This is a genomic window from Nocardiopsis salina YIM 90010, assembly GCF_000341025.1.
GTDB classification, from domain to species: Bacteria; Actinomycetota; Actinomycetes; order Streptosporangiales; family Streptosporangiaceae; genus Nocardiopsis; species Nocardiopsis salina.
In genome coordinates this window covers 55,651-113,321 of the sequence record NZ_ANBF01000077.1, presented here as the reverse complement: position 1 = coordinate 113,321, position 57,671 = coordinate 55,651, and the positions used below count along the sequence as shown (strand labels likewise).

Annotated in this window: 45 protein-coding genes, 1 tRNA gene and 6 pseudogenes (2 of these 52 only partly in view); 35 read left to right on the top strand and 17 right to left on the bottom strand. The window is 71.5% G+C overall.

Annotated features, from left to right (window positions below):
• The 7 genes and pseudogenes from D474_RS0108400 to D474_RS0108370 form a co-directional block, all read left to right on the top strand.
• Positions 1–238 carry the end of an alpha/beta hydrolase gene (locus tag D474_RS0108400; RefSeq protein WP_017613141.1) on the top strand. 707 nt of this gene lie to the left of the window's left edge, so 238 of the gene's 945 nt are visible here — the last part of the coding sequence; the start codon falls outside the window, past its left edge; its stop codon occupies positions 236–238.
• A 263-nt stretch (positions 239–501) separates the two neighbouring features.
• Positions 502–1,539, top strand: coding sequence for a nitronate monooxygenase (locus tag D474_RS0108395; protein ID WP_017613140.1), 1,038 nt, complete (start codon positions 502–504; stop codon positions 1,537–1,539).
• A gap of 161 nt (positions 1,540–1,700) precedes the next feature.
• Positions 1,701–3,789, top strand: a pseudogene (locus D474_RS28005) (penicillin acylase family protein).
• 410 nt (positions 3,790–4,199) lie between these two features.
• Positions 4,200–5,006 carry a hypothetical protein gene (locus D474_RS30390; protein WP_017613137.1) on the top strand — a complete coding sequence of 269 codons (807 nt, stop codon included), beginning with the start codon at positions 4,200–4,202 and terminating at the stop codon, positions 5,004–5,006.
• Positions 5,003–5,620, top strand: coding sequence for an ATP-binding protein (locus D474_RS27995; protein WP_017613136.1), 618 nt, complete (start codon positions 5,003–5,005; stop codon positions 5,618–5,620). The genes D474_RS30390 and D474_RS27995 overlap by 4 nt, the downstream gene beginning before the upstream one ends.
• On the top strand, positions 5,617–5,823 hold the full coding sequence (locus D474_RS0108375) for a hypothetical protein (RefSeq protein ID WP_017613135.1): 207 nt from the start codon (positions 5,617–5,619) through the stop codon (positions 5,821–5,823). Before D474_RS27995 ends, D474_RS0108375 begins: the two co-directional genes overlap by 4 nt.
• A gap of 85 nt (positions 5,824–5,908) precedes the next feature.
• Positions 5,909–6,496, top strand: coding sequence for an acyl-CoA-like ligand-binding transcription factor (locus tag D474_RS0108370; RefSeq protein ID WP_017613134.1), 588 nt, complete (start codon positions 5,909–5,911; stop codon positions 6,494–6,496).
• Positions 6,497–6,535: 39 nt separating this feature from the next.
• Here D474_RS0108370 and D474_RS27990 read toward each other — a convergent pair.
• Positions 6,536–8,960 (bottom strand): annotated as a pseudogene (locus D474_RS27990) (penicillin acylase family protein).
• 45 nt (positions 8,961–9,005) lie between these two features.
• Here D474_RS27990 and D474_RS0108360 point away from each other — a divergent pair.
• Complete coding sequence (locus tag D474_RS0108360; protein WP_017613133.1) at positions 9,006–9,941, top strand: NADP-dependent oxidoreductase; 936 nt, start codon at positions 9,006–9,008, stop codon at positions 9,939–9,941.
• 62 nt (positions 9,942–10,003) lie between these two features.
• On the opposite strand, the gene D474_RS0108355 is transcribed toward D474_RS0108360, so the two are convergent.
• Positions 10,004–10,198, bottom strand: a complete 195-nt coding sequence (locus D474_RS0108355; RefSeq protein ID WP_017613132.1) for a DUF1918 domain-containing protein — start codon at positions 10,196–10,198, stop codon at positions 10,004–10,006.
• Between the two features lie 123 nt (positions 10,199–10,321).
• Between D474_RS0108355 and D474_RS0108350 the strand changes: the two genes are divergently transcribed.
• Positions 10,322–10,552, top strand: coding sequence for a hypothetical protein (locus D474_RS0108350; RefSeq protein WP_152476685.1), 231 nt, complete (start codon positions 10,322–10,324; stop codon positions 10,550–10,552).
• Here the strand turns inward: D474_RS0108350 and D474_RS0108345 are convergent.
• Entirely contained in the window at positions 10,539–11,123 is a 585-nt protein-coding gene (locus tag D474_RS0108345) for a TetR/AcrR family transcriptional regulator (protein WP_017613130.1), read from the bottom strand. The two genes, D474_RS0108350 and D474_RS0108345, sit on opposite strands and share 14 nt — an antisense overlap.
• 81 nt (positions 11,124–11,204) lie before the next feature.
• Here D474_RS0108345 and D474_RS0108340 point away from each other — a divergent pair, with 81 nt between their 5' ends.
• The 8 genes and pseudogenes from D474_RS0108340 (at position 11,205) to D474_RS0108310 (ending at position 25,778) form a co-directional block, all read left to right on the top strand.
• Positions 11,205–12,080: an oxidoreductase gene (locus D474_RS0108340; RefSeq protein ID WP_026118287.1), complete on the top strand. Its 876-nt coding sequence runs from the start codon at positions 11,205–11,207 to the stop codon at positions 12,078–12,080.
• 206 nt (positions 12,081–12,286) lie between these two features.
• Positions 12,287–12,514: a hypothetical protein gene (locus D474_RS0108335; RefSeq protein ID WP_017613128.1), complete on the top strand. Its 228-nt coding sequence runs from the start codon at positions 12,287–12,289 to the stop codon at positions 12,512–12,514.
• 73 nt (positions 12,515–12,587) lie between these two features.
• Positions 12,588–22,052, top strand: a pseudogene (locus D474_RS34240) (amino acid adenylation domain-containing protein); the annotation flags it as partial.
• A 95-nt stretch (positions 22,053–22,147) separates the two neighbouring features.
• The gene (locus D474_RS34235) at positions 22,148–22,912 is read left to right on the top strand and encodes a thioesterase domain-containing protein (RefSeq protein WP_394296526.1); all 765 of its coding nucleotides are present in this window, start codon (positions 22,148–22,150) and stop codon (positions 22,910–22,912) included.
• Positions 22,909–23,118 carry an MbtH family protein gene (locus tag D474_RS0108325; protein WP_017613127.1) on the top strand — a complete coding sequence of 70 codons (210 nt, stop codon included), beginning with the start codon at positions 22,909–22,911 and terminating at the stop codon, positions 23,116–23,118. Before D474_RS34235 ends, D474_RS0108325 begins: the two co-directional genes overlap by 4 nt.
• A 39-nt stretch (positions 23,119–23,157) precedes the next feature.
• Positions 23,158–24,123, top strand: a pseudogene (locus D474_RS0108320) (ATP-binding cassette domain-containing protein); the annotation flags it as partial.
• The gene (locus D474_RS0108315; protein ID WP_017613125.1) at positions 24,120–24,908 is read left to right on the top strand and encodes an ABC transporter permease; all 789 of its coding nucleotides are present in this window, start codon (positions 24,120–24,122) and stop codon (positions 24,906–24,908) included. The pseudogene D474_RS0108320 and the gene D474_RS0108315, both read left to right, overlap by 4 nt.
• A gap of 114 nt (positions 24,909–25,022) precedes the next feature.
• On the top strand, positions 25,023–25,778 hold the full coding sequence (locus D474_RS0108310; protein WP_017613124.1) for a VOC family protein: 756 nt from the start codon (positions 25,023–25,025) through the stop codon (positions 25,776–25,778).
• A gap of 75 nt (positions 25,779–25,853) precedes the next feature.
• Here D474_RS0108310 and D474_RS27980 read toward each other — a convergent pair.
• Positions 25,854–27,519: pseudogene (locus D474_RS27980) on the bottom strand (ABC-F family ATP-binding cassette domain-containing protein).
• Positions 27,520–27,716: 197 nt separating this feature from the next.
• Between D474_RS27980 and D474_RS34230 the strand changes: the two are divergent.
• Together D474_RS34230 and D474_RS27975 are read left to right on the top strand one after the other, a co-directional pair.
• Positions 27,717–28,268, top strand: a pseudogene (locus D474_RS34230) (arylamine N-acetyltransferase family protein); the annotation flags it as partial.
• Positions 28,151–28,756, top strand: a complete 606-nt coding sequence (locus D474_RS27975) for an arylamine N-acetyltransferase family protein (RefSeq protein WP_394296525.1) — start codon at positions 28,151–28,153, stop codon at positions 28,754–28,756. The pseudogene D474_RS34230 and the gene D474_RS27975, both read left to right, overlap by 118 nt.
• Positions 28,757–28,886: 130 nt before the next feature.
• On the opposite strand, the gene D474_RS0108295 is transcribed toward D474_RS27975, so the two are convergent.
• From D474_RS0108295 to D474_RS0108275, 5 genes are all read right to left on the bottom strand, one after another.
• On the bottom strand, positions 28,887–29,672 hold the full coding sequence (locus tag D474_RS0108295) for a 2-keto-4-pentenoate hydratase (protein WP_017613120.1): 786 nt from the start codon (positions 29,670–29,672) through the stop codon (positions 28,887–28,889).
• 103 nt (positions 29,673–29,775) lie between these two features.
• Positions 29,776–30,204: an ester cyclase gene (locus D474_RS0108290; protein WP_017613119.1), complete on the bottom strand. Its 429-nt coding sequence runs from the start codon at positions 30,202–30,204 to the stop codon at positions 29,776–29,778.
• 2 nt (positions 30,205–30,206) lie between these two features.
• On the bottom strand, positions 30,207–30,731 hold the full coding sequence (locus D474_RS27970; RefSeq protein WP_017613118.1) for a flavin reductase family protein: 525 nt from the start codon (positions 30,729–30,731) through the stop codon (positions 30,207–30,209).
• A 44-nt stretch (positions 30,732–30,775) separates the two neighbouring features.
• Entirely contained in the window at positions 30,776–32,146 is a 1,371-nt protein-coding gene (locus tag D474_RS0108280) for an LLM class flavin-dependent oxidoreductase (protein ID WP_017613117.1), read from the bottom strand.
• 250 nt (positions 32,147–32,396) lie between these two features.
• Positions 32,397–33,977, bottom strand: coding sequence for a BCCT family transporter (locus D474_RS0108275; RefSeq protein WP_017613116.1), 1,581 nt, complete (start codon positions 33,975–33,977; stop codon positions 32,397–32,399).
• A gap of 358 nt (positions 33,978–34,335) precedes the next feature.
• Here D474_RS0108275 and D474_RS0108270 point away from each other — a divergent pair, with 358 nt between their 5' ends.
• The 3 genes from D474_RS0108270 (at position 34,336) to D474_RS0108260 (ending at position 38,138) form a co-directional block, all read left to right on the top strand.
• Positions 34,336–35,625: a flavin monoamine oxidase family protein gene (locus D474_RS0108270; RefSeq protein ID WP_017613115.1), complete on the top strand. Its 1,290-nt coding sequence runs from the start codon at positions 34,336–34,338 to the stop codon at positions 35,623–35,625.
• A 74-nt stretch (positions 35,626–35,699) separates the two neighbouring features.
• A complete protein-coding gene (locus D474_RS0108265; RefSeq protein ID WP_017613114.1) occupies positions 35,700–37,187 on the top strand; it encodes an aldehyde dehydrogenase (NADP(+)) in 1,488 nt (495 codons plus the stop codon).
• A gap of 159 nt (positions 37,188–37,346) precedes the next feature.
• Positions 37,347–38,138: an IclR family transcriptional regulator gene (locus D474_RS0108260; RefSeq protein WP_017613113.1), complete on the top strand. Its 792-nt coding sequence runs from the start codon at positions 37,347–37,349 to the stop codon at positions 38,136–38,138.
• 52 nt (positions 38,139–38,190) lie between these two features.
• Here D474_RS0108260 and D474_RS0108255 read toward each other — a convergent pair whose 3' ends face one another.
• Complete coding sequence (locus tag D474_RS0108255; RefSeq protein WP_017613112.1) at positions 38,191–39,360, bottom strand: MFS transporter; 1,170 nt, start codon at positions 39,358–39,360, stop codon at positions 38,191–38,193.
• Positions 39,361–39,484: 124 nt separating this feature from the next.
• Here D474_RS0108255 and D474_RS0108250 point away from each other — a divergent pair, with 124 nt between their 5' ends.
• From D474_RS0108250 to D474_RS0108240, 3 genes are all read left to right on the top strand, one after another.
• Positions 39,485–40,411, top strand: coding sequence for a LysR family transcriptional regulator (locus D474_RS0108250; protein WP_017613111.1), 927 nt, complete (start codon positions 39,485–39,487; stop codon positions 40,409–40,411).
• Positions 40,412–40,461: 50 nt separating this feature from the next.
• Positions 40,462–41,043 (top strand): hypothetical protein, encoded by a 582-nt coding sequence (locus tag D474_RS0108245; protein ID WP_026118284.1) that lies wholly within the window; start codon positions 40,462–40,464, stop codon positions 41,041–41,043.
• A 180-nt stretch (positions 41,044–41,223) separates the two neighbouring features.
• On the top strand, positions 41,224–42,270 hold the full coding sequence (locus D474_RS0108240) for a ferric reductase-like transmembrane domain-containing protein (protein WP_017613109.1): 1,047 nt from the start codon (positions 41,224–41,226) through the stop codon (positions 42,268–42,270).
• Positions 42,271–42,313: 43 nt separating this feature from the next.
• On the opposite strand, the gene D474_RS0108235 is transcribed toward D474_RS0108240, so the two are convergent.
• Complete coding sequence (locus D474_RS0108235) at positions 42,314–43,309, bottom strand: zinc-binding dehydrogenase (RefSeq protein WP_017613108.1); 996 nt, start codon at positions 43,307–43,309, stop codon at positions 42,314–42,316.
• An 86-nt stretch (positions 43,310–43,395) separates the two neighbouring features.
• Here D474_RS0108235 and D474_RS0108230 point away from each other — a divergent pair, with 86 nt between their 5' ends.
• The 8 genes from D474_RS0108230 (at position 43,396) to D474_RS32605 (ending at position 49,474) form a co-directional block, all read left to right on the top strand.
• The gene (locus tag D474_RS0108230) at positions 43,396–43,992 is read left to right on the top strand and encodes a TetR/AcrR family transcriptional regulator (RefSeq protein WP_017613107.1); all 597 of its coding nucleotides are present in this window, start codon (positions 43,396–43,398) and stop codon (positions 43,990–43,992) included.
• A gap of 27 nt (positions 43,993–44,019) precedes the next feature.
• Positions 44,020–44,637, top strand: coding sequence for a hypothetical protein (locus D474_RS30375; protein ID WP_017613106.1), 618 nt, complete (start codon positions 44,020–44,022; stop codon positions 44,635–44,637).
• A gap of 98 nt (positions 44,638–44,735) precedes the next feature.
• On the top strand, positions 44,736–45,098 hold the full coding sequence (locus tag D474_RS0108220) for an ArsR/SmtB family transcription factor (RefSeq protein ID WP_017613105.1): 363 nt from the start codon (positions 44,736–44,738) through the stop codon (positions 45,096–45,098).
• 6 nt (positions 45,099–45,104) lie between these two features.
• Positions 45,105–47,210 (top strand): heavy metal translocating P-type ATPase, encoded by a 2,106-nt coding sequence (locus tag D474_RS0108215; RefSeq protein ID WP_017613104.1) that lies wholly within the window; start codon positions 45,105–45,107, stop codon positions 47,208–47,210.
• An 87-nt stretch (positions 47,211–47,297) separates the two neighbouring features.
• A complete protein-coding gene (locus D474_RS0108210; RefSeq protein ID WP_017613103.1) occupies positions 47,298–47,687 on the top strand; it encodes a hypothetical protein in 390 nt (129 codons plus the stop codon).
• A gap of 117 nt (positions 47,688–47,804) precedes the next feature.
• Positions 47,805–48,485, top strand: coding sequence for a DsbA family protein (locus D474_RS0108205; protein ID WP_017613102.1), 681 nt, complete (start codon positions 47,805–47,807; stop codon positions 48,483–48,485).
• Positions 48,482–49,123 carry a vitamin K epoxide reductase family protein gene (locus D474_RS0108200; RefSeq protein WP_017613101.1) on the top strand — a complete coding sequence of 214 codons (642 nt, stop codon included), beginning with the start codon at positions 48,482–48,484 and terminating at the stop codon, positions 49,121–49,123. The genes D474_RS0108205 and D474_RS0108200 overlap by 4 nt, the downstream gene beginning before the upstream one ends.
• A gap of 213 nt (positions 49,124–49,336) precedes the next feature.
• Positions 49,337–49,474 carry a hypothetical protein gene (locus D474_RS32605; protein WP_017613100.1) on the top strand — a complete coding sequence of 46 codons (138 nt, stop codon included), beginning with the start codon at positions 49,337–49,339 and terminating at the stop codon, positions 49,472–49,474.
• A gap of 178 nt (positions 49,475–49,652) precedes the next feature.
• Here the strand turns inward: D474_RS32605 and D474_RS0108190 are convergent.
• The 3 genes from D474_RS0108190 to cysS all read right to left on the bottom strand — a co-directional run bounded on the left by D474_RS0108190 (position 49,653) and on the right by cysS (position 52,502).
• A tRNA-Thr gene (locus D474_RS0108190) sits at positions 49,653–49,725 on the bottom strand.
• 123 nt (positions 49,726–49,848) lie between these two features.
• Positions 49,849–50,814: a 23S rRNA (guanosine(2251)-2'-O)-methyltransferase RlmB gene (gene rlmB / locus D474_RS0108185; RefSeq protein ID WP_017613099.1), complete on the bottom strand. Its 966-nt coding sequence runs from the start codon at positions 50,812–50,814 to the stop codon at positions 49,849–49,851.
• Between the two features lie 284 nt (positions 50,815–51,098).
• Positions 51,099–52,502, bottom strand: a complete 1,404-nt coding sequence (cysS, locus tag D474_RS0108180; protein WP_017613098.1) for a cysteine--tRNA ligase — start codon at positions 52,500–52,502, stop codon at positions 51,099–51,101.
• A 277-nt stretch (positions 52,503–52,779) separates the two neighbouring features.
• Here cysS and D474_RS0108175 point away from each other — a divergent pair, with 277 nt between their 5' ends.
• On the top strand, positions 52,780–54,954 hold the full coding sequence (locus tag D474_RS0108175) for a hypothetical protein (RefSeq protein ID WP_051050931.1): 2,175 nt from the start codon (positions 52,780–52,782) through the stop codon (positions 54,952–54,954).
• Positions 54,955–55,118: 164 nt separating this feature from the next.
• On the opposite strand, the gene ispF is transcribed toward D474_RS0108175, so the two are convergent.
• From ispF to phoU, 3 genes are all read right to left on the bottom strand, one after another.
• Positions 55,119–55,598 (bottom strand): 2-C-methyl-D-erythritol 2,4-cyclodiphosphate synthase, encoded by a 480-nt coding sequence (gene ispF, locus D474_RS0108170; protein ID WP_193373980.1) that lies wholly within the window; start codon positions 55,596–55,598, stop codon positions 55,119–55,121.
• An 81-nt stretch (positions 55,599–55,679) separates the two neighbouring features.
• Positions 55,680–56,162 (bottom strand): CarD family transcriptional regulator, encoded by a 483-nt coding sequence (locus D474_RS0108165; RefSeq protein ID WP_026118279.1) that lies wholly within the window; start codon positions 56,160–56,162, stop codon positions 55,680–55,682.
• A gap of 229 nt (positions 56,163–56,391) precedes the next feature.
• A complete protein-coding gene (gene phoU / locus D474_RS0108160; protein WP_017613095.1) occupies positions 56,392–57,054 on the bottom strand; it encodes a phosphate signaling complex protein PhoU in 663 nt (220 codons plus the stop codon).
• Between the two features lie 123 nt (positions 57,055–57,177).
• Here phoU and D474_RS0108155 point away from each other — a divergent pair, with 123 nt between their 5' ends.
• Positions 57,178–57,671, top strand: partial view of a sensor histidine kinase gene (locus D474_RS0108155; protein WP_017613094.1) — the 5' portion only. Its footprint extends 724 nt past the window's final position; only the first 494 of its 1,218 coding nucleotides appear in the window; its start codon is at positions 57,178–57,180; its stop codon lies off the right edge, out of view.

Here is a 57,671-nt window from a genome sequence, read left to right as displayed (position 1 = left end):
GTTCCACCTGGCCGAGGAGCTCCTCGACCAGCCGCTGCTGATCGTGATCGGCGACAAGGACAAGCAGGGCGCGTTCGGCGCCTACCGCGACGGCCACGAGATCCACGGGCGTGCAGCGTCCACCGACAAGCAGCTCCTGGAGATCGACGGCGCTTCGCACTACGACCTGTACGACCGCCCGCACGGTGCGGGCAAGGCTCTGAAGACGATCGTCCCGTTCTTCGAGGACAGGCTCTGATGTTCGCTCGGGTCGGCCCCGGATCACACTCCGGGGCCGACCGGGAGAAAACGTAGGACCCCGGAAACATTCACCCTGATGACGGCCGCCACACCTTTCCGCCATTGTGAGCGGCCAACCGAATTTGCGGCACCGGCGCCCTCCCAGCAGAAGATCCCAGCGAAATTCTCTCCGATTCACCGGCACAGGAACGGCATGCCGACCTCCGGATGAAACAAAGCCGACTGTTAACCTTTTCGCAGGCAATCGGAGGGAGTGGGAAAATGACCGCGTCAGGACTTCTGAACGTACGACCGATCATCCAGGCGCCCATGGCGGGGGGCGCCTCCTCGCCCGACCTGGTCGCGGCCGTGCACGGTGCCGGGGCGACCGGTTCGCTGGCCGCGGGTTACCTGAGCACCGACGCCCTCGCCGCGCAGATCGCCGCCGTCCGCGAGCAGGGCGTGGACACCTTCGTGGTGAACCTGTTCGTGCCCTCGGACCTGGAGGGCGACCCCGACCGGTTGCACGAGTACCGCCAGGAGCTGGCCGAGGAGGCCGAGCGCCACGGGGCGACCATCGGCGAGGCGGTCCACGACGACGACGGCTGGGGCGCCAAGCTCGACCTGCTCACCCAGGACCCGGTTCCGATCGTGAGCTTCACCTTCGGCTGCCCCTCCGCTGACGTGCTGGCCCGGCTGCGCGAGGCCGGCTCGGCGACGGTCGTGACCGTGACGACCGTCGAAGAAGCGCGTCTGGCGGCCGCGCAGGGCGCCGACGCCCTGTGCGTGCAGGGCGTGGAGGCCGGCGGGCACCGGGCCACCTTCGACCCGGTCCACGGACACGACCGCCCCCTGCTGGACGTGCTGCCGGACGTGATCGAGGCCGTGGACATCCCGGTGATCGGCTCCGGCGGGGTCATGACGGGTCGGGACGTTGCCGCGGTACTGGACACCGGCGCGGTCGCCGCACAGCTGGGGACGGCGTTCCTGCGCTGCCCGGAGAGCGGTGCGCAGCCCGACCACAAGCTCGCCCTGAGCGACCCGACCTTCATCGAGACGGCGCTGACCTGGGCCTTCACCGGACGTCCGGCGCGGGGGCTGGTGAACCGCTTCATCGACGAGCACCTGGGGGCGCCGTTCGCCTACCCGGAGATCCACCACATGACCAAGCCGCTGCGTGCGGCCGCGGCCAAGGCGGGCGACACCGGCGGCATGGCGCTGTGGGCCGGGCGCGGTTGGCGCAAGTCCCGGGACCTGCCCGCGGCGGAGCTGGTGGAGAAGTTGCGCGCGGAAGCGTCCGAGGCTGGCGTGCAGGTGTGAGGTTGCGGTGACGCGAGGGAACCGGCCGACCTGTCTCCCTTGGTCGGCCGGTAGCACCTTCCGCCGTGCTCGGCACCGCGGCCTTACTGCCAGGTAACAGATGCGAGTCGGCTTCGACCGGATCATGGCTTGTGTGACCCAAGGCACTCTAAAGTTCCGCCATGGGTGTTCTGCGCAAGCACGTCCTCCTTCGAGTGCTTCTGGGTGTCCTCGCAACCGTGACCGTCCTGGCCCTGATCGCTGCACTCCTGAGTGTGTGGGCGGTACGGCGCCCGTTCCCGCAGACCTCCGGGGAGCTCGAACTACCCGGCCTGAACGCCGAGGTCACGGTGGTACGCGGCGAGCACGGCGTCACCGACGTCTACGCCGACCACGCCCACGACCTGTTCATGGCGCAGGGGTTCACGCACGCGCAGGACCGTTTCTGGGAGATGGACTTCCGCCGCCACGTCACGGCCGGGCGGGTGTCCGAACTGTTCGGCTCCGAGCAGGTCGAGACCGACATCTTCATGCGGACCATGGGGTGGCGCCATGTCGCCGAGCAGGAGTACGAGCTGCTCGACGAGGACACCCGTTCCTATCTGGACTCCTACGCCGACGGCGTCAACGCGTGGCTGGAGGAGAACGGGGGCACCTCGGCCTCCCTCGAACACAGCCTCCTGACCGCGATGAACGGCGGCCACGAGATCGAACCCTGGGAACCCGCCGACAGCCGAGGAGTGCCCCTTCGACGTGACCGGCTTCGGTTTCTCCGGCCTGCCCGGTGTGGTCATCGGCCAGAACGAGTCGATCGCCTGGGGCACCACCAACCTCTATCCCGACGTCATGGACCTCTACCTGGAGGACGTCGAGGGCTCCGACCACCGGTACGGGGACGAGTGGCTACCGGTGGAGACGCGCGAGGAGACCGTGGAGGTGCAGGACGGCAACGACGTCGACATCACGGTCCGCAGCACCGTCAACGGACCGATCATCTCCGACGCCCAGGCCGCCGCGGACCAGCGCGAGGCCGGCCGCGACCACGAGGACGGCTCCTACGACGTCTCGCTGCGTTGGACCGCTCTGGAACCCGGACACACCGCGGACGCGATCTTCCGGATGAACCGGGCCCGCGACTGGGACGGGTTCCGCGAGGCGGCACGCTCGTTCGAGGTCCCCTCTCAGAACCTCCTCTACGCCGACGAGGAGGGCAACATCGGCTACCAGGCCCCGGGCAACGTCCCGGTGCGCGGCGAGGGCGACGGGCGCTACCCCGCGCCGGGGTGGGACCCCGACCACACGTGGGAGGACCGCGTGCCCTTCGAGGAGCTACCGAGCGTGTTCAACCCGGAGTCCGGTCTGGTGGTAACGGCGAACCAGGCGTCGGTGGACGACGAATACACGCACATGCTCACCGACGACTGGGACTACGGCTACCGGAGCGCGCGCATCGACGACCTGGCGGAGGAGGCGCTGGCCGACGGCCCGGTCGGGATGGAGGACATGGAGCGTATGCACATGGACTCCTACCACCTGGCCGCCGAACCGCTCGTCCCGCACCTGGTGGCCGCCGACCTCGACGACGCCGACGGGGTCGCCGCGCAGGCGCAGGAGGAGCTCGCCGACTGGGACCTGTACACCGACCCCGATTCCGCCGGAGCGGCCTTCTACCAGGCCACGTGGCGGCACCTGCTGCCGGAGCTGTTCGAGGAGATCGAGCCGGTCCGGATGAGCCACAACTCGCGCGGCATGTACGTGGTCAACAACCTGCTGGAGGACCCGGACTCCCCGTGGTGGGAGGGCGAGGACACCAGCGGGCGCGAGGAGGTGCTCGCGGCGGCGATGGAGCAGGCCGCGGACGAGCTCGAGGGCCTGCTCGGCGACGACCCGGCCGAGTGGCGGTGGGGCGACCTGCACACCCTGACGGCGACGCACGAGTCCTTCGGCACCTCGGGGATCCCGGCCGTGGAGCGCCTGTTCAACCGGGGTCCGGTGGAGAGCTCGGGCGGGTCGAGCATCGTCAACGCGACCGGGTGGGAGGCCTCCGAGGGGTACGGGATCGTGTCCGTGCCGTCGATGCGGATGGTCGTGGACCTCTCGGACCGCGACGGGTCCACGTGGGTGAACCTCACCGGCAACTCCGGACACGCCTTCCACACCAACTACGACGACCAGTTGGAGATGTGGAGCGAGGGCGAGACCCTGCCGTGGGCGGTGTCGGAGGAGGCTGTGCGGGACGGGGCCGACGACGAGTTGGTACTGCGGCCCTGAGCATGCTCCGAGGGGTTCCGAGGGTCGAGGGGTGCTGCGTGCGGGGCGCGCAGCACCCCTCCGCAATCGACAAAAATTCCGACAATATGCGCGGCTCGGAATTGTTGAATATTGAACCTGGTTCTTCCGGCCACCCCTGCTGACCTGGGAGAACAAGAAACCTGGTCCTTTTTCGCGGAAAAGCTTGCCGATCTCGTGTTCGGTTCCTCTACAGTTCTTCCATCACCTCGATCACCCAGGTCGCCGAGCCGGTGAGAGCCGGGCCCGGTCGGGCCTGGCCGCGGCCGGGACCACTCGGGCGCGGCTCGGGGTGACCCCACAACTGAACACACGGTGACCCCGCGACGGCTTTCCTGCCGCCCGGGGCCCTGGCCAGCAACATCAACCATTTCAACCAAGGAATTGCCAGCATGCCCAAGTGTATCGCTGCCGTGTTCAAGGCTGCCCTGGAACTCCTCCGGGAACTCCTCCAGGCACTGTTCTCCCAGCCCAAAGGCCGCCACTCGGCCGGTGAGGCCCGTCGCCGCCGCGCCAAGCGCGTGCGCCGCTACGCCCCGATGATCCCCGCCACCCCGGCCCCTCTGCCGTCGCACCCTGCCGTGCGCAGGTCGCAGGGCGAACCCGGTGAGCACCCCCGCTCGGAACCCCCGACGGCGCTGCGGGCCTCGACGGCCCCGGCGACCCCGGCGGCCCTGAGGCCACCGTCGGTCGAGTTCGAGGCCGACGAGGTCGCCCTGGTGCGCCCCTACTATCGTGCCCACGAGACCGGAGCTGCGGCCGGGGCCGAGGCCGACCGGATCCAGGACCGTGCCACCGCCCGCCTGCGCGCATGGGGCGCCGACCTCGACCACCTGGAGTTCGGCCCGGATTCCGCGTTCTCCTTGGGATTCGACCCCGGCCCCGCCCCTGACGGGACCCGCGCCCGCGCCTACACGCTCGACGAGTACCGGGATCCGGACCCGGAACCCGAGCCACCCGCCCCGGCGGCCAGCAGCGCCGGGCGCACTGCCGCACGCGGTCACGGCTGCGGTGCCGTCGGCGGTGTCGACGGCAGTTCCGGCCCCACCACCGACCCGACCGACACCTTCCGCGTCCCGGGCCCGCGGATGTCCGGGCCGCGGGTGCCCGCGCGCATGAGCGGCCTTCCACATCTGTCACGGATCCGCGCCCGCCAGCAGCAGCGCCGCTCCCGGACCCTCGCGGAGGTGGGTGCATGAGGAGCGTCCACGCCGTGCCCGATTTCCACGCCGTACCCACCGTGTGGGAGCCGCGGGCCTACCCCGGCCACCTGTGCCATCTGCACGACGTCCGCGCCCACCTGTCCCGTGACCTGGGCGGGTTCGACACCGACCTCGTCGACACCATCGGCCTGTGCGCGAGCGAGCTGTTCGCCAACTGCGTCAAGTACACCGATTCCCGGCATCCGGGCGGCGAAGTGACCCGGTTCCTGAACTGGGAGGACGACCGGATCCGCCTCGGCTTCACCGACCACGGCGGTTCCGGTGGGCTGCCTGAGATCCCGGACGAGCGCACCGACGACGAGTGGGCGTGGGCAGAGGGCCAGCGGGGGCTGCTGATGGTCGAAGCGTTGTCCACAGCCTGGGGGTATCTGCCGACAGCGCCCTGGGCCGACCTGGGCACACACGTGTGGGCGGAGTTCCAGGTCCCTCCCGGAACCCCCGTGCCCCGGCACCTGGCCGCCTACGTCTTCACCGAGCTCCACACCGGCGGTCGAGGGGCTCCCCGACCTCGTGTCCGAGGGGGACGCACAGTCCATAAGCTGGACGACATGTCTGATCTCGCCCGCCCGAAGCGGGGTGGCCTCCGGTGAGGAACGCCGCCACCATCGTGTCCTTCGTCGTCTTCATCGTCGCCTTCGTCGCCACCCGCGACCTCACGCGGACCTTCCTGGCGTCGTGGGTCGACCTGGGGGGCGTCGCGCTCTGGGCCGCCTCCTTCGCCTCGTCCCTCGCGCTGGCGGGGCTCGCCGCGGGGCTCGTGCTCCAGATCTTCCGGTTCTTCGACCGCGGCTGACCCCCGCAGAAAACCCGTCGGTCCCCGGGGATCCGCCGCGTTCCATGGATTCCCGGGGCCGGTCTGCGTAGGCCATGATGTGCGCATGGGTTTGCGAGAGCGGAAGAAGGCGGCCACACGCGCCGCGATCCGACGCCAGGCGCTGGCACTCATCCTGGAGCAGGGCTACGAGGCCACCACCACAGAACAGATCGCCGAGGCCGCCGGGGTCTCGGCGAGCACCTTCTTCCGCTACTTCCCCACGAAGGAGGAGGCGGTCCTCACCGAGGACGTGTTCGCCCGGGTGCACCGCTACTTCCTCGACGAACCCGCGGGGACGCCCCTCACCGACGCCCTGCGTTCCGGGGTGCGCCGTGCTTACGCGGAGATGAGCGGCGACGACCGCGATGAGGACCTCGACCGGCGCCGGCTCATGTTCACCGTTCCGGAGCTGCGTAGCGCCCTGATCGCACGGCACGCCACCGGTATCGGTGAGCTCGCCGAGGACGCCGCCGAACGCACCGGACGGCCGGCGTCCGACCTCGACGTGCGCGCGTGGGCGGGCGCGTTCATCGGGGTGCTCTTGTCGGTCTCGCTCTCCGTCGCCGAGGAGGGCGGCGGCGAACCCGCGGACTTCGCCGAGCTCCTCGACAGCGCTATCGCGCGTGTGCAGGGCGGCGCCCTGGACCTCTGAGGCGGGGCGGGGTCGCTGCGCCCCGCCCCGGAAGCGGGATCAACCCTGCGGGATCAGCTCGATCGTGTGCTGGGTGTCGACCTCGACCGCGTCCTCGCTGTAGTGCAGCGGGACGTAGTCACCCTCGCGCCACGGGTCGACGTGGTCGTCGTAGTGCGGGCTGTCGGGGTCGCCGGACTGGCCAGGGGCGTTGACGGCCAGGGAGGAGTCCCACTCGCCGACGTCCATGACCATCCGGAACGAGGCACCCGCGTTGTGCCGGTACTCGTCCTGGTCCATCCCGGAGCGGTTCACCGTGTGGTTGGAGCCCTGGCGCTCGAACGGCCCCAGGTCGTCGCCGACCGGCTGCTCGAACACCGTGTGGTGCAGGTCGCCCCAGCGCCACTGGGTCGGGTCCGCGCCCAGGGATCCGGAGACGTCCGCATAGGCCGCGGCCAGGGACTCGACGAGGATCCGGTCGCGCTCGGCCTCGGCGTCGCCGTCGAGCCACTCCTCCGGGTGGTGGAGCGCGTCCAGCAGCGCCCCGGCGTCCTCGGTGTGGTCGGCGAAGGCCGCGAGCTCGGGCGAGACCGCCTCGTAGAAGGCCGGGCCCAGGTGGCGGGCGAACCAGGTCTGGTAGAGGGCCGCGGGCGCGGAGTCCACCGTGTGGTCGCCGTCCCAGCCCGCCAGGATCTCGGCCGCCGCGCCCGCCTGTGTCTCGGCGTCCGGGACCGCGAGGTCCTCGAGCAGCGGAAGCGCCTCGCGCACGGTCAGGTCGACGTCGTCGTTCTGCAGGTCGCCGGCTTCCTCCAGGGTGTGCGGGCCCTCGCCGCCCAGCACCTCGGCGATGCGGTCCTGGCGGAACCCGGGGTCCCACTCGTAGCCGAGGTTGTTGTCCTCGGGCTGGTTGTACTCGTTGGCCGTGGAGAAGAAGCCCTCGTCGGGGTTGTGCACATACGGAAGGTCGTCGCGGAACCCGTCCCACTCGTGGCTTCCGTCGCCGGGAACGGGGAGCAGGCCGTCGTCGTCGCCGCGCTCGGGCACGCGTCCGGCCGCGACCCAGCCGATGTCGCCGTGCACGTCGGCGTAGGTGTAGTTCATCGGCGGTCCGCCCCAGCCGTCGAGGACCGAACGGAACGCGTCGAAGTCCTCGGTCTGCATGAGCTCGAGGCTGTTGAAGTAGGCGGTGGTGCCGGGCTCGGTCCAGGTGGTGCGCACGGCGTAGGCGGTGTCGGAGTCGGTGTCCTCGGAGACCACCGGGCCGTGGTGGGTGAAGCGCAGCTCCACCTCCTCGGTCGAGCCGTCGGGCAGCTCCAGCTCCTCGGTGACCGTGTCCATCTGCTTCCACTCGCCGTCGTGGCGGTAGCGGGTGGGGGCGTCGGGGTCGACGTCGTAGAAGAGCAGGTCCTGCTGGTCGGCGGCGAGGAACGTGAGCCCGAAGGCGGCCGTCCCGTTGTGCCCCATCGCCACACCCGGCAAGAACGGTTCACCCGCCCCGACCACGTCGATGTCCGGCGAGGTCAGGTGCACGACGNNGCGGGTCGCCGGCCAGGATCGGCCGGCCGGTGTCGGTGAGCTCGGGTGAGACGGTCCAGCTGTTACTGCCCTCTCCGCCGTTGGTGGTCAGCGGGGCGTCCTCGTCGTCCTGTGCCAGGCGGGCGGAGCCGTCCTCGTCGAAGGAGACGTCGCCGGTGGCGAGCTGGTAGGTGTCCAGGACGTCGTCGGGCACCGAGCACGGTTCCAGCCCCTCGGGCAGGGACGCGGTGTGCTCGGGTTCCATCCCGAGCAACAGGTCGGCGTTGGCGAGCTCGTCGTCGCAGGCCACCTGGGTGCGGGTGAGTTCGCTGGCGAGGTTCTCCCCGAGAGTGTGCGTGCGGATGCGGACGACGTCCTCGGGTTCCCAGCGAGCCGGTTCGTAGCCGAGCTCGTCGAACTCGGGCGGGCGGTGTTCGGGGTTGTCCTCGAGCCAGTCGACGTAGGCGTTGATGCCCTCGGCGAAGCGGGTCGCGGTGGTGCGGGCCTCGGGGCCGTAGCTCTCCCACTCCTGTTCCATGTCGCCCCGGTACAGGAACAGCCGCGCGGCGCGGTCGCGCTCCACGAAATCGGGGCCCAGGGCCTCGGAGAGCTCGCCCAGGCCCTGCCTGCGGTGCAGGTCGATCTGGAACAGCCGGTCGCGGGCGGCGTTGACGCCCTGGGCGTAGAAGAGGTCCTCGTCGGTCTCTGCGGTGATGTGCGGGATCCCGGCGGAGTCGAGGGCGATGGAGACCTCGCCGTCGAGTCCGGGCAGATGGAGTTCGTCGCGGTCGGCGGTTCCGGCCGGCGCGGCCCCGGTCAGGGCCAGTGGAGCGCCGATGACGGCGGCGGAGATCAGGGCCGTGACTGTGTGTCTGCGCAAGATGCGTCCTTGAATCGGGGGGAGGAGCGGATCGGGGGGACGCGGACGCAGGAACCTTACATCGGGCGCTGCGGGTCGGAAAGATCCCACACGGGGCGGAACGGGTGTGACACTGGGGGCATGACGAGCCACACGATGCGAGCCATCAGGCAGGAGACCCTGGGTGCCCCCGACGTTCTGAAGGAGGAAGAACTGCCCGTGCCGAAACCCGGCCCGGGTCAGATCCGCGTCCGGACCGTCGCGGCGGGCGTCAACCCCACCGACTGGAAGCACCGCGAGTCCGGGGCGTTCCTCGGTCAGCCGCCGTTCGTCCTGGGCTGGGACGTCTCCGGCGTGGTCGACGAGGTCGGGTTCGGCTCGACCCTGTTCCGCCCCGGCGACGAGGTCTTCGGGATGGTGCCCTATCCGTACGGCGTGGGCACGCACGCCGAGTACGTCGTGGGCCCGACGCGTGCGTTCGCGCTCAAGCCCACCGAGGTCGACCACGTCACGGCCGGTGCGGTACCACTCGCGGCGCTGACGGCGTGGCAGGCCCTGGTCGACACGACCGGGGTCGGCGCCGGCGACCGGGTGCTGGTGCACGCCGCGGCCGGCGGGGTGGGGCACCTGGCCGTGCAGATCGCCAAGGCGCGCGGGGCCCACGTCATCGGGACCGCGAGTGAGCCCAAGCACGAGTTCGTGCATTCGCTGGGCGCCGACGAGGTGGTCGACTACCGGTCGGCGGACGTCGGCGAGGCCGTCCGGGACATCGACGTGGTTCTGGACGCCGTCGGCGGGGCCGACCAGGTCGAGAAGTCGGTGCGTTCGCTGAAGCCCGGCGGCACCGTCGTGACCCTGCTGCCCTTCGACGCCCCGGAGACGGCGGCGCGGGCCGAGGAGCAGGGGTCGCGGATCGCGCAGATGCTGGTGGAACACGACCACCAGGGCATGCGGGCGGTCGCTGCTCTTGTGGCACGGGGGGCGCTGCGGCCCACCATCGCCGAGACGTTCCCGTTGGCGGAGGCCGCACGCGCGCACGAGATCGGTGAGCGCGGCCGGACGACGGGGAAGATGGTGCTGACCGTCGGGTGAGACCGGCGTACACACGTCGAGGGGGTGGCGGCCTGGCCGTCACCCCCTCGTTCTGCTCAGGGTCAGTCCGCGGGCGAGCGGGACTCCACCACGGTTTCGGGCCCGGGGTAGATCACCATCTCCTCGCCGTCGGGGAACCGCACGAGGTAGGGCGGCCCGTCGTCGGCGCCCCGGACCTCCACGATCTCTCCTGTTTGCTGACCGTCGCTGCTGTGGGCCCCGTGCGTGTGCACGAGGTCCCCGATGTGTGCGCGCATGGTTTCCCCCGTTCGAGGCGGACGGATCGGCCGCAACCGGGATCTACCCGGAGGTCCCGCGCGCCGAAACGGTCCGTGCGGGACCTCCCCGCCCTTCTCCGTCTGCGCGTCACACCGGACGGAGTGAGCTCCGAGCGCGTCTACGACCACATGCCGGACCGGCCGGAGATGGAGGACTGGGGTTTCCGGAAACCGTCGATCGCCGACCTGGAGGCAGAGATGGCACGCCGGTCGCCCGAGTGGCGCCCCGCCTGGGTCCGGCTCCTGGAGGGCGAGGTACTGCACCACCCGCCGGCCGGCCTGCTCGCCCGGGCTCGCGGCGAAAGCGCCCCCTCCGGCGTCAGCGGGGGCTGAGGCCGGACAGCAGGAGGTCGACGACGGCGGGCAGGTGGTCGTCGAGCTCGTGGCGGGACCCGGCGTCGGCCAGCGAGGTGAGGCCGTGCAGGGTCGCGGGGACGGTGATGGCGATGGTGCCGGGGTCGACGTCGGCGATGGTGCCCTCGCGCTGGCCCTCGGTCACGGGGCGCAGCACGGTCTCCAGGAGCCGGCCCACAGCGACGGTGAGCTCCTCGGGCGGGTCGGGGGCGTGTTTGCGCGCGTACATCAGCTCCAGGAGCGCCGGGTGGTCCAGGGCGAAGCCGACGTAGCCGCGGGCTAGGGCGAGCAGGCGCTCGCGCAGGGGTCCGGGGACCTCGACGGCTTCGCGCATCCGGGTGTCGAGACGTTCGAACCCGGTCAGGGCGAGGGTGTCGAGGAGGTGGTTCTTGTCGCGGAAGTGCCGCCCGGGGGCCGCGTGGCTCACCCCGGCCCGACGGGCCAGCTCACGCAGTGACAGCGCGTCGGGGCCCTGCTCGGCGAGGGCTCTCTCGGCCCCTTCGAGCAGGGCGGCGCGCAGGTCTCCGTGGTGATAGGGGCGGTGGGCCATGCGCCCCAGGATAGCCCGATGTATACGGCGCCATCATTGTTGTCATTGACAACTTCTCCGGCGGCTGCCTACGTTGTGAACATGCAGACCAACGCCGTTTCCCTTCCCGACCTGACCGGACGGACGGTCGTGATCACCGGGGCCAACAGCGGCCTCGGCTTCGAGACCGCCCGCATGCTCGGCGGCCAGGGCGCCCGTGTCGTGCTCGCCGTGCGCAACGAGGACAAGGGCCGGGAGGCGGCCCGGGAGCTCCCCGGCGACCCAGAGGTACGCCGCCTGGATCTCGCCGACCTGAAGTCCGTGCGTGCGTTCGCCGAGGACTGGTCCGGCGACATCCACCTGCTCATCAACAACGCAGGTGTCATGGCACTGCCCGAGGGCCGCACCGCCGACGGTTTCGAGACGCAGTTCGGCGTCAACCACCTCGGCCACTTCGCGCTCACGAACCTGCTGCTGGAGCACGTGAGCGGGCGGGTGGTCACCCTGTCCTCGGGCCTGCACCGGCTGTCGACCGGAATCAACTTCGACGACGTGCACCTGGAGCACGGGTACACGCCCTACCGCGCGTACGGGCAGTCGAAGCTGGCCAACCTGCTTTTCACCCTCGAACTCCAGAACCGTCTGGACGCGGCCGGCTCGCGCGTGCTGTCGACGGCCGCCCACCCCGGGTACGCCGCCACCAACCTGCAGAGCCACGGCGCCGACCCGTTCTCCCGCAACGTGGCCATGTTCGGCAACCGTGTCATCGCGCAGAGCGCGTGGGCCGGGGCCCTGCCCACGGTCTACGCCGCGACGCAGGACATCGACGGCGCCGGGTTCGCCGGCCCGGGCGGGCTCTTCGGCATGCGGGGTGCACCCACGGTCTCCTCCCGCAGCCCTGCCGCGAAGGACCCGGTCGCGGCCGAGCGGCTCTGGGAGCTGTCCGAGGAGCTGACCGGGACCTCCTTCCCGCTCTGACCTCCGGCCCGCGGGGCGGGGTGCACCACCGGGTGCGCCCCGCCCCGTTCGTGTGTCCGGGGTGGTGCGTGTGCCCAGGTTCGGCAGGGTCGATCGCTGCTCGTCGAGAAAAATCGCATCCCGTACCAATCCTCACGCGCTGCGGCTCCGGATCCCTGGTGACACCTGACCGCCCGCCCGTCACAGGGACACCGAAAGGAACCGCCGTGCTTCCGTCTCTCCGCAGCATCGCCGCCCTCGGGACCACCGCCGCGGCCGGGGCGGTACTCGCCCTCGGTACCGCCGCACCCGCCTCCGCGCAGGAGGAGCTCCCCGAGCAGACCGAGCAGCCGGCCGACGCCGAGACCACGGGTGACGACGGCCTCCTCGGCCCGGTCCTGGGCCAGTCCGGCCTGGTCACCGTCTTCATCGGCAACTACCAGATCAACCACTGACCGGAGCGGTGCGGCCGACCGCTCAGAGGCGGCCGCCCCGCCACGGGCCGCACTGGACACGTCCGGTCATCACATGTTCTGTTCGTCAGGAGCCAGCATCCCCATGCAGACGCCGAGCACGTCCCGCAGACTTCCCCTGACCGCTGCCCAGAAGGGTCTCTGGTACGCGCAGCAGCTCGACCCGGGCAACCCGCTGTACAACATCGCCGAGTACGTCGAGCTACGCGGCGACCTGGACGTCCAGCGGTTCACCCAGGCGGTACGGGCCATGGTCCTGGAGACCGAGGCCCTGCACCTGGTGTTCGGTGAGGACGAGGACGGGCCGTGGCAGCGTGTGGAGCCGCCCGACGACTGGCACATGCCCGTCGTCGACCTGCGCGGCGAGGAGGACCCGGACGCCGCCGTGCACGCGCGCATGCGGGAGGACCTCGACAGCGTGCACGTCAGCGAGGGCGGCCCGCTCTTCTCCGAGGTGCTGTTCCTGCTGTCCGACGACCGCTACGTCCACTACCAGCGTGCGCACCACCTGCTCGCGGACGGCTACAGCGCCATGCTGCTGCTCGGCCGCATCACCGAGCACTACGACGCCATGGCCGCGGGAGGCGAGGCGAGCCCCGCGCCGCACGGCTTCCTGGCCGATCTCCTGGCGGAGGAGGCCGAGTACACCGGCTCCGAGCAGGACGAGGCCGACCGCGCGTTCTGGGCCGAGTACCTGGAGGACGGGCCCGGCGACGACGACCACGGCGCGGTCGGGCTGGCCGGCGATCCGCACCGCATGCCCACCCGGCTGCACCGCACGACCGGCAGCATCCCGGCCGAGCGCATGGGGGCGCTGCGCAAGGTGGCCGCGGGTGAGCGTACCGGTCCGCACGCCGCCGTTCTGGCCGCGACCGCCGCGTACGTGCACCGCGCGACCGGGGCCCGCGACGTCGTGCTCGGCCTGCCCGTCGCTGCGCGCCGCACCGCACTGGCCCGGTCGGTGCCGTCGATGTTGTCCAACATCGTGCCCCTGCGCATCGCGGTCGCGCCGGAACAGAGCCTGCGCTCCCTCGTCGGACAGGTCGCCGTGCGCACGCGCGAGGTCCTGCGCCACCAGCGCACCCGGTACGAGGAACTGCGGCGTTTCGTGCCCAGGGGCGGGCGCCTGACCGGACCGTCGGTCAACATCATGCCGGTCGGGAGGGAGCTCACCTTCGCCGGCCTGCCCGCGACCGCGCACAACCTCTCCGTCGGCCCGGTCGAGGACCTGTCCCTGGTCGTGCACGGCATCACCGCCGAGCACGACGTGCGGATCGACCTCGACGGCAGCACGGACCTGTACACCCGCACGGACCTGGAGAGCCACCGTCGGCGCCTGTTGTCGGCCGTGGAGATGCTCGCCCACGCCCCCGACACCGCCGTGGGCCGGCTCCCGCGACTGCAGCCCGGCGAACGGACCGAGCTGCTCGACTCCGCCCGCGGCCACACGCGCGCGAACGGGGACCACACCGTCGTCGACGCCTTCGTCCGCCGCGCCGCCGAGCGCCCCGATGCTGTGGCCGTCTCCGCCGAGGACGGCCACCTCACCTTCGCCGAGCTCGACCTGCACAGCGACCGCCTCGCCCGACTGCTCACCTCGCACGGGGCCGGGCCGGGAACCGTCGTGGCCGCCCGCCTGCCGCGCACGACCGCCTTCCCCGTCACCGTGCTCGCCACGCTGAAGTCCGGCGCAGCCCACCTGCCGCTGGACCCCGACCACCCGGAGGCGCGCCTGGCGGACATGGCCGAGGACGCCCGTCCGGTCCTCACCGTCGCCGTCGCCGAGACAGCACCGTCCGAACCCCACGACGACGGAGTTCTGTTGCTGGACGACCCCGCCATCCGGGCTCTGGGCGACCAACCGTCCGAGGAACCGGTGCGTGGGCCCCGGCCGGAGGACGCCGCGTACGTCATTCACACCTCAGGGTCCACGGGCCGCCCGAAGGGGGTACTGGTCGGCCACGCCGCGCTGTACAACCTGCTCCTGGACCACCGCGAACGCCTCTTCGAACCCGCGCGGGAACGGCTCGGCCGCCGGGTCCGCGCCGCGTTGACCGCCGGAACCTCCTTCGACGCCTCCTGGGACCCGCTGCTGTGGATGATCGACGGGCACACCGTCCACCTCGTCGACGGCCACCTCCGCCGTGACCCCGAGGAGCTCGTCGCCCACCTGGACGCGTCCGGCATCGACGCCGTGGAGACCACCCCGTCGTTCGTGCGGGCCCTGCTGCCCGCTGGCCTGCTCGACACCGGTCTGAGTGTGCTGGCCCTGGGCGGGGAGGCCGTCGATCCAGACCTGTGGTCGACACTGGCGCGCTCACCGATCCATGCGGTCAACCTCTACGGGCCCACCGAGGCCACGGTCGACAGCCTGACCGCCCCCGTCACCGACGGGACCGGCCCGCACCTGGGCACACCGGTGGCCAACACCGCGGCGCACGTGCTCGACGCGTCGATGGAACCGGTGCCCGCAGGCGCCGTCGGAGAGCTCTACCTGTCCGGCGCCCAGCTCGCCGACGGGTACCTGAACCGGGGCGCGCTCACCGCCTCGCGCTTCGTCGCCGACCCGTTCTCCGGCGACGGGTCCCGCCTGTACCGCACGGGCGACCTCGTGCGGCGGGCACTCGACGGCTCCCTGGAGTTCGCCGGGCGCGCCGACGAGCAGGTCAAGATCCGTGGGTTCCGTGTGGAGCCCGGCGAGGTGCGGGCCGTGCTCGAACAGCACACGGACGTGGAACGCGCCGCCGTCGTCGTCGACGGGGAGGGCGCCGACGCCCGCCTTGTGGCCTACCTCGTGGGCTGCGCCGATCCGAGCGCCGTCGACGCACACGCTCGCGCTCGCCTGCCCGCGCACGAGATCCCGGCCGCTCTCGTGGCGCTCGAGACGCTGCCGCTCACGCCCAGCGGCAAGCTGGACCGCACCTCCCTGCCCGCGCCCGGGAGTCCCGCAACCGAATCGCGTGCGCCCCGCACCGAACGCGAGGCCGCGCTGTGCACACTGTTCGCCGATGCGTTGGGCCTGGACACGGTCGGGGCCGAGGACGACTTCTTCGAACTGGGCGGCCACTCGCTGACCGCCTCGCGCCTGGCCCTGCGCATCCGAGGCGAGCTCGGTCTCGCGGTGGCCGTCCGCGACCTGTTCGAGCACCCCTCTCCCGCTTCGCTGGCCGCGGAAGCCCGGGAGTCGGGGGCCGGCGAGAGCGGGGACGTGCCCGTCCTGCGGCCCCGTGTGCGCCCACCGGAGATCCCGCTCGCTCCGGCCCAACAGCGCCTGTGGTTCGTCAACCGGCTCGAGCCCTGGGCCGGTACGTACAACATCCCGGTGGCGCTGCGCGTACACGGTGATCTGGACACCGACGCCCTGTTCGGGGCCGTGCGCGACCTCGTCCACCGCCACGAACCCCTGCGCACCGTGCACCCGTGGGGCACCGACGGACCGTTCCAGGACGTGCGCCCCGACGACAGCCGTGTGGATGCGACGACGGTGCGCTGCACCGAGGACACGCTGCCGCGCCTGCTCGCCAACGAGTCCTCGCGCGGGTTCGACCTCACCGCCGAGACACCGCTGCGTGTGCGGCTGTTCCGGCCGGCGGACGACGAGGCGGTGCTGCTGCTGGTCGTGCACCACATCGCCGCGGACGGGTGGTCGCTGGCCCCGCTCGGCCGCGACCTGGCAGCCGCCTACACCGCGCGTACCGGCGACACCGGGCCCTTCGACGAACTCCCCGAGCTGACCGTGCAGTACGCCGACCACGCGCTGCACCAGCACGAACTCCTGGGCGCCGAGGACGCCCCCGCCTCTCCAGCCGCCCGGCAGCTCGCGTACTGGCGGAAGGCGCTCGCGGGCGTGCCGGGGGAGACGACCCTTCCGCACGACCGTCCACGCCCGCCCGAGCCCGAGCGCGGCGCGGGCCACGTCGCCCTCACCGTCGGGGCCGACACCCACCGAGCCCTCGCCGATCTCGCGCGCAGCCGCGGGGTGAGCCCGTTCATGGTGCTGCACGCCGCCCTGGCCGCACTCCTCTCCCGTCTCGGCGGGGACGAGGACGTGGTGGTGGGGACCCCGGTGGCAGGCCGCGGCGACGGGGCACTCGACGAACTGGTCGGGTTCTTCGTCAACACCCTGGCCCTGCGTACCGACCTGTCGGGCGAGCCCACGTTCCTCGAGCTGCTGGACCGGGTGCGCGACGCCGACCTGGCCGCGTTCCAGAACCAGGACGTGCCGTTCGACCGGGTCGTGGAGGAGGCCGCACCCGCACGCAGCACCGCGCGGCACCCGCTGTTCCAGACCATGTTGTCGCTGCAGAACACACCCGGAGCGGACCTGCACCTGCCCGGCTGCACAGTGGAGACGGAACCGGGTGCCACCACCGGCACCGCCAAGTTCGACCTGTCGTTCGACCTCGCCGAGGCCGCCGGTCCCGACACAGGGCTCAGCGGTCACCTCGAGTTCGACGCGGACCTGTTCGACCGCGACACCGCCGACACCGTCGCCGCCCGGTATGCGCACCTGCTCGACGCCCTCGTGCGCGCCCCCGAGCAGCCGGTGCACACCCACGAGCTGCGCACCGGCGCCGAGATCGCCCGGGAGGAGGCCGAGGAGGCTCGGGCCCGCGGCACCGTTCCCGCCGGAACAGTCGTGGACCGATTCCGCGAACAGGTGCGCACCACCCCGGGCGCGACCGCGGTAACCGCAGACGACGCGCACCTCGACTTCGCCGCCCTCGACACCCGGGTCCGCGCGGTCTCCCGACGCCTGGCCGAGGCCGGGGTCGGACGCGGGGACGTGGTGGCGGTCGCCCTGCCGCGTTCGACCGACACCGTCGCCGCGCTCATGGGGGTCCTCGCCGCCGGCGCCGTCCACATGCCGGTGGACCCCGCTCACCCGGCCGAGCGCATCGCCGGGCTGCTCGCCGAGGCGGAACCGGCGTGCGTGGTCACCACGCGCACCTCCCCCGCCGACCTGCCCGAGTGGGCCCCGCGGGTGGACCTCGACGCCCCGGTGCGCTGCACGCCGGGCGCGTCCTTGCCCGAGCCGCCCCGGCCGGAGGACCCCGCCTACCTCATCCACACGTCAGGGTCCACGGGGCGGCCCAAGGGCGTCCAGGTCTCGCACCGGGCCCTGAACAACCTCCTGCACTCGCACATGGAGTACGTGTTCGCGCCGCAGGCCGAGCGCCTGGGCCGGAGGTTGCGTTTCGCCCACACCGCCGGGGTGGCCTTCGATGCCTCCTGGGACCCGATCCTGTGGATGGTCGCGGGACACGAGCTCCACGTCGTCCCCGACCGGGTGCGCCGCGAACCCGACGCCCTCGCCGACCACCTGCTCGACGCGCGTGTCGACGGCATCGAGGTCACACCCAGCCTGGCGGGGCAGCTCGCGCACGCAGGGCTGTTCGAGGCCGAGCACGGGCCGAACCNGGGGCGGCCCCGCCCCGCCTGTGGCGGCAGCTGCGCGAGACCGACGGAGTGATCGCCCTCAACTTGTACGGGCCCACCGAGGCCACCGTCGACAGCCTCATCGCACATTCCGACGAGGAGACCGACCCGGTGATCGGCCGTCCCGTCGACAACACCGGCGCCCGGGTGCTGGACCGACGCCTGCGTCCGGTGCCCTCCGGTGTGGTGGGCGAGCTCCACCTGACCGGCGCGGGGCTGGCCGACGGTTACCGCGGCCGACCGGGGCTGACCGCCGAGCGCTTCGTCGCCGACCCGGATGCCGACGACGGATCGCGCATGTACCGCACCGGCGACCTCGTGGTCCGCCGACCCGACGGCGTGCTGCGCTACGTGGGGCGCGCCGACGACCAGGTGAAGGTGCGCGGGTTCCGGGTCGAGCCCGGGGACGTGGAGGCCGCCGTCGCCGCGCACCCGGACGTCGCCCAGGCCGCTGTGGTCGCCACCGGTGCCGACAGCGCCGACGCCCGTCTGATCGCCTACGTGGTCCCCGGCGAGGGCCACCGCGTCGATCCGGAATCGGTACGCGACGGGGCGGCCGAGCGACTGCCCGAGCACATGGTTCCCTCCGCCGTCGTGGATCTGGACGCCTTCCCGCTCACATCGAACGGCAAGCTCGACCAGCGCGCCCTGCCCGAGCCCGAGCTCGCCGACGGCCGCGGGCGGGCCCCGCGTACCGGAGACGAGAACACCCTGTGCTCACTGTTCGCCGAGACCCTGGAAGTTCCCGAGGTCGGTATCGACGACAGCTTCTTCGACCTGGGCGGACACTCGCTGCTGGCCACCCGCCTGATCGCGCGCATCCGCACGGTGCTCGGGGTGGAGCTGCAGGTGCGCACCCTGTTCCAGGCGCCCACGGTCGCCCGGCTCGCCCGGCACCTGGGCACCGGCGACCGCGCCCAGACCCCGCTGCGGCCGGCCCACCGGCCCGAGCGTGTGCCGCTCTCGTATGCACAGCGCCGACTGTGGTTCCTGAACCGCATGGACCCGGAAGCCGCCGACTACAACATCGTCATGGCTCTGCGCCTGACCGGCCGGGTCGACGTCACGGCCCTGCGCGGGGCGCTCGGCGACCTGACCGCACACCACGAGAGCTTGCGCACCGTGCTCCCCGAGGAGGACGGAACGCCGTACCAGCGTGTGCTCGGCCCGCCCGAGGTAGCCGACCGCCTGCTGGTGCGCCGCGCCACCGACGAGGAAGGGATGCACGCCCGCGCCCGCGAACTCGCCGTCCGCGGCTTCGATCTGCGCACCGACCGCCCGATGCGGGCCGAACTGGTCCGCCGTACCGGTGAGGACCACCTGCTCGTCTTGGTCGTGCACCACGTCGCCGGGGACGCCTGGTCCACGCTCCCGCTCGCCCGCGACCTGTCGACCGCCTACGCGGCGCGCTGCGACGGACGCGAGCCCCGGTGGAGCCCCCTGCCCGTCCAGTACGCCGACTACGCGCTCTGGCAGCGGTCCCTGCTCGGCGACGAGAGCGACCCCGACAGCCTGCTCTCCCGCCAGCTCGGCTTCTGGTCCGAGCGTCTGGCCGATCTGCCCGCCGAGCTGCCGCTGCCCACCGACCGCGCGCGGCCCGCGACCTCCCGGCAGCGCGCCGGGTCGGTACCGGTGCACATCGGCCGCGACCTGCACCGCCGACTCCTGGACCTGGCGCGGGGATCGTCCGCGAGCCTGTTCATGGTGCTGCACGCCGCCCTGGCCGCTCTCCACACCCGCCTGGGCGCGGGCGAGGACATCGTGGTCGGCAGCCCCGTGGCCGGACGCACCGACGACGCGCTAGACGACCTGGTCGGGTTCTTCGTCAACACGCTGGTGCTGCGTACCGACACCTCGGGCAACCCGTCCTTCACCGATCTGGTGCACCGGGTCCGTGACGAGTGGCTGGCCGCCTACGCCCACCAGGAGGTGCCCTTCGAACGGGTGGTGGAGCACCTGGCACCCGAACGTGTGCTGGGCCGCCACCCGCTGTTCCAGACCATGCTCGCCCTGCAGAACACGCAGGAGGCCGTCGTCGACCTGCCCGGTCTGGACGTGCGGGCCGAAGACCTCGACGAGGGCGCCGAGGCCAAGTTCGACCTGCTGTTCACGCTCGGGGAACGCACCGACGACCTGGGTGCCCCGGACGGCATCGGGGGCACGCTCGCGCACAACGCCGAGCTCTTCGACGAGTCCACCGCCGGAGACCTGGCCCGGCGCTTCGTGCTCGTGCTCGAAGCAGCGGCGCAGGACCCGTCGGCGCCGCTGGGCCGCCTCGACGTGCTGGCCCACGGTGAACGCTCCGAGCTGCTCGAGAGCGGCCGCGGACCGGGCCGGGAACTGCCCGCGGAGACGGTCGTGGAGCTCTTCGACGCCCGCGCCGAGGAGACCCCGGACGCCACGGCGCTCGTGTACGGCGATCGGAGCCTGGACTTCGCCGGGCTGCGCGGGCGTTCCCAGGAGCTGGCCAACGCGCTGAGCAGCGGGGGTGTGGGTCCCGGCGACACGGTGGCGGTGCTGCTGCCCCGCGGGCTCCGTACCGTCTCGGCCCTCCTGGGCGTGCTGCGCTCGGGCGCCGCGTACCTGCCCGTCGACACCGCCCACCCCGACGGGCGCATCGCACAGATGCTCGCCGACGCCGGCCCGTGCCTGGTGCTGGCCGAGGCCGGGACCGAGGTACGCGTTCCGGACGGTCACCGGGTGCTGCGTATCGACCGACCGCTGCCGGAGAGCGCGCCCGGCCCCATGGTTCCTGGGGCCGGACCTGCCCGGGCCGACGACACCGCCTACGTCATCTACACCTCGGGGTCGACCGGACGGCCCAAGGGTGTAGAGGTCGAGCACCGGTCCCTGACCAACCTCTACGGCCAACACCACGACACCCTCTTCGCGCCCGCCGCCTCGCACCTGGGGCGCAGGCTGCGGGTCGCGCACACCGCCGGGGTGGCCTTCGATGCCTCCTGGGACCCCATCCTGTGGATGGTCGCGGGGCACGAGCTCCACGTCCTCGACGACACCCTGCGGCGCGACCCCCGTGCCATGGCCGCCCACCTGCGCGGCGCCGGCATCGACGCCCTGGAGGCCACGCCCTCCTACGTCCGCCAGCTCATGGCCGAGGGCCTGCTCGACGACCACGGCGGACCCTCCGTGGTGGCCCTGGGCGGCGAACCGGTCGACCCGGAACTCTGGAAGGACCTGCGAACCCGCCCCGGGCTGCACGCGCACAACTTCTACGGGCCCACCGAGGCCACCGTCGACAGCGTCGTCGCCCGCGTGGAGGACCGAGCCGAACCCACCATCGGGCAGCCGATCGCCAACAGCTCCGTGTACGTGCTCGACGGCGGGCTCCAGCCGGTTCCGGCCGGCGCACTCGGGGAGCTCTACATCTCCGGCACAGGCCTGGCCCGGGGGTACCGCGGGCGACCGGCGCTCACAGGTTCCGCGTTCGTGGCCGACCCCTTCGCCGGGGCGGGCGCGCGCATGTACCGCACCGGCGACCTCGTGCGATGGGACCCGGACGGGAACCTGGAGTTCGTGGGCCGCGCCGACGACCAGGTCAAGATCCGCGGGTTCCGCATCGAACCCGGCGAGGTCGTGGCCGCCCTGGACCGCCACCCCGACGTCGCGCACAGCACCGTGGTCGTGCACGGCGGCGACCCGGCCACCCGTCGCCTGATCGCCTACGTCGTCGGGCACGGCGGCAGTGACCCGACCGCCGACGCGCTGCGCGCCCACCTGGCGCACACGCTGCCCGAGTACATGGTTCCGGCCCAGTTCGTCGCGATGGCCGCACTGCCGCTCACCCCGAACGGCAAGCTCGACCGCGACGCCCTGCCCGAACCGGAGACCGTGGACACCGGGATCCGTGGCCTGCCGCGGGGGCCCCGGGAGGAGCAGGCGTGCGCGCTGTTCGCCGAGGCGCTCGGACGCGCGCGGGTCGGCGTGCACGACAACTTCTTCGAGCTGGGCGGGCACTCGATGCTCGTGCCCGGCCTCGCCGACCGCCTCTCGGAGGTGCTCGGCGGCGAGGTCGGTGTGGCCACGCTGTTCCGCGCCCCGACAGTGGCCGCCCTGCTCGCGGTGACGGACGGGGGCGGCGACGGGGTCCTCGGCGACGACGAGCTCGGCCGGGTCCTTCCCCTGCGCCCCGGCGGTGCCCGCACACCCCTGTTCTGCGTGCACCCCGCGGGCGGGCTGGCCTGGCCCTACGCCGGGCTGCTGCGCCGGCTCCACCCCGACCAGCCGGTCCACGGGCTCCAGTCACCCGCGGTCGAACCGGGCGGCGCCACGACCGGCCGCAGTGTCGAGGAGCTGGCCGGGGACTACATCGCACACATGCGCAAGATCCAGCCCGAGGGCCCGTACCAGCTGCTGGGGTGGTCGTTCGGCGGGATCCTCGCCCAGGCCGTCGCCGCGCGCCTGCACCGGGAGGGCGACCGGGTCGACCTGCTCGCGGTGATGGACGGGTTCCCCGTGGGCCAGGAGAACAACGACAGCTTCGGCGACCGGGCTCAACTGCTCGCGGCGTACCTGGAGGCGCTCGGTGTGCCCGCGGGGACCGACACGGAGCTCGACGCCGACGGGCTCCTGGAGGTACTCGCAGACCACGGCCACCCGCTGTCCGGCCTCGCCCCGGACACCGTCGACGCCCTCGCGCACGGGTTCCGCCACCACGCGGCCCTGCTGCGCAGCCACACACCGGACACGCACCACGGCGACCTGCTGTTCTTCACCGCCACGGAAGGCAAGGGGCCCGGCTCCCCAGATGCCGAGACCTGGCGTCCCCACGTCACCGGGACGGTCGAGGACCACCCGGTGCGCACCACGCACTCCGAGATGACCGGCGCCCCGGCCCTGGACCGCATCGCCCCGGTCCTGGCCGAGCGCCTCGAACCAGCCACCACCGCACTCCACACGGACCGACGGAAGGACCAGCCATGACCAACCCCTTCGACACCACCGACGGCAGTTTCCTCGTGCTCGTCAACGACGACGGCCAGCATTCCCTGTGGCCCGGGTTCCTCCCGGTCCCCACCGGGTGGGCGGTGATCCACGGGCCCGATGACAAGCAACCCTGCCTGGACTTCATCGACCAGAACTGGACGGACCTGCGTCCCCGTCGGCGGCGCGAGCTCGACCGCTGCTGACCGGGACCGGGATCCACGGGGGAGGTACATNGGGTCCGCGGGCTCACCAAGACCTTCGGCAGCCACAGGGCGCTGAACGGGATCGATCTGGACGTGCCCGCGGGCCACGTCCTCGCACTCCTGGGCCCCAACGGCGCGGGCAAGACCACGGCGGTCCGGGCCATCACCACCCTCAGCCGCCCCGACTCCGGCACGGTCGAGGTGGCCGGGCACGACCTGCGCCGCGACCCCGGGGGCGTGCGCGGGAGCCTGGGCCTGTCCGGGCAGTACGCCGCCGTCGACGAACGTCTCACCGGGCACGAGAACCTGCGCATGGTCGCGATGCTCTACGGCATGGGCCGCAAGGAGGCCCGCCGCCGCTCGTGGGAGCTCCTGCGCCGGTTCCGCCTGGACGACGTCGCCCACCGCCGCGCCGGCCGCTACTCCGGGGGCATGCGCCGCCGCCTCGACCTCGCCGGGGCCCTCATCGCCGACCCGTCCGTGGTCGTGCTCGACGAACCCACCACCGGCCTCGACCCGCGCGGACGCATGGACACCTGGGACGTCATCGGCGAGCTCGTCGCCGGCGGCACCAGTGTCCTGCTCACGACCCAGTACCTGGAGGAGGCCGACCAGCTCGCCGACAGCATCGCCGTCATCGACCGCGGTGACGTCATCGCCCGCGGGACAGCCGACGAGCTCAAGACGTGTGTGGGCGGCGAACGCCTCGAACTGGTGGTGGAACACCCCGCCGACCTGGAGACCGCCCGGGCCGCCCTGCTCGTCTCCGGTTCCGGACCGCCCGACAGCGATCCGCAGGCCCGGCGGGTACGAGCCGCGGTGACCAACGGCCGCAAGGCCCTCGGGAACGTGCTCACCGCCCTCGACGAACAGGGGGTACCCGTGCTCGACGTGGCCCTGTGCCGCCCGACCCTCGACGACGTGTTCCTGGAACTGACAGGACACCACACCGGGGACGACGGCCCGGACACCGGCAACGTCCACCGCGCGGAGGCTCGCCCATGACCCTGCTCCGCGAAGGGGGCGTCGTCGCCTGGCGCAACCTCCTCAACATCCGCCGCAACCCCGGCTCCCTGGTGACGGGGGTCGTGCAGCCGGTCATGTTCGTGCTCCTGCTGGCCTACGTCTTCGGCGGCAGCCTCGGCGGGGACGCCTACCGGGAGTTCCTCGTCGCGGGGATCCTCGTGCAGACCCTGACCTTCGGCACGTCCCTGACCGCGATCGGGCTCGCGAACGACCTGCACAAGGGCATCGTGGACCGGTTCCGCTCGCTGCCCATGTCCAGGATGGCGGTGATCCTGGGCCGTACCACCTCCGACCTGGCGGTGAGCGCACTGTCGGTGGTGGTGATCGTGGTGTGCGGGCTGCTCATCGGGTGGCGGGTCAACGGGACCCTGACCGAGGCGCTCGCGGCGTTCGGCCTCCTGCTGCTCTTCGCGTTCGCGGTCTCGTGGATCGGCGCGGTCATCGGCCTGACCGCGCGGAGCGTCGAGGTCGCCCAGAGCCTGGGGCTGATCTGGCTGTTCCCGGTCACGTTCGTCTCGGGCGCGTTCGTGTCGATCTCCGCGATGCCCGCGCCGCTGGCGGCCGTGGCCGAGTGGAACCCGGTCACCGCGACCGCGACCGCGGCCCGGGAGCTCTTCGGTAACGCATCCCCGCCCGGACTCGCCCCGCCCGAGGGGTGGCCGGCCGAGAACGCCCTGCTGTACTCGGTGCTGAGCTCCCTGGCGATCATCGTGCTCTTCGCGAGCCTGGCCCTGGTGCAGTACCGGCGCATCAACCGCCGGTGAGGTGCCTCCGGTGGGACGCCGGGCACACGCGCTTGTCGAAGTTTTGCCGGGACCATCCCCGGAGTGGCGGTGGCGGGGAGCACACTCGGGTTCGTCACCCAAGGAGGCACCACCATGCTCACCACCAACTTCCTGGACGGCTCCCCGAGCTGGGTAGACCTCAGCACCAGCGACATCGACGGGGCCATGGAGTTCTACGGGCGTGTGCNCGGGTACCGGCTACTGCGTTCGGACGGCGCGATCGTGGGCGGGGCCGGTCCGCTGATGGCCGACGACCAACCCGTGGCCTGGGACATCTACTTCACCACCCCCGACGTGCACACGACGGTGCGCAGGGCCCAGGAACTGGGCGCCTCCGTGTACGTCGAGCCGATGGACGTCATGGGGCTGGGGCACATGGCCTACCTCGCCGACCCCCAGGGCGGCGGGTTCTCCCTGTGGGAGCCGGAGAGCTTCCCGGGAATGGAACGCACCGACGTGCCCGGTTCTCTCATGTGGACGGAGCTGTGGACCCCCTCCGCACAGGGCGCCAAGGACTTCTACGGCACGCTCTTCGGGTGGGAGTTCAACGACATGCCCATGGGCGACGGCGCCGTGTACAGCACCGTGCGGCCGCACGACACCGGTGACGACCGCTTCTTCGGCGGGGTGATGAACGTCGACCCGGCCGAACTGCCCGACACCGAGGGCGCTGCCGACTGGCACCCGGTCTTCCACGTCACCGACTGCGACCGGGCCGCCGCCGCGATCACCGAGGGCGGCGGGCAGGTGCACATGGGCCCGGAGGACGCGGCCGGCGTCGGGCGGATCGCGGTGTGTGCGGACCCCTGGTCCGCCGGGTTCGTGATCCTGACCCCGGACCCCGGTTAGCGAGGGGCGTCCCGAGAGCGCGTGCCCCGGCCCGCGTCACGCGCCGGGCCGGGGCGGACCGCTGCTCACGGCGTCTCATCCCTGATAACGGGCCTGACCCGTCGCGGTGGCCGCGGCCTGTTCGCGTGCCGGCTCGACGGACAGGCGTTCCCAGTCCCCGACGTCGCGCTGCAACTGCCGGTCGTGGGTGGCCAACACCACCGCCGCGTCCGTCGCCCGCAGGCCCTCGGTGAGCTCGTCCACCAGCGTGATCGACAGATGGTTGGTGGGTTCGTCGAGCAGCAACACGTGCGGGCGCGACGCGAGCGCCAGGGCCAGGTCGAGTCGGCGCTGCCGGCCCATGGACAGCTCCCCCAGCGGCCTGTTCACGTCCGCGGACGGCAGCAGACCCAGGGAACTCAGCGAGAGCCCCTCCCGGTCCCGCAGTACCCCGTCGCTGACCAGCCGCTCCACGTGCGTCTCGAACACGTGCCGCGCACTGCGGTCACCGGCGTGCGGGGCCTCCTGTGCCAGCAGCCGCACCCGCGCGGTGCGGGCGGTGTGCACCCTCCCCCGGGTCGGTTCGAGCGTGCGGGCGAGGACCTTCAGGAGCGTCGACTTCCCGGCGCCGTTCGGCCCGGTGACCACGAGCCGCGAGCCCGATTCCAGCGACATCGTCACCGGCCGGTGCAGTCGGCCCTCGACCGCGACGCCCTCGGCGCGCAGCAGGGTCACCCCCGAACGTTCGGGCAACCCCGGCATCCGGAACCCCATCGGCGGTGGCGGCATGCCGACCGCGTGTGCCTCCAGGTCCTCGCGCCGCCGGTGCACGGCACGCACCAGCCCGCCGGCGCGGGTGGCCCGCTGGTGTTTTCCGGTCCCCTTGTCCGGACGCCACCCGCTCACCAACCGGTTCTGCGCCGCGGAGAGGTCCTGCGTGAGCTTGGCGTGCTCTGCCTGCTGCTTCTCGTACTCGTCGGCCCAGCGTTCGCGTTCGGCGCGCCGGCCCTCCACGTATCCGGCGANCCCCCCCCCCGCCGTACACACGCGGGAGTCCGTCGCGGCTGGGGTCGAGGTCCAGGACGGTCGTGGCCACGTCCGACAACAGCGCGCGGTCGTGGCTCACCAGGACGACCCCGCCGCTGCGCCCGCGCAGGCTCCGGGTCAGGAAGTCGAGCCCGGCCGCGTCGAGGTGGTTCGTGGGTTCGTCCAGCAGCAGGAAGTCGTGCGCCGCACCGAGCAGGCACGCGAGCCGCACCCGGTACCGCCGGCCGACGGAGAGCTCCGTCAGCGGGAGGGAGCGGTCGGTGACGGCACCGAGGTGTTCCAACGCCATGTCCACGCGGCGGTCGGCGTCCCACGCGTCGAGGGTCTCGGCCTCGCTCAGGGCCGCTTCGTAGCGTTCCACCGCCGCGGGATCGCCGTCGGCCAGCCCCTCCGCGGCGGCGTCGAGCTCGGCCAGGGCTCTGCGGGCGTCGGCGAGCTCGATGTCGACGAGGTCGCCGACGGTGCGGCCCTCGACCACGTCGATCTCCTGCTCGGCAACGCCCAGGGTCCCGATGCGCCGGACGGTCCCGGTGTCGGGTTGGAGCACCCCGGCGAGGATGTGCAGGAGCGTGGACTTGCCGCGTCCGTTCTCGCCCACGATCCCCCAACGGGAGTGCGGGGTGACGGTGAGGTCCGCGCCGGACAGCACGGTGCGTCCGCCGCGGTCGATACCGATGCCCTGCGCGGTGAGCTGGGCGCGTTCGCCCGCGGGCATGGATGTTGATCTGTGCCTGAGGGGCATCTGTTCCTCCGGACAGAGCTCTGCCCCGGAGGTGTGCTCGACGGGGTGTGCACGAGCTCTGCGAGCCGACGTTCGGCCCCGTTCAGCGGGGCCAGGACATGCATCGTGCACCCGCGGCCACGAGGTCGTGTGGGCGGGCGCTGCGGCTCTGATCAGAGGTAGAGAGGAAGATGCACGGTTCCATTCTACGAGCCCGGCCCCGCTCCGGACCTGTGCGTTCGGCCATACCGTCCCGTCCGGAAGAGTCCGGCCCCGCAGCTGGTTGGCCTGATCGGAGCCCGGTCCCGGATGTCAGGAGGACGGTCATCAACACCCCCACCCCGGCCGATGCGCGGATGCACGACACCACCGTCGCCTCGGCCCGCGAACGCGCACAGGACCCCGCCAACGAGTGGCGCGGCGAGGCCCTCGACCTCGACGCCTACCTCGCACGCATCGGGTACGACGGTCCGCGCAGGCCCGACGCCGCGACCCTGGCCGCCGTGCACCGGGCCCACACCGGCGCCATCGCCTTCGAGAACATCGACCTCATGCTGGACCGCCCGCTCTCCCTGGAGGTCGGGGACCTGCAGGCCAAGCTGGTCGACCGCAGGCGCGGCGGCTACTGTTACGAACAGAACCTCCTGTTGGCCGCTGCCCTGGAGCGCCTCGGTTTCAGTGTGCGCGGGCACGCGGCCCGGGTGAGGGTCGGTGGAGGGCTGCGCCCCGCCACCCACATGCTGTTGACCGTCGACCTCGGCGACGAGGGGCGGATGGTCGCCGACGTCGGTTTCGGGGGCGGCGGGCCGTTGGGCCGTGGGAGCCGATCCCGCTGCGCGACGGGGCCGAGGTCCGGCAGGGGCGGTGGCTGTTCAGGCTGCGCCACGAGGGCGGTGTGGAGTGGGGCCTGGACTCCGCCGCCGGAGCGCAGTGGAACGACGTGCACGGTTTCACGGACACGCCCTTCTACCGCGCCGACTACACGATCTTCAGCCACTACCTGTCGACGCACCCGCGCTCGCCCTTCCGCCGCAGCCTCGTCGTGCAGCGCAGTGAGGACACCGTGCGCCACACGCTCACCGGGACGAGGCTCACGGCGCAGTACCCGGACGCGACCACGACCACCCGCGGCCTCGATCCGAAGGATGTGGCCGCGGTGCTGCGGGACGTCTTCGGCATCGAGCTCGACCACGACGAGGCATCGGCTCTGAGCACGGCCGTCGCCCGCTGAGCCCGGGCGGTCACGGCCCGCGAGGTCAGGGATCGCCCCGAGGTTGGGCCGCGGGCCGTCCACGGAGAGCCGGGTCCCGGCGGCCGCCGAACGCCGGGCACCGATGCCGGAGCCGTGCCCTCCCCGGGGATCACACCACCTCGAACGAGACACCCCCCAACCCGGCGAAGCGTCCCTCCACCGTCCCGGGCCGGTCCATGGGAACCGCGCGCAGGCAGCTGCCGGGAAGGATCACGTCGCCGGACGCGAAACCCACGCCGTAGGGCGCCAGGCGGCCGGCGAGCCAGGCGATCGCGGAGACCGGGTTGCCCAGGATCTCGCGCGTGGAGCCCTCGCTGAGGACCTCCCCGTCCCGGGTGACCTGCCCGTGCATGTCCCTGAGGTCGACGTCCTCCAGTCGCCGTGGTGCCCCGCCCAGGACCACACCCCCGGTCGAGCCGTTGTCGGCGAGGGTGTCGGGCAGGGCGATGTCCCAGTTCTCGAACCGTGAATCGATGATCTCGATGGCTGGAAGCACGTACGCGGTCGCGGCGATCACGTCCGCGGCCGTGGTGTTCGGCCCTCGCACCCCCTCCTTCAGCACGAAGGCGGGCTCGAGCTCCACGAACGGCTCGATGTAGTTCCGGTGGTCGACCGTCAGCCCTTCGTACAGGAAGGTGCCGGCGAGCAGGTGACCGTAGTCGGGCCGGTCGAGCCCGAAGGCGTCCTGCATGGCCTTGGCGATGTTGCCGAGTTTGTAGCCCACCACCCGGTCCCCCGCGGCGACGCGTTCGGCCACCCCCTGCTGCTGGATCCGGAACCCGGTGTCCGCATCCAGATCGGCCCACCCCTCGGTCAGCGGGGGCACGGCGCGCACGTCCCGCCGTGCCCCCGCGAGTTCGGCGGCGGCGTTGCTGATGCTGGTCGCGATGTCCATCCGTCTCCTGTCCGGGGCACAAGGGTGCCCCTGGCCGGACGAGCACAGCGGGCGGATCCGTCCTTCCGCCCGCTGCGCACGACTGTTGCTGCTCCTGCTGCCGTCACCGGTCGCCGGGGCGCTCTCCCACCTTCCAGATGTTGACCGAGGAGAGCAGCTCACGCGGGTCCCACACGACCCACTCCTCGGCGAGAAGGTCCTCCTCGAACCGGCAGAAGGTGGCACCCGTGACCGTCACGACCCGGTCGGTGGGCGGCACACCCATGAAGGCCCCGGTGTGTGTGCCGTGGCTCTGCCAGCGGATCGCGACCATCGACCCGTCCTCGACGGTCTCCAGAACCTCGGTACGGAGGTCGGGGAAGGCCTCCTGCGAGGTCCGGATCGCCGTCCTGACCGACTCGATGCCCTCCGAACCGGTCTTGGTGTGGCGCACGTACCCGTCGGCGAGCAGGCGTTCGAAGGACTCGAGGTCGCCGTTGCCCCAGGCTGCGCGCCAGGCGTTCCTGATGGTGGTGGACTTGTCCTCGCTCATCGTCAGGCCCCGCTTCCCACGTGTGCGCTCTCCGACGGGCCGGCGTAGCGCCCGAACTCCCCGCCCTGGAACAGCAGGGGCTCTCCGTCCGCGGCGGCCATGGCCGTCACTCCGCCGACGACCATGAAGTGGTCGCCCACCACCACTTCGGCCTGCAGAGTGCAGTCGATCCAGGCCACCGAGTCCAGCAGGTGCGGGACACCCGTCTCCCCGGTCTCGTAGCGCAGCCCGTCGAACTTCCCGGGACCCTTGCGTGAGAGCGCCCGGCACACCTCGCTGCCGGGGCCGGCGAGCACGTTGGCGGAGAAGTACTGGCTGCGGCGGATCCTCGGCCAGGTCGAGGACGTCTCGGCGACGCTGAAGGTCACCAGCGGGGGCTCCAGCGAGAGCGAGGCGAAGGTACCGACGATGAACCCGAGCTCCTCGCCGGTCTCGTCGATGCCGGTGATCGCCACGACAGAGGTGGGGATGCGCCCCATGACCTTGCGGTAGTGCTGCTGCGAGATGGAAGATTCGACGGTCAACATGTTCGTCACCTCCGAGGGGGTCTTCGGGCTCTGCCTCTTGGGACTCAGACGGTCTGCAGCTGCCGGTGGCGGTGGGCGGATCCGGGGTGGTCGTCGCGGAGGCGGGTCACGCCAGGGCCGTAGAGCTTCTCCCGCAGCGTGGAACCGTCGTAGTCCTGCCACACCGACCCGCGGCGCTGCAGCTCGGGGACGACCAGTTCGATGAAGTCGGCGATGTTCCTGTGCTTGACGGCGTGGCCGATGTTGAAGCCGTCGGCTCCGGTCTCGCGCATCCACGACTGGAGCTCGTCGGCCACCGTGGAGGGGGAACCGACCAGGGTGGGCCCTGTGCCGCCGACGCCGATGTACTCGGCGATGTCGCGGGGCGTCCAGTCCCGGTCGGGGTCCATCTTGGAGAAGAGGTCGACCATGGTCTGCCCGGCGTCGGTCTTGACGTGGCGCAGAGGCACGTCCGGGTCGAACTGGGACATGTCGAGGCCGGTCCAGCCGCTGTAGCGGGCCATCGCGCCGGCGTAACTCACCATGCGCCGGTACTCGTCGTAGCGGCGGTGCGCCTGTTCGTCGGTGGGTGCGCAGACCACGTTCAGCATCTGCAGGACCCGCACGCTCTCGGGGTCCCGCCCCGCTGCACCGGCCTGGGCCCGCAGGTCGTCCACCTGCCGCTTCAGCGCGGGTTTGGAGGTCGCGTTGGCGAAGACGGCCTCGGCCCCGGCCGCAGCGAGAGCGCGCCCCTTCGACGACCCGCCGGCCTGGAAGATCACCGGTGTGCGCTGCGGCGATGGCTCGCAGAGGAAGAAGCCGGGGACGTCGAAGTAGGTTCCGTGGTGCGCGATCTCCCTGACACGGTCCGGGTCGGCGTAGACCCCGTCGGCCCGGTCGAGTACGACCGCGTCCTCCCGCCAGGAGTACTCCCAGAGCTTGTAACAGACCTCGAGGTACTCGGCGGCCATGGCGTAGCGCTCGTCGTGCGGTACCTGGCGCCCTGTCCCGAGGTTTCGGGCGGCACTGTCGGCGTAGGAGGTGACCAGGTTCCAGCCGATACGGCCGTCCGTGAGGTGGTCCAGAGTCGAGAAACGCCTGGCCAGCGCATACGGGTGTTCGTAGGAAGTGGACGCGGTGATCCCGAAGCCGAGGTGCGTGGTGGCGCCGGCCATCGCCGAGACCACCATGCTCGGGTCGTTGGACGGGAGCTGCGCAGCGTCCCTGAGTGCGTGGCCCGCGCTCTGTTCGTAGACGTCGTGGTAGCCGACGTTGTCGGCGAGGAAGAGGCCGTCGAACCTCCCCTCCTCGAGGAGCCGCGCGTACTCGGTCCAGTACTTGACGTCGGTGTAGCGCGCGCCCTGGTCGTCGTCGTGCCGCCACAGCCCCGCGGACAGATGCGCGGGCCCTTGGAAGTCGAATGCGAAGAGTCGCATCCTCCGGTCGTTCATGGGGAGCCTTCTCTCACCGTTCACTTAATGAACGCGTTGATCGAATGATGAACGATCCAAACGCTACGGGCGCCCCCGAAACGCGTCAAGGGGGTGAAGGGGGACTCGTTCACAGAGCCTGAAAGGGGCTCGTGATCCCCATGTTTTCCCTGTTCACAGGGTTTTTAGCGGCACTGGCCAGGCATGACGAAAGGCCCGGCCGCACCACGCGACCGGGCACACGCACCGTGTTCGTCTAGTGAACGCCTGAGGGTTCGGACTCCTCGGCGTGGTCGCGTCTCAGCTCGAGGACGAACCGGACCGCGGCGATGGTGAGGATGGCCAAGAAGGGCAGGCCGATCACGATGGACACGGTCTGGACCGCAGACACGCCCCCGGACAGCACCAACACGATCGCGGTCAGGGCGATGGCCGAACCCCAGACCACGACGATGCCCCTGCGGGGAGCGAGGGTGCCGCCCTGGCAGAACATGCCGAGCACGATCGACGCGGAATCGGCACTGCTGACGAAGAACAGGACGATCAGCACGATCACGAGCACGGACGCGATCGCCGTGAGGGGCAGCTGCTCGAAGAGTGCGAAGAGGACCGCGCCCTCACCCGATGCATCCAGGGCACCGGTGAGCTCACCGCCGCCCGCGCGGTCCATGTGCATCGCCGTGCCTCCGACGACGCTGAACCACAGCAGGCTCAGGGCCGTGGGTGCCGCCAGGACGGCGAGCACGAACTCGCGGATGGTGCGCCCGCGGGAGATCCGAGCGACGAAGGTCCCCACGAAGGGGGCGTACCCCATCCACCATCCCCAGTAGAAGACGGTCCAGGAGTTCACCCACTCGCCACCGCCGTAGAGCCCGGTCTCGGTGGCCATGGGGACGAAGCCTGAGACGTAGCCGCCCAGGGCCTCGATGTAGGTCTGGATCAGGTTCACGCTCGGGCCCGCGACGAAGACGAAGGCCATGATCAGGCCGGCCAGAACGGCGTTGAACGTGGAGATGTGCTTGATCCCCCGCTGGAGCCCCGAAACGGCGGACACCACGAAGAGCAACGTGACGCCGGTGATGGTCGCGATGGCGACCGTGTTGTTGACCGGGACCCCGAAGGCCGAGGCCAGGCCGTCGTTGATCTGGATCGCGCCCAGCCCCAGGGAGGTCGCGGCCCCGAATGTGGTCAGGAAGACCGAGAAGGCGTTGACCGAACGGGAGGCCCACGAGGTGGTGGGCCTGTCCGGGCACACGACGGAGCTGATCAGGCTGGGTCGGCCCTTGCGGAAGATCCCGTAGGCCAGGGGGAGCCCGATCAGCGCGTACAGGCTCCACGTGTGCAGACCCCAGTGGAAGATCGTGTACTCCATGGACATCCGGGTCGCCTCCCCGGACCCGGGTTCCGCAGCACCGAGGGGTGGCTCCGCGAGATGGGACAGGGGCTCGGCCACACCCCAGAAGACCAGGCCGGTACCCATCCCTGCAGCGAACAGCATCGTGATCCACACGCCCGTGGAGAACTCCGGGCGCTCACCCTCGCGCCCCAGGCGGATGCGCCCGTACCGCGAGAAGGCGACGAAGGCCGCGACCGCGACGAGCCCGGTCAGGGCCAGGACGTAGAGCCAGCCGAACGAGTCGAGGATGCGGGCGAGCGCGGCCTCGGCGGCGGCCGCCATCCCGTCCGCGTCCATCACACCCCAGGTGACGAACCCGGAGCACATGAGCAGCGCGAGCCCGAAGACCACCCAGTCCATCGAGCCGCGGGTCGGTGGTCGGGGCTCTTCGCCGACCTCCTCCGGGGACGTCTCGGAGGTCTGCGCTGCGTTTTCGGGCATGACGACGGGTTCCTTAGCGTTGGCGGGCCCTGGGGGGTCACGAACGTCGACAGTGGACGTTCTGATAGTGAACGTAACGTCCGGTTAATGTGACCCACTCCACCAGGTCGGTCAAGGGGGGCACCAAAATTACCTCAATTGCATAAGTGGAAAGTGCATAAATAGCCCTTGATGTCGGATTGAGGGGGTTGACACTCCACGACGCACAAAAATAATCTGAACACTGCGTTCACTATTTGAACTCGTGCGCGCCAAAAGGCAGCTCCCCCCGAAAAGACCCAGGTCACGCCGGCCCGAACCCCGGGCCGGGCACCCACCGGCACCCGGGCGTCGGCCGAGGGTCGAAGAAAGGCACCCCATGCAGCAATCTGCGGACGTCGTCGTGGTTGGGGCCGGTGTCGCCGGTCTGATCACCGCACGTGAACTCGGGCGGACCGGAAAGGGCGTCCTCGTACTCGAGGCCCGCGACAGGCTGGGCGGACGCGTGTGGACCGACGAACGGTTCGGCCGACCGTTGGAGATGGGCGGCACCTGGGTCCACTGGCTGCAGCCGCACGTGTGGGCCGAGATCACCCGCCTCGGGCTGGACGTCACCCGCGGCCCGCGCCCGGAGCAGGCCTACTGGCTGGCCGGCGACGAGGTGCGCACAGGCACGCTCGACGGTTTCATGGAGCTCATCGACCCGGGCATGCGCCGCCTGCTCGCCGACACCATGGACGTGATCCCGCGGCCCGACGCCCCCACCTCCTCCCCGGCCCTGGCATCGGTGGACGGGGCCACGGTCCAGGAGAAGCTCGACGAACTCGACCTGCCGGTCGAGGAGTACAACGCCAACGAGGCCGCCTGGGTCGGGCACCTCAACGCACCGCCGAGCGAGGCCGGCTTCAGCAGCGCGCTCCGCTGGACCGCCGCCACCGCCGGTTCCTGGCACCTCATGCACGAGGCCTCCGCCGTCTTCCGGCTCACCGGGGGCACGCGTGCCCTGGTCTCGGCGCTGGCCGAGGAGGCACGCGCGCAGATCCACACCTCCACCACAGTGAGCCGCATCGAGCACGGGGACGACAGCGCGGTCGTGACGACCTCCGACGGCACTCGGATCACGGCGGGCCGGGTCGTGGTGAGCCTGCCGCAGAACATCCTCCCGAGCGTGGAGTTCTCCCCCGCCCTGCCTGCGGGCAAGACCGTCCCCGCCGAGGAGAAGGCCGCCTCGCAGGGCGTCAAGGTCTGGATCAGGGTCCGGGGGCCCATCACCCCGTTCTTCGCCTACTCCTCGGCGCACCACCCGCTGTCGGTCGTGCGCACGGAGTTCATCGGCGAGGACGACGCCGTGCTCGTGGCCTTCGGCGCGGACTCGACCCGCATCGCACCGGACGACACGGACGCGGTCCGCAAGGCCCTGGGTGTGTGGCGCGACGACCTCGAGGTCCTCGACAGCACCGGACACGACTGGATGGCCGACCCGCTGTCCGGGGAGACCTGGATGATCCACCGCCCGGGACAGGTCTCTCAGTACCTGGAGCTGCAGCAGCGCAGCGAAGGGGTCCTGCACTTCGCCGGCAGCGACCACGCGAACCTCTGGCCCGGCTTCATCGACGGCGCGGTCGAGAGCGGGCTGCGTGTGGCCCGTCAGATCGCTGCCGAGGAGTGAGCCCCTCGGCGAGAGACCGGACCGGCGGGACGCCCCCGCCCAGCCGAACGAGACGAAAGGGCACCAGCACCACGATGCTCACCGCCGACTCTGCCGCCACGACGGACACCGGACCCGACGAACTGGAGCGGGTCCTCGACCGGGCCGCTTCCGCCTCCGCCACCTGGAGCGCGGCCCCCGACCACGAACGGGCTCGAGCGTTGCGCCGCGTCGCGGACACGCTCGCCTCGGCCCGGGACGAGCTCGTCCCGGTCGCACACGAGGAGACGGGCCTGCCCCACGGCCGTCTCGAGGGCGAGGTGCAACGCACCGCGGTCCAGCTGCGGATGTTCGCCGACCTGCTGGAGGAGGGCGGGCACCAGCGGGTCGTCGTGGACCGCGCCGACCCCGGGTTCGCACCCGCCCCGCGGCCGGACCTGCGCCGCATGCTCGTGCCGTTCGGCCCCGTCCTGGTGTTCGCCGCGAGCAACTTCCCGTTCGCCTTCTCCGTCGCGGGAGGGGACACCGCCTCGGCCCTCGCGGCGGGATGCCCGGTGGTGCTCAAGGCCCACCCCGGCCACCCCGAGACCTCGCAGCTGACCGCCGGCCTGGTGCGTTCGGCCCTGCGGGAGGCGGGCGCCGACGAGGGGGTGTTCAACCTGATCAGCGGCGTCGAGCCCGGGGTGCAGGCGCTGAAGGACCCGCGGATCACCGCGGCGGCCTTCACCGGTTCCCTCACCGCCGGGCGCCACCTCTTCGACATCGCGGCGTCGCGGCCGGAGCCGATCCCCTTCTACGGCGAGCTGGGCAGCATCAACCCCGCCGTGGCCACGGCCGAGGCCGTGCGCGAACGCCCCGACGACATCGCCCGGGGTTTCACGGGGTCCTTCACTCTGGGTGCCGGCCAGTTCTGCACCAAGCCCGGGCTGCTCCTGGTGCCCGAGGGCACCGACCTGCCGGAGCGCCTCCGTGAGCTCGTGGAAGGCGTGGACGACCAGCGGCTGCTCACCACCAAGGTCGCCGACGCCTACGAGCAGCGGCTGAAGGAGCTCGCCTCGACCGCAGGGGTCCGGCTCCTGGCAGGGGGCGAGCAGACCGTGCACGGCTCCGACCGGCCCGAGGCGGGGGCGAGCCTTTTCGCGGTCCACGCGCGCGACTTCGACGGCCGGGCGCAGACGCTGCTGGAGGAGAGTTTCGGTCCGGCGTCGATCGTGGTCGAGTACGGCTCGGTGGAAGAGGCGCTGCGGGTGCTCTCTCTGCTCACCGGGAGCCTCACGGCAACCGTGCACACGGCCTCTTCGCCGACCGAGGGCGAGGACCGGGACGTGCGACTGCTGCTCGACGCGGTGCGGCCGAAGGTGGGGCGCATCGTGTTCGACGATTGGCCGACCGGCGTCGCGGTGACCGCGGCCCAGCAGCACGGAGGGCCCTACCCCTCGACGACCACGCCTGCCCACACCTCGGTCGGGACCGCGGCCGTCGACCGGTTCCTGCGCCCGGTCGCCTACCAGAACACACCGGAGCGTTTCCTGCCGTCCGCCCTCAGGGACGCACCGGCGGGGAGCGGGAACCCGGCCGGCTGAGCGGGCCCGCCGCCCCGACGTCCTCCCACCGTCCGTACTCGCCGGTACGCACGGTGTGCACGCGGATTCCTGCCCGGACCCTCCACTCTCGCTGCAGCTAAGGTGGAGGGTCGGTGGAGCCCCTCGGGGTGAGTCAAGGACGCGTGGGAGGACGAACACATGGGCGAGGCGCCCGAGCCGGCGGACATGACCAACAAATCCGTGGTCAAGGCCGTGCGCCTGCTGAGGGAGCTCGCCAAGCACCCCAACGGTGCGACGGCCACCGCCCTGGCGGCCGAGACCCGTATCGCCCGCCCGACCGCGTTCCGTCTCCTCTTCAGCCTGGAACAGAGCGGTTTCGTCGACCGGGTCGACAACAACTACAGCCTCGGTTGGGACCTGGCCCGGCTCGGCAAGATCGCCGACCCCTACGCCGGTCTGGTCAAGCGTGTCCAGCCGGTGATGGACGACCTGGCCGCACGGCTCAACGAGTCGGCGACACTGTCGGTACCGCGCGGGGACGACGACCTGGAGCTCATCGCGGACGCGTCCGGCCCCCACGTGGTAGGCGGCGGTCTGGGCAAGTACATAGGCCGGCGCTTCCCGCTGCACGCGAGCTCGACGGGGAAGGTCCTGCTGGCAGAGCTGCCCACAGAGCGGCTCGCTGCGGTGCTGCCCGAGGAGCTGGAAGCCTTCGCCTCCCGCACGGTCACCGACCGCGCCGTTCTGGCCCAGGAGCTGTCCGAGGTGCGTGAACAGGGGTACGCGGTGATCGACAACGAGCTCGAGGAAGGGCTGCTCTCCCTGTCCCGGCCCGTGCGGGACTCGGCGGGGAACCTGGCGGCCGTCCTGACGGTCAACGGGCCGCGTTACCGGTTCGGCCGCGACCGTATCCCCGACGCACTGCAGGGCATGCAGGAGACCGTCAACGCCATCGTCGACGTGCTCTGGGAAGACTCCCCCCAGAAGTAGCCTGCGGCGCCCGCCGCTGGGATCCCCACGGCGACGCCCGGCCGTGGTCCTCTCACGCGGCCGCGCTGGGCTCGGTGCGCGCGGAGAAGGCGGAGAACACCGCCTGCGAGGCGAGCGGGACCAGCAGGATCGTGGCCACCGCGGCGATCACGGTCGCCGTGGTCAGGGGCACGGAGAAGGTGAGCAGTCCGATCAGGACCGGCGGGACGCCCGCGCCCGCGTAGAAGGCGATGTAGAGCGCGCCCGAGATCCCCCCGCGCTGGGCCGGAGGCACGGTGTTCTCCACCGCCGCCGACGCTCCGCCGTACGCGAGCCCGTGTCCGATCCCGGCGACGACCGCGGCCACGGCGATCAGGAAGGTCGCCCCGCCGAAGGACAGGGCCAGCAGGACCAGGCTGATCAAGAGCGCCAGGAGCCCGGCCATCTGGGCGTTGCGCAGGCCCAGCACGGGTACGGCCGGTTGCGCGAACAGGGAGAACAGCAGGACGGTTCCGAGGATCGCACCGACCACGGCGAGGTTGCTCTGTCCATCACGCGCGAGCAGGGTCGGGATGACCGACAGGAACAGGCCCGCGGTGGTCCACGCCAGGAACCCGGTCCAGGCGGCCGCGCGGAAGACGGGCCGCAGGGGACCGGGCACGTGCGGACGGGTCGGCCGCCAGTGCCGCAGCGTCGCCCCCTCCGCGCGCGGCAGCGCGGACACCCGGTTCCATGCGACCCACAGCAGCACGAGGTGCAGCAGGAACGGAAGCGTCAGCGGTGCCGGGAGGTACTGGCCCAGGAACCCGGCGGCGATCGGTCCCAGCGCGGTCCCTCCCACGAAGGCGGCGCCGGCCGCCACCGCGGCCCTCCGAGCCCCTGCTTCCCGTACCGAGGAACCGATGAGCGCGACCGCCGCACCGGTGGCCGCACCCAGCGCGATGCCCTGCGCGGCCCGGCCGGCGATCATCCAAGCGGGGCCGGGCGCGAGGGCGAAGCAGACCGAGCCGAGCGCGGCGGCCGCGATCCCCCACCGGAGCACCGTGCGCGGGCCGAGCGCGTCGGAGGCGGGGCCGAGGAACAGCAGCGCCGGGATGCTGGTCAGCGCGAAGGTCGCGTAGGTGATCGTCATGAACGCATCACCCGCCCCGAACGCCTCCTGGTATCCGGGATAGAGCGGGCTCGGAAGGTAGGCGCCGACGGTGAGCACCACCAGGACGAGGACTCCGGCACGCAGTTCCACAGGGCGGCCCGTTCGGGGGCCGCTTCCCCTCTCACGCTTCGTAAACATCACGGGACCAAGTTTGGCGACCATGATCGCTGATGAGAAGCAAACATTTTTCTCCAGAACCGTGCAAAATGATTGCATGATCGATCCGAAGCTCAAGGTCCTGCAGATGGTGGACCAGCACGGCACCGTCACCGCGGCCGCCGAGGCGCTGCACTACACGCCCTCCGCGGTCTCCTACCGGTTGCGCCAGCTCTCCGAGGAGCTCGGGGTCGACCTGCTGGCGCCCTCCGGCCGGGGGATCACACTCACCGCCGCGGCACGCGTGGTACTGCGCCACGCGGAGAACCTGTACGCCGAGGCCGAGCGCACCTACGCCGAGCTGGCGGCGACCGCCGAGCAACCCACCGGGCTGTTCACGCTGTGCGGGTTCTCCACCGCGGCCACGCGCCTGCTCCCGCCGGCCGCCGCCGACCTGCGGGACCGGTTTCCCCAGGTGACGCTCCGGGTGATCGAGGCCGAACCCGTGCGCTGCTTCGACCTCCTGCATTCGGGCGACGCCGACCTCGCCCTGGTGACCAACACGGCCGGTACCCCGCCCGCCGGTGACGAGCGCTTCGACCAGCATCCGCTGTTCGACGACCCCTTGGACCTGGTGGTTCCGGAGGGACACCGCCTGACCGACCTGGACCGGGTCACGCTCGCCGACGCCGCGGACGAACCCTGGATCGTCGGCAGCACCGGGACCACTTACCACCACCTGGTCCTGAACGCCTGCATGACGGCGGGCTTCACCCCGAACATCGCCCACCACGCCGACGAGTGGGACACCGGGACGGCCCTGGTCGCTCACGGGTTCGGCATCATCCTCGTCCCGAAGCTCGCCCGGCTGCAGGACCGGCCGGTCGTGCGCCTACCGCTTTCCGGGGAGCCCGCCCCCGTGCGCCGGATCCTGGCCGCGACCCGCAAGGGCAAGCGCGACCACCCCCTCGTGGCGGCGGCGCTGGAGAGCATCAGTTCCTCGTCGACGCTCCGCCCGGTCGACGAGGACGGCGCTCGAGCGTGACCGGCCTCTGGAACTGACCCGGCGGAGCCCGCGGCGGAAGCACTGACACCATGGACGCGATGCCGGAGAGCCGGGGTTGTCGACACTTGCGGGCCGGGGTGTTCACCCTGGTCTGCGCGAGCCTGTCCGCGCACGGGCACGCGTTGAGCAGCGGCCATGACATTCCGCTCCTCGGGCTGTTGCTCGGGATGGCCGCCGTCCACACCGTTGCTTGGGCGTCCTCCACCCGCAGCATGGGACGGCTCCGGATCGCGGGCCACATGCTCTGGGGCCAGTTCGCCCTGCACATGGCCCTGAGCGTGACCGCTTCCTCGGGCGGTGGCCACGCCGCTCACGGCCAGAGCCTGGACACTGCCCAGGGCGCCTCCGCCGGAACCATGATCGCCATGCACGTGGTGTCCGCCCTGGTGGGCGCATGGTGGCTGCACCGCGGCGAGCGGGCGTTCTTCGCGTTCTGGGGTTTCATGGCCCTGCGGGCCCTGCCGCTGCTGGTGGTGGCCGGAGTGCTGCCTGCCCCGGCCACGCCGCCGAAGGCACGGTCCCCGTTCCCCGATCAGCGTGGCCGACCCGCGTTCTCCTACCTCCGGTACACACAGGTCCTGCGCGGCCCACCAGTGCCTTCCTCGGCCTGACCCCCCGTCGTCCTGGGCCACGAGAAGTCACTGTACCGAGCGACTCGCGCGACGCACGTGTACCGCTGCCTGCCCGGTCATGACCGGGCGGTCCTGGGTGCGACGTGTGTCCGGACGCGCCGCCGCACGCTCGGAGCAGCGTTTTCAGGATCACCGCGAAACGCCCCGAGGAGCCTGTCCATGACCTCCCCTTCCCTTTCCCGGAAGAGCCACCGCCGTGTGGACCGACGCACCCTGCGCACCGACCTTCGCCATCTCGTGTTCGACGCGGCTCTGGCTCTCGCGGTGACCGCATCGATATTCGCCCTCCTGTACTGGCGGGTCGAGACCAGCGCCTCTCAGACCCTCGACGTCATGCCGGAACTGGACGACGCACGTGTGTACTGGCTCTACTGGGCCTGCCAGGCCTTCGGCTGGTCGGCCCTGCTGTGGGCCTGGGTCAGCGTGGTGTTCGGCCTGGCCCGGTCGATGGTGCCGCTGCGGTCCTCCCCGTTCTCCCACGCGCAGGTGGAGCGGTGGCACCGCGTCACCAGCATCACGACGATGCTGCTGATGCTGGCCCACGCGCTGGCGTTCTTCGCCGAGAAGGTGCGCGCGAACGACGACGGGCTCGGCCCGGTCCCGCGATTCCTGACGGCCCTCGCCGACACGTTCGTTCCCGGCCACTACTCCTCCGGGACCGGTGAGGTGGCCATCCTCATCGGCCTCATCGCGCTGTACCTGGCGATCCCTCTTGGCCTGTCCTTCTACGTGCGTTCGTGGACCGGAAGCAGGTTCTGGCGGGTCCTCCACCGGTTCGTGATCATGGTCTACGTGCTCAGTGTCTGGCACACCCTCCTGTACGGCACCAACGTGTGGTTCGACGGTTGGTTCCGGACCCTGGTCTGGGCCCTCCAACTTCCGGTCGCCCTGCTGTTCCTGGCCAGGCTGTTGCGCCCGCTGCGCCAGGACGAGCGCCTGCCCCTGCGGCGCGTAGCGAAGGATCCGGGTCCCGGTGTGCTCGTACGCCTGGCGGGGCGGGTTCTCACCGCCGCCGGCGTGGTCGTCCTGCTCCTGGCCACGGTCACCGGTCGGGACGGCGGTCGCACGCCGGGCGAGGAGCCGGGGGACATGCTCGTCACCCAGCCGATGGTCTGGGGAGGTCTCGCGGTCCTGTCGACCGTGATGGGAGCCGTGGCCCTGGCACGGTGGCCGCGTCGTCCTGTTCCCAGCACACAGGTCGTGTGAATCGGGCCCCTGACCCGTCGCCGGTTCCGTGCTGCCCGGCCCGTCACCGCACTGTCAGCACGAGCTTGCCGATGTGGCGGCGGGTCGCGAGTTCGGCCTGGGCGCGGTGCACGTCGCCGAGGCCGAAGGTGGCGGCGACGACCGGCCGCACGTCCCCGCTCCGGGCGATCTCCACGAGGGTCCGGAAGTGCGCGGGGGTGTGCATGCTGGAGCCGACGAGCACGAGGTTGCGTGTGTACAGGCGTCGCACGTCCAGGTGCGGGTCGGCGCCGCCCAGCGCGCCGGCCACGATCCACCGGCCGCCGTCGCGCAGCGACTCGAGCCCCTCGGTGAGGCCTGTACCGGCGACGACATCGAGCACGGCGTCGAGTCCCTCGGGGGCGACCCCGGCGATGTGCTGCCACGGGTCGCCCCCGCCACGGTCCAGGACGTGCTCGGCACCGGCCTCGCGAACCGCGTCNGCCGCCGCCAACTGGACCAGCGCGAGCCCCACCCCGCCGGATGCGCCGGTGACCGCGACGGTCTCCCCCGCGCGTACGCCGCCGCGTTCGAGCATGCCGAGGGCGGTGCCGTAGGCGGTGGGGAAGCACGCCAGTTCGGTGTCGCTCAGCGGGGAGTCCCCGACGCGGTGCACACGCGCCGCTCCGGCCAGGACGTACCAGGCGTACCCGCCGTCGCGCTCGCTGCCGAGCAGACCCACGGGGTTGGCGTCGTTCCCGTCGCCGTCGTAGATCGCGGGGTCGACGAGGACACGTTCCCCGGTGAGGCCCGGATCGACGCCCTCGCCGGTGCCGGCGACCGTTCCGGCGATGTCGGCCCCCTGCACGCGGGGGAAGTCGATCGGCCCGCGCCACCCGGACCGCGCCTCCGGGTCGCCGGGGGCTCCGTAGGCGCCCTCGCGGGTCCACAAGTCGGTGTTGTTGAGCGCGACCGCCGTGACCTCGACCAACACCTGCCCGGCCCCCGGGGCGGGCACCGGGACCTGTGCGAGCTCCAGGGCGTCGGGGCCGCCGTGGCGGGAGATGCGGGCGGCGAGCATCGTTTTTTCGTCGACCATGGTGGTGAACCCTCCCTCGCGTATACTGATCTGTGAACCTTCCCCGGCAGCCTAAGGTACACAGATCAGTGAAGGCAACCGCTCTCGACCCCGACACGTTGACCCCGGGCGCACGGCGCGTCCTCGACTCCGCCTCCGAGCTGTTCTACGAGCGCGGCATCACGGCCGTCGGGGTCGATCTGATCGCCCAGCACTCCGGCGTCACCAAGCGCACGCTCTACAACCGGTTCGGGTCCAAGGAGGCCCTCGTCGCGACTTACCTCCTGGCACGCGACCGCCGTTGGCGTGCCCACGTCGCCGGCGCGCTCGCCACATCCGGCCTCACCCCCCAGGAGCGCGCGACCGCCCCCTTCCGGGCGCTACGCACATGGATGCTCGACAACCGCCGCGGCTGCGCCTTCATCAACGCCCTGGCGGAACTGCCCGACCCAGAACACCCCGGACACCGGGTGGCCGCCGACCAGCAACAGTGGCTGCTGGAGCTCTTCACGTCCCTGGCCACCGAAGCCGACCTGCGCGACCCCGGTGACCTGGCCCACCAGCTGCTCTGCCTGTACGAGGGGGCGCTGGCCGTGCAGACCCCCGCCACCACCCGCAGCAGCGCGGAGACCGTCGCCGACGCCGCTTCCGTGCTCGTGCGGGCCGCTGCGCCGAGCGCCCCCTGAACAGGAACCACCGGAAGAAGGAACCCCATGCTGCTCGTCCTCTCCGGCGCCTCGGGCGTCGGCAAGAGCACGGCCCGCCTGCACGCCGCCCCGCTCCTGGGGCCCGGGTTCGAACCCGTGGAGCTGGGGCACTACCCGCCAATCCCCCAGACCCCCACCTCCGCGTGGCGGCAGGAGACCGTGGAGCGGATCGTGCAGCACGCGATCGACCTGGACGGACAGGGCCGCCACCTCCTGCTGGCCGGTGATCCGGTCCCGGCCGGTGAGGCGCTCGCGGCCCCGTCCGCGGACCGGATCGACATCGCGGTGTGCCTGCTCGACGCCGACGCCGGGGCCCAGGGCGCCCGCCTGGACGCCCGGGACGAACCGGCCGGGACCAGGCCCCTGCACACGGCGTTCGCCGAATGGATGCGCCGGCACGCGGTCGACCCCACGCACGCACCCGAGGTGGTCACCGGCGACGCCTGGCCCGGGATGCGGTGGGACCGCTGGGTCGGCGCCGACATCGCGGACCGGTGGGGGATGGCCGTGGTCGACACCTCCCACCGCACGCCTGAGGAGGTCGGCGCTTCGATCGCCGACTGGGGGCGGCGTGCGGTGCGGGGCAAAGCACCCGTGTTCCGCGCCGGCTGGCACCTTGCCTGAGGACGGCCCCGCAGGCCGCGTCGGGGGTCGGACAGCCGTGCCCTCTCGCGCCTTCCACCCCACTTGTCCATCATACCAACATTCGTTAGATTGTTGGCATGGCTTCCGATTCCTGTGATCTGCTCTGCCTCGACCTGCCCCAGGCCGAGAGGGTCCGCGCTCTCGTGCCCGTCGACGGCAACGCGCAGGAGGCCGCGGACCGCGCGCGTGCGCTGGGGGACCCCACCCGGCTGCGCATCGCCCGTGCCCTGCAGGTGGGCGACGAACTGTGCGTGTGCGATCTGGCCTGGGTCTGTTCGTCCTCGCAGAAACTCGTCTCCCACCACGTCCGGCAGCTGCGTACCGCCGGCCTGGCTGCATCGCGCCGCGACGGCAAGCTGGTGATGTACCGCCTCACCGACGTCGGCCGGGCACTGCTCTCGGCACTCCTGCCCGACACCGAGGCGGCGGAGAGAGGCTGACCAACGATGTCCGACCTGTGCTGCGGCGACGACCCGACGCCCCCCTCCGGGCAGGACCGGCCCCTCCCACCCGCGGGGGACTCCGGCAACTGTGCGGCGTCCTGTTCCTGCTGCGCCGGCCAGGGGTCCGGACCGCCCCGGGCCGACACCGACGACGGTGGAAGCGACGGCTGCGACGACCCGACCTGTGCCTCCCCGTCCGCTGCACGGTCCACCGCGCCCGGTCGGTGGTGGGCTTCGTCGGCGATGCGCTGGTCCGGCGCTGCCGGTGCGCTGTGGCTCGCCGGACTGCTCGTCGGCTGGACCACCGGCGCGACGGCTGTCCCGACCCTGCTGTACGCGGGCGCGATCACGGCAGGGGGACTCACCTTCGTGCCTTCGACCCTGCGCGCCCTGCTGAAGGGCCGCCTCGGGGTGGGCACTCTCATGACCGTGGCCATGGTCGGGGCCGTCCTGCTCGGCGAGGTCGGAGAGGCCGCCATGCTGGCCTTCCTCTTCTCCTTGGCCGAGGCGTTGGAGGACCACGCAGTGGCGCGCACCCGCCAAGGCCTGAGGTCCCTGCTCGACCTCGTCCCCGCTCGGGCGACCGTGCTCCGGGAAGGCGCCGAACACACCGTCGCCCCGGAGGAGCTGGTACCGGACGACGTACTGCTGGTGCGCCCCGGCGAACGTGTCGCCACGGACGGTGTCGTGCGGTCGGGCAGATCCGCGTTGGACACCTCGACCGTGACCGGGGAATCGGTCCCGGTCGAGGCAGTTCCGGGCACCGAGGTCTTCGCGGGCACGGTCAACGGGGGCGGTGCCCTGGAGGTCGACGTCACCGCACGGGTGTCCGACAACTCCCTGTCCCGGCTCGTGCACATCGTGGAACGCGAGCAGGCCCGCAAGGGTGCGGCCCAACGGCTGGCCGCACGCATCGCACGCCCGCTCGTCCCGGTGATCCTCGCGGCCGCGGCGCTCATCGCCGTGGCCGGTTCCCTGGCAGGCGATCCGGGAACGTGGATCGAACGTGCCCTCGTGGTGCTCGTGGCCGCCTCGCCGTGCGCGTTCGCCATCTCCGTCCCGGTGACCGTTGTGGCCGCCATCGGGGCGGCGAGCCGCTCGGGGGTCCTGGTCAAGGGAGGGGCCGCTCTCGAGAGCTTCGGGGCGGTACGCACCGTCGCGCTGGACAAGACCGGGACCCTCACCCGCAACGCCCCCGCGGTGGTGGCCGTGGAGCCCGCGCCCGGGCACACGCGGGAGCAGGTCCTCGCGGTGGCCGCCGCCCTGGAGGCCCGCAGCGAGCATCCCCTGGCCGCTGCGATCCTGGCGGCGAACCCTGCCCCCGGACCCGCCTCCGACGTCGAGGCGGTGCCCGGCCAAGGTCTGACCGGAACCCTGGACGGCACACCCGCCCGTCTGGGCCGTCCCGGGTTCGTGGAGCCCGGTGGCCTCGGCGGCACAGTGGCCGAGCTTCAGGCGCAGGGGGCCACGACCGTCCTGGTCGAGCACGGGGACCGTGTCCTGGGGGCCGTGGCGATCCGTGACGAGCTCCGCCCGGAGGCGGCCGCAACCGTGGCCGAACTGCACCGGATGGGCCTGCGTACGGTCATGCTCACCGGCGACAACGGACGGACCGCGTCAGCCCTGGCCGCTCAGGCGGGTGTCGGCGAGGTCCATGCCGAACTGCGCCCGGAGGACAAGTCCGCACGCGTCGATGCGCTGCGCCGCCACGGTGCCGTCGCCATGGTCGGAGACGGGGTGAACGACGCCCCCGCCCTCGCCACCACCGACGTGGGTGTGGCGATGGGTGCGATGGGGACGGACGTGGCCGTGGAGGCCTCCGACGTCGCCCTCATGGGAGAGGACCTGCGCACCCTGCCGCGCGCGCTCGCCCACGCCCGCAGGGCGAGGCGGATCATGATCCAGAGCCTCGTGCTGTCCGGCGGCATTCTCATCACGCTGGTCCCGCTGGCCGCTCTGGGTGTCCTGGGGCTCGCCGCGGTGATCCTCACCCATGAACTCGCGGAGGTGCTGGTGATCGCCAACGGGGTCCGCGCGGGCCGCCGCGGACGCGGCGACGGCAGCACCACCGCACCGGAGGCCTCCCCGAGCAGTCCCGTGCCGGTGTAGATGTTGCACACTCTCCGACCACGCCCCTCCCCGAGGATTCGGCCGCTCGGGAGGCAGCGCTCCGTGACCCCCGGTAGGGTCCACCCTGTGAAGCACCGACCGCACCTGCACCGACGCACCTTCGTGGTGTCGTTGCTGGCCGCGGTGGCGCTGTGCTTCCTGTGCGCCGTGTGCCACCAGACCCAGGCCGAACCGCTGTCGGCCCCGGCGGTCGCGGGGTTCTCGGCCTGCCCGGACGAGGCCGGTCCGTCCCCCGCGGACACCGACCCGCCCTCCCCGGAACACCATTGCGAGACCTCCGAGGGACAGGTACTGCCCTCGGGCCAGTCCCCGCTGTTGCTCGGCGCGGTCCTGCCGCTCACACCGTTCCTGCGCAAACCTCCCGCCCGCGGCCCCGCCGGACCCACAGCGCACCCGCGCCCTTCCCCGCCGCACGGCTTCACGCTCCTGACCAGGCTCTGCGTCCAACGGGTGTAGTCACGGACGGCGCTGCTCCACCCCCCGCAGCGCCATCCACACGCCGCGCCCCGGCGCGGCCGGCCGTGACCCTACGTCCCCGCGTGCCCGCGCACGCGCCGAAGGACTGGATGCACCATGAGCAAGAATCTCGCCATCACCCTGGGCCTCATCCTGGTCGCCGTCGTCGGCCTCGGTCTGCTCGCCGGCCTCGGCCAACCCGGTCAGAGCCCTGACGGAACCGAACAGGCCACCACACCCGAAGGCGGTCCCGCCGCCCCTGAAGAAACCCTCGTGCGCGAGGACAGCCGCTACCTCGACCAGCACGACGACGCCACCGTGACCGTCGTGGAGTTCCTCGACTTCGAGTGCGAGGCCTGCCGCGCCCAGTACCCGGTCATCGAGAGGATCCGCGAGGAGTACGAGAGGCAGATCGACGTCGTGGTCCGGTACTTCCCGATGCCGGGCCACACCAACTCCGCTCCGGCCGCCGCCGCGGTCGAGGCCGCCGCCCAGCAGGGCGCACTGGAAGAGATGTACCAGCGGATGTTCGAGACACAGGCGGAGTGGGGCGAGTCCCAGGAGGACCGGTCCGACGTCTTCGTCGGCTTCGCCGAGGACCTCGGCCTGGACATGGACGAGTTCACCGAGACGATGGAGTCGGAGGAGACCCTGGAGCGCGTCCAGGCCGACTTCGACGACGGCGTGGAACTGGGTGTGCAGGGCACCCCCACCATCTACGTCGACGGTCAGCAGACCACCACGATGCCCGACTACGAGACGCTCAGCACGATGATCGACGAAGGGCTCGAGGAATGAGTGCCACCCGGGCCGCCGACCCGACCCGGCCCCCGGGCACGGACGCCCCGGTCATCGGCCGGGCCCTGCCCTGGCTCCTCGTCGCCGGGGGCGGGACCGGGCTGTTCGCCGCCGCCGCCCTTCTGGTCGAGAAGATGCTCGTCCTGGACGATCCCGAGCACACACCCGCCTGCAGCATCAACCCGGTACTGTCCTGCGGCAGCGTCATGAACACACCGCAGGCCGAGGCCTTCGGTGTCCCCAACCCGCTCATCGGCGTCGCGGGCTTCGCGGTGGTGATGACCGTCGGGGCAGGGATGCTGGCCGGGGCGCGGTTCGCGCGCTGGTTCTGGTGGGGGCTGCAAGCTGGAACGTTCTTCGGAGCGGCCTTCGTCCACTGGCTGATCTTCCAGAGCCTGTACCGTATCGGCGCTCTGTGCCCCTACTGCATGGTCGTGTGGGCGGTGGCCGTACCCCTGTTCTGGTACGTGACGCTGTACAACCTGCGCGAGGGGCACCTGAGACTGCCGCGTGCACTGGCCCCGGCGGCAGGCGTCCTCGCACGCAACCACACGGTGGTGCTGACGCTGTGGTTCCTCGGCCTCGGGGTACTCATCTGGCAGGCCTTCCAGGTGTACTGGACGAGCCTGCTGCAGTGACCGCGTCGGACGACCGTCCCCGGCACCTGCCGCCGTGGCCCGGCGCTCCGGCGGCAGGTGCCCCGTCACCGGGACCGCCCGCGCGCTGATGACCCACCGGCGCCCATCCCTGGCATTCGGCCCACGGCCCCGACGATCCACCGTCACCTCACACCTGGGCCCGCCCCGGTCGACCGACCGCCGCACCCGTGACCGGATCGGACACCGGGCCCGATGCAACGTCCGAAGCAGGCCGACACGGGGAGCGTGACACGCGGCTTCGACGCCACCCTCGTCAACGGAACCGTCATCCTCGCCTCGGTCGAGATCGTCGACGGGCTCGCAGAGTCGATCACCGAGTACGAGGACTGACGCGCCGCACGAGGTTCTCCCGGGCCTGACGAGCGATGAGAGCCACGAGCGCTTCTGAACGCATTCTGAACAACCACTCACCGCAGACCGCTACTGTCCACCCAAAGCCACCGACGCATACAAAGGCCCCGTCACCTGTTCTCGCAGGTGACGGGGCCTTTTTGCATGTCAGGAGAAGAGCCAGCGAGGGGAATCGAACCCCTGACCTACCGCTTACAAGGCGGTTGCTCTGCCGATTGAGCTACGCTGGCGGGCGCTCCACGCCGCTGGGGCCGGAGCGTCCATCCGAATGGTACCGGTTCCCGCGCCTGTGAGCCCACTCGGCGCGGTCCGGTGTCGGCCGGGGACGCGCACGGCGCCCCCGGCGCGTTCGATCAGGCCTGGTCGGAGCGCAGACGGGCGATCTCGTAGAGCGTAACCCCGGCAGCGACGGAGGCGTTGAGCGACTCCGCGGCGGTGATCGGGATACTCGCGACGGCGTCGCAGTTCTCCCGAACCAGGCGCGAGAGGCCCTTGCCCTCGGCGCCGACCACGACCACGAGCGGTCCGTTGGCCAGGTGGAGGCCGGGCAGGGGGGTGTCGCCACCGGCGTCCAGGCCGACGGCGAAGAGCCCCTCCTTCTTGTAGGACTCCAGGGTCCGGTTGAGGTTGGTGGCCTGCGCGACGGGCAGGCGTGCCAGGGTCCCTGCGGAGGTCTTCCACGCGGTGGTGTTGACGCCGGCGGTGCGGCGCTCGGGGATCACGATGCCGTGGGCTCCGAAGGCGGCCGCGGAGCGGGCGATGGCGCCGAGGTTGTGCGGGTCGGTGACCCCGTCGAGGATCACGATGAGGCCCGGCTCGTCAGCGTTCTTGGCGCGGTCGAGCAGGTCCTCGGGTGTGGCGTACTCGTAGGGGCGCACCTGGAGCACGATCCCCTGGTGCGCGGCACCGGGTTGGCCGTTGCTGTCGCAGCGGCGGTCGACCTCGGTACGGGGGACCTCGGAGACCTCCACCCCCAGGTCTCCTGCCAGGCGCGCGGCCTCGTTGACACGGTCGTCGGAGTCGAGGCTGTTGGCCAGGAACAGGCGCTTGGCTGGCACGTGGGCGCGCAGGGCCTCGACGACGGCGTTGCGTCCCACGAGCAGGTCGGAGTTGACCTTGCGGCTGCGCTGCTCACCGCGGTCCTGCCCCTTGGGGCCGGGCCCGCCCGCGGCCTGGCGCTTGGCGGCCTTGGCCTTCTGCTTGCCCTCGTACCAGTGGCGCTGCTCGGCGGGCAGGGTTCCGCCCTTGCCCTCGAGCGAACGACGGTTCTTGCCGCCGCTGCCCTTGGTCGGGCCCTTCTTGCTCTTCTTCGCCGGCATGGTCGCCGCCTCCCGTACGTTCTGCGAGCATGCCGGAAGCGCGGTGCGTCCGGCGGTTCGTGTGCGCCGCCCAGAACGGGCGGGCAAACCCCCAGACTACTTGGGACACGGCACCGGACAGGTCCCTGTAGTGCAGTTCACGGGCCGCCCCCGCAGGCACCTCCCCCGGGCGCCTCAACGGTGGCGCACGACCCTGGACGACGGCGGGGTGCCGCGGCCCTCGGCCACGGCACCCCGTACGTCCGTCTCTCCGGTTCTCCGGCCCTACGGCCTGGGCCGACCGGTCACCCCCGGCGCAGGTCCCAGCGCGGTCCCTGCGGCGTGTCCTCGACGACGACGCCCGCGTCGGCCAACTGGTCGCGGATCGCGTCGGCCGCAGCGTAGTCCTTGCGCGCGCGGGCGGCCTGGCGCTGTTCCAGGGCCACCGAGACCAGCGCGCCGACGACTTCGGACAGCCCCTGGTCGCCGCCGCCGGACCACTGCTCGCTGAGCGGGTCCAGCCCGAGCACGTCGAGCATGGTACGCAGCTCGGAGGCGTACTGGGCAGCCTTGTCGTTGCTGTCGGAGGCAAGCGCGCTGTTGCCCTCGCGCACGTGGCCGTGCACGACTGCGAGCGCTTGGGAGACACCGAGGTCGTCATTGAGCGCGGCCTCGAAGTCGCCCGGCACCTGTTGTGCGGGGGCGACCTCGCCGAGCACCTCGACCGCACGGGTCAGGAAGCCCTCGACCCGCTGGTAAGCGGCAGCGGCCTCCTGCAACGCCTCGTCAGAGTAGTCGATCGTGGAGCGGTAGTGCGCCTGGGCGAGGTAGTACCGCAGCTCGACCGGGCGCACCTTCTCGATGAGCTTGGGGATGAGCAGCGAGTTGCCCACGGACTTGCTCATCTTCTCGCCGCCGACCTTCAGCATGCCGTTGTGCAGCCAGTACTGCGCGAACCCGTCACCGGCGGCCCGCGACTGCGCCTGCTCGTTCTCGTGGTGCGGGAAGACCAGGTCGAGTCCGCCGCCGTGGACGTCGAAGCTCGGGCCCAGGTACTTGGTCGCCATCGCCGAGCACTCCAAGTGCCAGCCCGGCCGCCCGCGTCCCCACGGGGTGTCCCAGCTGGGCTCGCCCGGCTTGGCCCCCTTCCACAGGGCGAAGTCGCGCGGATCGCGCTTGTCCCGGTCGGGGTCGGAGTCGGCCGCCTCCTGCACCTGGTCGAGGCGCTGGTTGGAGAGCTCGCCGTAGGGTGGGTAGGAGCGCACGTCGAAGTAGACGTCACCGGAACCGTCCTCGGCCGCGTAGGCGTGGCCGTCCTCGATGAGGCGCTGCATGAGTTCGATCATCTCGGGCACGTGGCCGGTGGCACGGGGCTCGACGGTCGGCGGCAGGCAGCCGAGACTGTCGTAGGCCCAGGTGAACGCACGCTGGTTGCGTTCGCTGATCTGCCACCACGGGACGCCCTCTTCGGAGGCGCTGACGATGATCTTGTCGTCGATGTCGGTGACGTTGCGGCAGAAGGTGACGTCGTACCCCAGGTGGGTGAGCCACCGCCGCAGGATGTCGAAGTTGACCCCGGAGCGGATGTGTCCGATGTGCGGAGGTGCCTGCACTGTGGCACCACACAGGTACAGGGACGCACAACCCTCGCGCAGCGGGGCGAATTCGCGGACCTGTCGGGCACTGGTGTCATAGAAGCGCAGACTCACGCCCTTGAGCGTATCTGCTTTCCCTTCGCGCCCGCGTCACAAACAACGAACCTTCGGGGCGCCCGGTCCGTCCTCGGCGGCACTCGGAGGCGCACACACGGGGGAGAAATGGTTGAGCCGTATTCACACCAACGGCATGTGAGATAAACCGGCCGCGACCGCGCTCCCGCCCTCCCGAACCAGACATATCCACCGGACACCGGCGCCGACCGCCGCCGGGAAGCAACCGGAATCGGTCGGAATCTCGTGTTGGCGGCACCCCCTCGACTACTCTGCGATGACGATGGCCCCTAACAACACGACCCCCGAGGAACAGCGCGCCCGGTCAGGAGACCGTACAGCGGGAGCCGGCCCCCTCATCGGCGGCACCGCCTTCGTCGGCGTCATCACCGCGTGCGCGCTCGTGCTCTCCTACCACGGCCTCTTCCAGCTCGCCGAGTACGGCGGACACGAGGGCAGTGCGTTCGCCCACGTGTTCCCCGTGACCTACGCCCTGCTCGTCCTCATGGCCTTCTGGGTCAGTTACGTCCTGCGTTCGGCACCTCCCCGCGACCGACTGTGGGTCGACGTCGGGCTCATCCCCGTGCTGATCCTGTTCGCGGGGGCCACCATGGCCGCGCGCAACCTCGGGCTGTTCGACCCGCAGGTCGAGGGGCCACTGCTGTCCGAACGCGTCGCCAACGTCATCGTCGCGGTCGCCCCGCTGGCCGCGCTCCTCATCGCGATCCTGCTGTGGATCACGGTCCGGGCCCACATGCGGCGCCGGAACCGGGGCGCCGCCGCACGCCCGAAGCCCTCCGCCGACCGCACCACGGTGCTGCCCGGCCGCCGCCCGGCCGCCGAGAGGCCCGAGCCCGCACCCCTCAAGACCCGCCTGTTCGACCTCGGTCAGGAGACCTGGGACGAGGAGGACGCCGCAGAGACCGAGCGCCTGCCCGCGGTGGGCACTGCGTCCTCGAAGGGGGACGAGGAGTACACGGAGCCGGAGCCCGTCGCGGACACACACGCGTTCGCGCAACCCGAGGAACCCGAGGAGACGGACGAAGCACGCTCGGAGGCCCCCTCCGAGGCCGGAACCCCGGAGGAGCCCGAGCCCGAGTCCGCCGATGCACAGTCGGAATCCGAGCCGGAGGCCGATCTCCTGCCCCGCCGCCGCGGCGGGGACAACCCGATCAAGCGCGCGGCCGAACAGCCTCCGGTGGTCCCGGGCGCCGCGCCTCCACGTGAGCCCCTGCCCACTCCCGCCGTGGAGGAGGACGCCGCGTTCCACCCGGTCGTGGTGCCCGACCACCTCGCCGACGAGGGTTTCGAGCACCAGCCCCCGGTGGGCGACCCCGTCACCGACGAGGCCGAGGCACCCCGGGAGGAGCCTCGTGCCGGCTCCTCGACCGCGGAGACCTCCGCGGAAGCCGTGCCCGGGCCGGAACCTGCGCTCACCCGAGCGGAGGCCGCGCCGCCCGTGCGCGCGGCCGGAACGCCGGGTTCTCCGGCCCCGGCGCCCGCGAGCGCCGGCACCGAGGCCGCGGACGCCGCCCACCCGGACGGCGGTCCCCTGGACCCCGGCACCGGTGCAGCAGCCGCAGCGCCGAGCTCGGACGCCGTCCCGACCGGTTCCGGCACCGTGCCCACGGAGCCCCACACGGACACAGAGACCACGGACGCCCACGCCGACGCAGCTTCCGCGGCGGAACCTGTCTCCGCCCCGGACGAGACCCCGGCCGCATCCGCGGACCTCGACGACGGGGAGGACGGCGACCCGTCGACGCAGACGCCCGAACCCTCTTCGTACGAGCCCCCGGACGAGACCACCGACGGCCCTGCCCTGTGGGAACCGCCCACGGAGGAGACCGGCGGCATCCTGGACGACTACGTGCCACCGGTGTGGACCCCGCCGGAGGACGACGGCCCCCTCTCCGACGCAGCTGTCGCCGAGACCGAAGGATCCGAGGCGGCCGACGGCCCCGTCCCGGCACTGGACCACGACACCGGCCCCGAGGTCCGCGCGGCCTTCGGCAGGCCGGCCGCGGACCCGCCCGGTGTGTCGCTGCCCGAGGGGGCCGCCGAACCCGAGGCGTCCGAGCACACCCCGGCCGAGACGGAGCCCCCCCGCCCCGAGCCCGACGACCCCGATACGCTCGTCGAGCCCAAGGGACCCGACGAGCCCGACGAGCCCGAGGGACCCGCGAACGGCACCCCTCCCGGGGAACCGGCCGACGACGGGGGCACGGTCCACCGCACGACTCCCCCGCCGCGCGAGACCCCGCCACCGCTGCGCCGCACGCCTCCGCCGCCCGCCAAACCGCGTTCGTCCCCTGCGGCGCAGGAGCGAGACGCCCGGGCCCTGCGCAAGCGCCCGATGGTGCTCAAGCCGCGCCGACCCCCGTTCCCGGACCTCAACTCGGGCCCGCCCTCCCGGCAGGTCCGGAGCGAGCCGATGCGTCCGGAGGACTGACCCCGCGGACCTGAGGTCATCCCCTCCCCAACACACGGCAAAGGCGCCCGCGAGCCATCCGCTCGAGGGCGCCTTTGCTCGGTCTTGGTACCGGCCGGACCAGGGCCTGTCCGGTGGAAGTCATTTGTCCCGTGCAGCAGGTGCTCGGTGTTCGCCGAGCACTACTAGGACGTGGGCACGCACAGGGCGGTCGCCACCGCCGCGATGCCCTCGCCCCGGCCCGTGAGACCGAGCCCGTCCGTCGTTGTCGCAGAGACACTCACCGGGGCGCCGACGACCTCACCGAGCACCTTCTCCGCCTCCGCCCTGCGCGGGGCGAACTTGGGCCGGTTGCTGATGATCTGGACCGACACGTTGCCGATCTCGAAGCCCGCCGCGCGCACCCGCGCGACGGTCTCGGTGAGCAGGGCAGCACCGGAGGCGCCCTTCCACCGGGGATCTGAGGTGCCGTAGTTGGAACCGAGGTCGCCCAGTCCGCACGCCGACAGCAGAGCGTCGCAGGCGGCATGGGCGGCCACGTCACCATCGGAATGGCCGCTGACCCCGTCCTCGCCCGGCCATTCCAGTCCGGCGAGAAAAAGTGTGTGGTCAGGAGAAAAGGGATGGACGTCTGTTCCGACGCCCACCCTGGGAATTCGTGTCATGAAAAGTGATATTCCACAATCGCGCCCCGGCCGATCCGAAGAATCGGTGACCGGGGCGACGACTTGTTCGTCTGTGGTCCTCTAGGTGGTGAGGACCTCGTCGAGGAGGGCTTCGGCCTTGTCCTCGTTGGTCCTCTCCGCGAGTGCGAGCTCACTGACGAGGATCTGGCGGGCCTTGGCGAGCATGCGCTTCTCCCCTGCTGAGAGACCGCGCTCCTTGTCCCGGCGCCAGAGGTCGCGCACGACCTCCGCGACCTTGTTGACGTCGCCGGACGCCAACTTCTCCAGATTGGCCTTGTAGCGCCTGGACCAGTTCGTCGGCTCCTCGGTGTGCGGAGCCCGCAGCACCTCGAAGACCTTGTCCAGTCCGTCCTGACCCACCACGTCGCGAACGCCGACGTCCTGGGCGCTCTCAGCCGGCACGCGCACCGTCAGATCGCCCTTGTCAACCCTCAGAACGAGGTAGGTTCTGTCCTCGCCCTTAATGGTGCGAGTCTCGATCGCTTCAATCCGAGCAGCCCCATGATGGGGGTAGACAACAGTGTCGCCGACCTTGAAAGCCATGTGACAGGTACCCCTTCCGCTACCACGAGGATACCATGAATCTGTGACTTAACGTACCTATTAGGTTTGCGAAGCTGCAGGTCAGACCACACTTTTGAGGGGTTGACAAAGTATACCCCGCTGCTACTGCATACCTGGTCGGAGCGGGCGCGGGGGCCTTGCGGCCCCCGCACACGGGGAAGATCGGCACCGCCGCGACGCTTGGGCGCGGCGCCGTCCGAGAGCCGTGTCACGCCTCCGGCTCGTAGTCCTCCCGCCGGTCGCCCGTGACCATGTAGACGAGGTTGTCGGCCACGTGCACCGCGTGGTCACCGAACCGTTCGTAGAAGCGCCCGACGAGTGTGACGTCCATCGTGGCCTCCACGCCGTACTCCCAACCGGGCGCGAGGATGCGCTCCAGGAGCTTGCGGCGCAGGCGGTCCATCCTGTCGTCGTCCTTGTCGAGCTCCCAAGCGGTGTCGGGGTCCTTCTCCGTGATGACCTCGCCGGCCTTGGTGACGAGCATCTCGGCCTGGTGTCCCATCTCCAGCACGATCGAGCGCACCGGCTTGGGGATCGCGGAGTCGGGGTGGCGCCGGCGGGCGATCTTGGCCAGGTGGACGGCGTGGTCGCCCATGCGCTCCAGGTCGCCGCGCATGTACAACGACGTGATGATGGTCCGCAGGTCGGAGGCGACCGGCTGCTGTCGGGCCATGAGGCTGAAGGCGGTGTCCTCGATCTCCTGGTCCAGGCGGTTGATCTCCTCGTCACCGGAGATGACCTCCTGGGCCGCGTTGAGGTCGCTGTCGAGCAGCGCCGTCGTGGCTCGGGCCACGGCATGCCTGGCCAGCCTCGTCATCTCGACAAGGCGTTCGCTCAGGCTCTCGAGGCCCTCGTGGTAGGTATCGCGCATAGGTCAATGCTCCCAGTGGTAATTCGAAGTGTCGGCCAAGGTTCGGTGAACGCTGGGCGAACCTCGCCCGTGTCACATGCCCTGACCGGGTAAAGCCGCACCCCGCACGTTTACGATCGAACCGTGCAAGGGGAACTTCTCGCCGCCGTGGCGGGCATCATCGGACTCGTGGCCGGCGTCGTCGTCGGTGCCGTGATCAGTTCCGTGCTCCGGGCCAACGGCCGCTCGGGGACGGGCCGCGGCGGCCGCAACAACAGGCAGTCGTCCGAGCTGGGCCGGGACGGCACCACTCTTCCGCCGGGGATCGCCGAGGTGCTGTCGGCACTGCCCTCCTCCGCGGTCGTTCTGGACTCGGCCGACCGGGTCCTGCGGGCCTCCTCGGCCGCGCGTGCGTTCGGCATCGTGCGGGGCGAGGAACTCGTCATCAGCGAGCTGCTGGCGCTCGCACGGCAGGTACGCCGCGACGGCGTGATCAGGGAGACCGACATCGAGGTGGCGGTCCGCAAGTTCGGCCCCGACGCGACCTCGTTCGCCGTGCGCGTGGCCCCGCTCGGCGGAACGGGCCTGGTGCTGGTTCTGGCCGAGGACCAGACCGAGCACCGTCGTCTGGAGGCGGT

Coding starts and splice junctions, on each gene's coding strand:
- D474_RS0108395 (WP_017613140.1), top strand. CDS start 502: ATGACCGCGTCAGGACTTCTGAACGTACGACCGATCATCCAGGCGCCC.
- D474_RS30390 (WP_017613137.1), top strand. CDS start 4,200: ATGCCCAAGTGTATCGCTGCCGTGTTCAAGGCTGCCCTGGAACTCCTC.
- D474_RS27995 (WP_017613136.1), top strand. CDS start 5,003: ATGAGGAGCGTCCACGCCGTGCCCGATTTCCACGCCGTACCCACCGTG.
- D474_RS0108370 (WP_017613134.1), top strand. CDS start 5,909: ATGGGTTTGCGAGAGCGGAAGAAGGCGGCCACACGCGCCGCGATCCGA.
- D474_RS0108360 (WP_017613133.1), top strand. CDS start 9,006: ATGCGAGCCATCAGGCAGGAGACCCTGGGTGCCCCCGACGTTCTGAAG.
- D474_RS0108355 (WP_017613132.1), bottom strand. CDS start 10,198: ATGCGCGCACACATCGGGGACCTCGTGCACACGCACGGGGCCCACAGC.
- D474_RS0108345 (WP_017613130.1), bottom strand. CDS start 11,123: ATGGCCCACCGCCCCTATCACCACGGAGACCTGCGCGCCGCCCTGCTC.
- D474_RS0108340 (WP_026118287.1), top strand. CDS start 11,205: ATGCAGACCAACGCCGTTTCCCTTCCCGACCTGACCGGACGGACGGTC.
- D474_RS0108325 (WP_017613127.1), top strand. CDS start 22,909: ATGACCAACCCCTTCGACACCACCGACGGCAGTTTCCTCGTGCTCGTC.
- D474_RS0108315 (WP_017613125.1), top strand. CDS start 24,120: ATGACCCTGCTCCGCGAAGGGGGCGTCGTCGCCTGGCGCAACCTCCTC.
- D474_RS0108295 (WP_017613120.1), bottom strand. CDS start 29,672: ATGGACATCGCGACCAGCATCAGCAACGCCGCCGCCGAACTCGCGGGG.
- D474_RS0108290 (WP_017613119.1), bottom strand. CDS start 30,204: ATGAGCGAGGACAAGTCCACCACCATCAGGAACGCCTGGCGCGCAGCC.
- D474_RS27970 (WP_017613118.1), bottom strand. CDS start 30,731: ATGTTGACCGTCGAATCTTCCATCTCGCAGCAGCACTACCGCAAGGTC.
- D474_RS0108280 (WP_017613117.1), bottom strand. CDS start 32,146: ATGCGACTCTTCGCATTCGACTTCCAAGGGCCCGCGCATCTGTCCGCG.
- D474_RS0108275 (WP_017613116.1), bottom strand. CDS start 33,977: ATGCCCGAAAACGCAGCGCAGACCTCCGAGACGTCCCCGGAGGAGGTC.
- D474_RS0108270 (WP_017613115.1), top strand. CDS start 34,336: ATGCAGCAATCTGCGGACGTCGTCGTGGTTGGGGCCGGTGTCGCCGGT.
- D474_RS0108265 (WP_017613114.1), top strand. CDS start 35,700: ATGCTCACCGCCGACTCTGCCGCCACGACGGACACCGGACCCGACGAA.
- D474_RS0108260 (WP_017613113.1), top strand. CDS start 37,347: ATGGGCGAGGCGCCCGAGCCGGCGGACATGACCAACAAATCCGTGGTC.
- D474_RS0108250 (WP_017613111.1), top strand. CDS start 39,485: ATGATCGATCCGAAGCTCAAGGTCCTGCAGATGGTGGACCAGCACGGC.
- D474_RS0108245 (WP_026118284.1), top strand. CDS start 40,462: ATGGACGCGATGCCGGAGAGCCGGGGTTGTCGACACTTGCGGGCCGGG.
- D474_RS0108240 (WP_017613109.1), top strand. CDS start 41,224: ATGACCTCCCCTTCCCTTTCCCGGAAGAGCCACCGCCGTGTGGACCGA.
- D474_RS30375 (WP_017613106.1), top strand. CDS start 44,020: ATGCTGCTCGTCCTCTCCGGCGCCTCGGGCGTCGGCAAGAGCACGGCC.
- D474_RS0108220 (WP_017613105.1), top strand. CDS start 44,736: ATGGCTTCCGATTCCTGTGATCTGCTCTGCCTCGACCTGCCCCAGGCC.
- D474_RS0108215 (WP_017613104.1), top strand. CDS start 45,105: ATGTCCGACCTGTGCTGCGGCGACGACCCGACGCCCCCCTCCGGGCAG.
- D474_RS0108205 (WP_017613102.1), top strand. CDS start 47,805: ATGAGCAAGAATCTCGCCATCACCCTGGGCCTCATCCTGGTCGCCGTC.
- D474_RS0108200 (WP_017613101.1), top strand. CDS start 48,482: ATGAGTGCCACCCGGGCCGCCGACCCGACCCGGCCCCCGGGCACGGAC.
- D474_RS32605 (WP_017613100.1), top strand. CDS start 49,337: ATGCAACGTCCGAAGCAGGCCGACACGGGGAGCGTGACACGCGGCTTC.
- rlmB (WP_017613099.1), bottom strand. CDS start 50,814: ATGCCGGCGAAGAAGAGCAAGAAGGGCCCGACCAAGGGCAGCGGCGGC.
- D474_RS0108175 (WP_051050931.1), top strand. CDS start 52,780: ATGACGATGGCCCCTAACAACACGACCCCCGAGGAACAGCGCGCCCGG.
- ispF (WP_193373980.1), bottom strand. CDS start 55,598: ATGACACGAATTCCCAGGGTGGGCGTCGGAACAGACGTCCATCCCTTT.
- D474_RS0108165 (WP_026118279.1), bottom strand. CDS start 56,162: ATGGCTTTCAAGGTCGGCGACACTGTTGTCTACCCCCATCATGGGGCT.
- phoU (WP_017613095.1), bottom strand. CDS start 57,054: ATGCGCGATACCTACCACGAGGGCCTCGAGAGCCTGAGCGAACGCCTT.